General features: G+C 61.6%; 58 protein-coding genes and 6 pseudogenes (1 of these 64 cut by a window edge). 38 read left to right on the top strand and 26 right to left on the bottom strand.

What is annotated here, in order from left to right:
* A protein-coding gene (gene traI / locus ACSFA0_RS25760) for a TraI/MobA(P) family conjugative relaxase (protein WP_435453109.1) crosses the window boundary here: on the top strand, positions 1–2,153 show its 3' portion. The gene continues 31 nt to the left of window position 1, outside the view; the window shows 2,153 of its 2,184 coding nt (coding positions 32–2,184); its start codon lies off the left edge, out of view; it ends in the stop codon at positions 2,151–2,153.
* Between the two features lie 76 nt (positions 2,154–2,229).
* Here traI and ACSFA0_RS25755 read toward each other — a convergent pair whose 3' ends face one another.
* A complete protein-coding gene (locus tag ACSFA0_RS25755; protein ID WP_435453108.1) occupies positions 2,230–2,466 on the bottom strand; it encodes a helix-turn-helix domain-containing protein in 237 nt (78 codons plus the stop codon).
* Positions 2,467–2,650: 184 nt separating this feature from the next.
* Here ACSFA0_RS25755 and ACSFA0_RS25750 point away from each other — a divergent pair, with 184 nt between their 5' ends.
* Together ACSFA0_RS25750 and ACSFA0_RS25745 are read left to right on the top strand one after the other, a co-directional pair.
* Positions 2,651–3,142 (top strand): hypothetical protein, encoded by a 492-nt coding sequence (locus ACSFA0_RS25750; protein WP_435453107.1) that lies wholly within the window; start codon positions 2,651–2,653, stop codon positions 3,140–3,142.
* On the top strand, positions 3,142–3,390 hold the full coding sequence (locus ACSFA0_RS25745; RefSeq protein ID WP_435453106.1) for a hypothetical protein: 249 nt from the start codon (positions 3,142–3,144) through the stop codon (positions 3,388–3,390). The genes ACSFA0_RS25750 and ACSFA0_RS25745 overlap by 1 nt, the downstream gene beginning before the upstream one ends.
* Before the next feature lie 247 nt (positions 3,391–3,637).
* Here ACSFA0_RS25745 and ACSFA0_RS25740 read toward each other — a convergent pair whose 3' ends face one another.
* The 3 genes from ACSFA0_RS25740 to ACSFA0_RS25730 form a co-directional block, all read right to left on the bottom strand.
* A complete protein-coding gene (locus ACSFA0_RS25740) occupies positions 3,638–4,285 on the bottom strand; it encodes a tyrosine-type recombinase/integrase (protein ID WP_435453105.1) in 648 nt (215 codons plus the stop codon).
* 18 nt (positions 4,286–4,303) lie between these two features.
* Positions 4,304–4,696, bottom strand: coding sequence for a hypothetical protein (locus ACSFA0_RS25735; protein WP_435453104.1), 393 nt, complete (start codon positions 4,694–4,696; stop codon positions 4,304–4,306).
* Between the two features lie 201 nt (positions 4,697–4,897).
* Positions 4,898–5,227 carry a hypothetical protein gene (locus ACSFA0_RS25730; protein ID WP_435453103.1) on the bottom strand — a complete coding sequence of 110 codons (330 nt, stop codon included), beginning with the start codon at positions 5,225–5,227 and terminating at the stop codon, positions 4,898–4,900.
* 423 nt (positions 5,228–5,650) lie between these two features.
* On the opposite strand from ACSFA0_RS25730, the gene ACSFA0_RS25725 reads away from it, so the two are divergent.
* Together ACSFA0_RS25725 and ACSFA0_RS25720 are read left to right on the top strand one after the other, a co-directional pair.
* Entirely contained in the window at positions 5,651–5,989 is a 339-nt protein-coding gene (locus tag ACSFA0_RS25725; RefSeq protein WP_435453102.1) for a DUF3761 domain-containing protein, read from the top strand.
* A gap of 15 nt (positions 5,990–6,004) precedes the next feature.
* The gene (locus ACSFA0_RS25720; protein ID WP_435453101.1) at positions 6,005–6,985 is read left to right on the top strand and encodes a patatin-like phospholipase family protein; all 981 of its coding nucleotides are present in this window, start codon (positions 6,005–6,007) and stop codon (positions 6,983–6,985) included.
* 114 nt (positions 6,986–7,099) lie between these two features.
* On the opposite strand, the gene ACSFA0_RS25715 is transcribed toward ACSFA0_RS25720, so the two are convergent.
* Positions 7,100–9,079, bottom strand: a complete 1,980-nt coding sequence (locus tag ACSFA0_RS25715) for a PAS domain-containing hybrid sensor histidine kinase/response regulator (protein WP_435453100.1) — start codon at positions 9,077–9,079, stop codon at positions 7,100–7,102.
* Positions 9,080–10,162: 1,083 nt separating this feature from the next.
* On the opposite strand from ACSFA0_RS25715, the gene ACSFA0_RS25710 reads away from it, so the two are divergent.
* From ACSFA0_RS25710 to ACSFA0_RS25690, 5 genes are all read left to right on the top strand, one after another.
* Positions 10,163–10,900 (top strand): histidine phosphatase family protein, encoded by a 738-nt coding sequence (locus ACSFA0_RS25710; protein WP_435453099.1) that lies wholly within the window; start codon positions 10,163–10,165, stop codon positions 10,898–10,900.
* 1 nt (position 10,901) lies between these two features.
* On the top strand, positions 10,902–11,816 hold the full coding sequence (locus ACSFA0_RS25705) for an NAD(P)H-hydrate dehydratase (RefSeq protein ID WP_435453098.1): 915 nt from the start codon (positions 10,902–10,904) through the stop codon (positions 11,814–11,816).
* 107 nt (positions 11,817–11,923) lie between these two features.
* Complete coding sequence (locus ACSFA0_RS25700; RefSeq protein WP_435453097.1) at positions 11,924–12,412, top strand: hemerythrin domain-containing protein; 489 nt, start codon at positions 11,924–11,926, stop codon at positions 12,410–12,412.
* 43 nt (positions 12,413–12,455) lie between these two features.
* Positions 12,456–12,737, top strand: a complete 282-nt coding sequence (locus ACSFA0_RS25695; protein ID WP_435453096.1) for a hypothetical protein — start codon at positions 12,456–12,458, stop codon at positions 12,735–12,737.
* A 206-nt stretch (positions 12,738–12,943) separates the two neighbouring features.
* Positions 12,944–13,465, top strand: coding sequence for a cysteine hydrolase family protein (locus tag ACSFA0_RS25690; RefSeq protein WP_435453095.1), 522 nt, complete (start codon positions 12,944–12,946; stop codon positions 13,463–13,465).
* Between the two features lie 453 nt (positions 13,466–13,918).
* Here the strand turns inward: ACSFA0_RS25690 and ACSFA0_RS25685 are convergent, their stop codons facing one another.
* The gene (locus ACSFA0_RS25685; RefSeq protein ID WP_435453094.1) at positions 13,919–14,287 is read right to left on the bottom strand and encodes a hypothetical protein; all 369 of its coding nucleotides are present in this window, start codon (positions 14,285–14,287) and stop codon (positions 13,919–13,921) included.
* A 106-nt stretch (positions 14,288–14,393) separates the two neighbouring features.
* Positions 14,394–14,951 carry an OBAP family protein gene (locus ACSFA0_RS25680; protein WP_435453093.1) on the bottom strand — a complete coding sequence of 186 codons (558 nt, stop codon included), beginning with the start codon at positions 14,949–14,951 and terminating at the stop codon, positions 14,394–14,396.
* Positions 14,952–15,113: 162 nt separating this feature from the next.
* Between ACSFA0_RS25680 and ACSFA0_RS25675 the strand changes: the two are divergent.
* A pseudogene (locus tag ACSFA0_RS25675) lies at positions 15,114–15,309 on the top strand (efflux RND transporter permease subunit); the annotation flags it as partial.
* A gap of 188 nt (positions 15,310–15,497) precedes the next feature.
* Positions 15,498–15,728: a hypothetical protein gene (locus ACSFA0_RS25670; RefSeq protein WP_435453092.1), complete on the top strand. Its 231-nt coding sequence runs from the start codon at positions 15,498–15,500 to the stop codon at positions 15,726–15,728.
* A gap of 771 nt (positions 15,729–16,499) precedes the next feature.
* On the opposite strand, the gene ACSFA0_RS25665 is transcribed toward ACSFA0_RS25670, so the two are convergent.
* Positions 16,500–16,679, bottom strand: coding sequence for a DUF3606 domain-containing protein (locus ACSFA0_RS25665; RefSeq protein ID WP_435453091.1), 180 nt, complete (start codon positions 16,677–16,679; stop codon positions 16,500–16,502).
* Positions 16,680–16,847: 168 nt separating this feature from the next.
* Here ACSFA0_RS25665 and ACSFA0_RS26610 point away from each other — a divergent pair, with 168 nt between their 5' ends.
* From ACSFA0_RS26610 to ACSFA0_RS25640, 6 genes and pseudogenes are all read left to right on the top strand, one after another.
* A complete protein-coding gene (locus ACSFA0_RS26610) occupies positions 16,848–17,426 on the top strand; it encodes a DNA polymerase ligase N-terminal domain-containing protein (RefSeq protein WP_475539789.1) in 579 nt (192 codons plus the stop codon).
* A gap of 113 nt (positions 17,427–17,539) precedes the next feature.
* Positions 17,540–19,441 carry a DNA ligase D gene (ligD, locus tag ACSFA0_RS25660; RefSeq protein ID WP_475539788.1) on the top strand — a complete coding sequence of 634 codons (1,902 nt, stop codon included), beginning with the start codon at positions 17,540–17,542 and terminating at the stop codon, positions 19,439–19,441.
* Positions 19,442–19,445: 4 nt separating this feature from the next.
* Positions 19,446–19,736 carry a YciI family protein gene (locus tag ACSFA0_RS25655; RefSeq protein WP_435453090.1) on the top strand — a complete coding sequence of 97 codons (291 nt, stop codon included), beginning with the start codon at positions 19,446–19,448 and terminating at the stop codon, positions 19,734–19,736.
* Positions 19,737–19,948: 212 nt separating this feature from the next.
* A complete protein-coding gene (locus ACSFA0_RS25650; protein WP_435453089.1) occupies positions 19,949–21,997 on the top strand; it encodes a hybrid sensor histidine kinase/response regulator in 2,049 nt (682 codons plus the stop codon).
* A 105-nt stretch (positions 21,998–22,102) separates the two neighbouring features.
* Positions 22,103–22,321 (top strand): annotated as a pseudogene (locus tag ACSFA0_RS25645) (GreA/GreB family elongation factor); the annotation flags it as partial.
* A gap of 1,180 nt (positions 22,322–23,501) precedes the next feature.
* The gene (locus ACSFA0_RS25640) at positions 23,502–24,116 is read left to right on the top strand and encodes a trimeric intracellular cation channel family protein (RefSeq protein ID WP_435453088.1); all 615 of its coding nucleotides are present in this window, start codon (positions 23,502–23,504) and stop codon (positions 24,114–24,116) included.
* 149 nt (positions 24,117–24,265) lie between these two features.
* Here the strand turns inward: ACSFA0_RS25640 and copM are convergent, their stop codons facing one another.
* Both copM and ACSFA0_RS25630 read right to left on the bottom strand, forming a co-directional pair.
* Positions 24,266–25,750, bottom strand: a complete 1,485-nt coding sequence (copM, locus tag ACSFA0_RS25635; RefSeq protein WP_435453087.1) for a CopM family metallochaperone — start codon at positions 25,748–25,750, stop codon at positions 24,266–24,268.
* Positions 25,747–26,100 (bottom strand): cupin domain-containing protein, encoded by a 354-nt coding sequence (locus ACSFA0_RS25630; RefSeq protein WP_435453086.1) that lies wholly within the window; start codon positions 26,098–26,100, stop codon positions 25,747–25,749. The genes copM and ACSFA0_RS25630 overlap by 4 nt, the downstream gene beginning before the upstream one ends.
* Before the next feature lie 88 nt (positions 26,101–26,188).
* On the opposite strand from ACSFA0_RS25630, the gene ACSFA0_RS25625 reads away from it, so the two are divergent.
* Genes ACSFA0_RS25625 through ACSFA0_RS25610 form a run of 4 tightly spaced genes read left to right on the top strand, consistent with a single transcriptional unit; the run spans position 26,189 to position 28,796 of the window.
* Positions 26,189–26,635 carry a group III truncated hemoglobin gene (locus ACSFA0_RS25625; RefSeq protein ID WP_435453085.1) on the top strand — a complete coding sequence of 149 codons (447 nt, stop codon included), beginning with the start codon at positions 26,189–26,191 and terminating at the stop codon, positions 26,633–26,635.
* The gene (locus tag ACSFA0_RS25620) at positions 26,632–27,876 is read left to right on the top strand and encodes an NnrS family protein (RefSeq protein ID WP_435453084.1); all 1,245 of its coding nucleotides are present in this window, start codon (positions 26,632–26,634) and stop codon (positions 27,874–27,876) included. Before ACSFA0_RS25625 ends, ACSFA0_RS25620 begins: the two co-directional genes overlap by 4 nt.
* Before the next feature lie 13 nt (positions 27,877–27,889).
* Positions 27,890–28,345, top strand: a complete 456-nt coding sequence (locus tag ACSFA0_RS25615) for an RrF2 family transcriptional regulator (RefSeq protein WP_435453083.1) — start codon at positions 27,890–27,892, stop codon at positions 28,343–28,345.
* A 10-nt stretch (positions 28,346–28,355) separates the two neighbouring features.
* Positions 28,356–28,796: a CopD family copper resistance protein gene (locus ACSFA0_RS25610; RefSeq protein ID WP_435453082.1), complete on the top strand. Its 441-nt coding sequence runs from the start codon at positions 28,356–28,358 to the stop codon at positions 28,794–28,796.
* Positions 28,797–28,897: 101 nt separating this feature from the next.
* Here ACSFA0_RS25610 and ACSFA0_RS25605 read toward each other — a convergent pair whose 3' ends face one another.
* The gene (locus tag ACSFA0_RS25605; protein ID WP_435453081.1) at positions 28,898–29,266 is read right to left on the bottom strand and encodes a hypothetical protein; all 369 of its coding nucleotides are present in this window, start codon (positions 29,264–29,266) and stop codon (positions 28,898–28,900) included.
* Positions 29,267–30,006: 740 nt separating this feature from the next.
* On the opposite strand from ACSFA0_RS25605, the gene ACSFA0_RS25600 reads away from it, so the two are divergent.
* On the top strand, positions 30,007–30,513 hold the full coding sequence (locus ACSFA0_RS25600) for a thermonuclease family protein (RefSeq protein ID WP_435453080.1): 507 nt from the start codon (positions 30,007–30,009) through the stop codon (positions 30,511–30,513).
* A 171-nt stretch (positions 30,514–30,684) separates the two neighbouring features.
* On the opposite strand, the gene ACSFA0_RS25595 is transcribed toward ACSFA0_RS25600, so the two are convergent.
* The 4 genes from ACSFA0_RS25595 to ACSFA0_RS25580 all read right to left on the bottom strand — a co-directional run bounded on the left by ACSFA0_RS25595 (position 30,685) and on the right by ACSFA0_RS25580 (position 33,633).
* Complete coding sequence (locus ACSFA0_RS25595; protein ID WP_435453079.1) at positions 30,685–31,113, bottom strand: hypothetical protein; 429 nt, start codon at positions 31,111–31,113, stop codon at positions 30,685–30,687.
* A 28-nt stretch (positions 31,114–31,141) separates the two neighbouring features.
* Positions 31,142–31,663, bottom strand: coding sequence for a JAB domain-containing protein (locus ACSFA0_RS25590; RefSeq protein WP_435453078.1), 522 nt, complete (start codon positions 31,661–31,663; stop codon positions 31,142–31,144).
* Positions 31,664–32,755: 1,092 nt separating this feature from the next.
* Complete coding sequence (locus tag ACSFA0_RS25585; protein WP_435453077.1) at positions 32,756–32,983, bottom strand: hypothetical protein; 228 nt, start codon at positions 32,981–32,983, stop codon at positions 32,756–32,758.
* Between the two features lie 131 nt (positions 32,984–33,114).
* Complete coding sequence (locus ACSFA0_RS25580) at positions 33,115–33,633, bottom strand: hypothetical protein (RefSeq protein ID WP_435453076.1); 519 nt, start codon at positions 33,631–33,633, stop codon at positions 33,115–33,117.
* A 183-nt stretch (positions 33,634–33,816) separates the two neighbouring features.
* Here ACSFA0_RS25580 and ACSFA0_RS25575 point away from each other — a divergent pair, with 183 nt between their 5' ends.
* Entirely contained in the window at positions 33,817–34,524 is a 708-nt protein-coding gene (locus ACSFA0_RS25575) for a hypothetical protein (protein WP_435453075.1), read from the top strand.
* A 214-nt stretch (positions 34,525–34,738) separates the two neighbouring features.
* Here ACSFA0_RS25575 and ACSFA0_RS25570 read toward each other — a convergent pair whose 3' ends face one another.
* A complete protein-coding gene (locus ACSFA0_RS25570) occupies positions 34,739–35,050 on the bottom strand; it encodes a hypothetical protein (protein WP_435453139.1) in 312 nt (103 codons plus the stop codon).
* A gap of 599 nt (positions 35,051–35,649) precedes the next feature.
* Here ACSFA0_RS25570 and ACSFA0_RS25565 point away from each other — a divergent pair.
* Positions 35,650–36,144, top strand: a complete 495-nt coding sequence (locus tag ACSFA0_RS25565) for a GAF domain-containing protein (protein WP_435453074.1) — start codon at positions 35,650–35,652, stop codon at positions 36,142–36,144.
* Positions 36,145–36,707: 563 nt separating this feature from the next.
* On the opposite strand, the gene ACSFA0_RS25560 is transcribed toward ACSFA0_RS25565, so the two are convergent.
* The 3 genes from ACSFA0_RS25560 to ACSFA0_RS25550 form a co-directional block, all read right to left on the bottom strand.
* The gene (locus tag ACSFA0_RS25560) at positions 36,708–36,950 is read right to left on the bottom strand and encodes a hypothetical protein (protein WP_435453073.1); all 243 of its coding nucleotides are present in this window, start codon (positions 36,948–36,950) and stop codon (positions 36,708–36,710) included.
* Between the two features lie 3 nt (positions 36,951–36,953).
* Complete coding sequence (locus ACSFA0_RS25555) at positions 36,954–37,574, bottom strand: glycosyltransferase family 2 protein (protein WP_435453072.1); 621 nt, start codon at positions 37,572–37,574, stop codon at positions 36,954–36,956.
* Positions 37,575–38,083: 509 nt separating this feature from the next.
* On the bottom strand, positions 38,084–38,218 hold the full coding sequence (locus ACSFA0_RS25550) for a hypothetical protein (protein WP_435453071.1): 135 nt from the start codon (positions 38,216–38,218) through the stop codon (positions 38,084–38,086).
* Positions 38,219–38,363: 145 nt separating this feature from the next.
* Here ACSFA0_RS25550 and ACSFA0_RS25545 point away from each other — a divergent pair.
* A pseudogene (locus ACSFA0_RS25545) lies at positions 38,364–38,726 on the top strand (hypothetical protein); the annotation flags it as partial.
* Between the two features lie 43 nt (positions 38,727–38,769).
* Here ACSFA0_RS25545 and ACSFA0_RS25540 read toward each other — a convergent pair.
* Positions 38,770–39,270 carry a hypothetical protein gene (locus ACSFA0_RS25540; protein WP_435453138.1) on the bottom strand — a complete coding sequence of 167 codons (501 nt, stop codon included), beginning with the start codon at positions 39,268–39,270 and terminating at the stop codon, positions 38,770–38,772.
* 41 nt (positions 39,271–39,311) lie between these two features.
* Here ACSFA0_RS25540 and ACSFA0_RS25535 point away from each other — a divergent pair, with 41 nt between their 5' ends.
* The 3 genes from ACSFA0_RS25535 to ACSFA0_RS25525 all read left to right on the top strand — a co-directional run bounded on the left by ACSFA0_RS25535 (position 39,312) and on the right by ACSFA0_RS25525 (position 41,137).
* A complete protein-coding gene (locus ACSFA0_RS25535) occupies positions 39,312–40,208 on the top strand; it encodes a glycosyltransferase family 8 protein (protein ID WP_435453070.1) in 897 nt (298 codons plus the stop codon).
* A 148-nt stretch (positions 40,209–40,356) separates the two neighbouring features.
* Entirely contained in the window at positions 40,357–40,512 is a 156-nt protein-coding gene (locus ACSFA0_RS25530) for a hypothetical protein (RefSeq protein ID WP_435453069.1), read from the top strand.
* A 439-nt stretch (positions 40,513–40,951) separates the two neighbouring features.
* The gene (locus ACSFA0_RS25525) at positions 40,952–41,137 is read left to right on the top strand and encodes a hypothetical protein (RefSeq protein WP_435453068.1); all 186 of its coding nucleotides are present in this window, start codon (positions 40,952–40,954) and stop codon (positions 41,135–41,137) included.
* 599 nt (positions 41,138–41,736) lie between these two features.
* On the opposite strand, the gene ACSFA0_RS25520 is transcribed toward ACSFA0_RS25525, so the two are convergent.
* Positions 41,737–41,919 (bottom strand): hypothetical protein, encoded by a 183-nt coding sequence (locus tag ACSFA0_RS25520; RefSeq protein WP_435453067.1) that lies wholly within the window; start codon positions 41,917–41,919, stop codon positions 41,737–41,739.
* Between the two features lie 554 nt (positions 41,920–42,473).
* Between ACSFA0_RS25520 and ACSFA0_RS25515 the strand changes: the two genes are divergently transcribed.
* Both ACSFA0_RS25515 and ACSFA0_RS25510 read left to right on the top strand, forming a co-directional pair.
* Positions 42,474–43,559: an acyltransferase family protein gene (locus ACSFA0_RS25515; RefSeq protein ID WP_435453066.1), complete on the top strand. Its 1,086-nt coding sequence runs from the start codon at positions 42,474–42,476 to the stop codon at positions 43,557–43,559.
* Positions 43,560–43,564: 5 nt separating this feature from the next.
* On the top strand, positions 43,565–43,930 hold the full coding sequence (locus ACSFA0_RS25510) for a hypothetical protein (protein WP_435453065.1): 366 nt from the start codon (positions 43,565–43,567) through the stop codon (positions 43,928–43,930).
* A gap of 58 nt (positions 43,931–43,988) precedes the next feature.
* Here the strand turns inward: ACSFA0_RS25510 and ACSFA0_RS25505 are convergent, their stop codons facing one another.
* Both ACSFA0_RS25505 and ACSFA0_RS25500 read right to left on the bottom strand, forming a co-directional pair.
* Positions 43,989–44,627: a HutD/Ves family protein gene (locus ACSFA0_RS25505; RefSeq protein WP_435453064.1), complete on the bottom strand. Its 639-nt coding sequence runs from the start codon at positions 44,625–44,627 to the stop codon at positions 43,989–43,991.
* Between the two features lie 202 nt (positions 44,628–44,829).
* Positions 44,830–45,177, bottom strand: coding sequence for a sugar transferase (locus tag ACSFA0_RS25500; protein WP_435453063.1), 348 nt, complete (start codon positions 45,175–45,177; stop codon positions 44,830–44,832).
* 522 nt (positions 45,178–45,699) lie between these two features.
* Between ACSFA0_RS25500 and ACSFA0_RS25495 the strand changes: the two genes are divergently transcribed.
* Both ACSFA0_RS25495 and ACSFA0_RS26605 read left to right on the top strand, forming a co-directional pair.
* The gene (locus ACSFA0_RS25495; RefSeq protein WP_435453062.1) at positions 45,700–45,876 is read left to right on the top strand and encodes a universal stress protein; all 177 of its coding nucleotides are present in this window, start codon (positions 45,700–45,702) and stop codon (positions 45,874–45,876) included.
* A gap of 67 nt (positions 45,877–45,943) precedes the next feature.
* Positions 45,944–46,183, top strand: coding sequence for a heavy metal-binding domain-containing protein (locus ACSFA0_RS26605; RefSeq protein WP_475539787.1), 240 nt, complete (start codon positions 45,944–45,946; stop codon positions 46,181–46,183).
* A 746-nt stretch (positions 46,184–46,929) separates the two neighbouring features.
* Here the strand turns inward: ACSFA0_RS26605 and ACSFA0_RS25490 are convergent.
* Positions 46,930–47,061 (bottom strand): annotated as a pseudogene (locus ACSFA0_RS25490) (IS481 family transposase); the annotation flags it as partial.
* 348 nt (positions 47,062–47,409) lie between these two features.
* On the opposite strand from ACSFA0_RS25490, the gene ACSFA0_RS25485 reads away from it, so the two are divergent.
* The 4 genes from ACSFA0_RS25485 (at position 47,410) to ACSFA0_RS25470 (ending at position 51,627) form a co-directional block, all read left to right on the top strand.
* Entirely contained in the window at positions 47,410–48,207 is a 798-nt protein-coding gene (locus ACSFA0_RS25485; RefSeq protein ID WP_435453061.1) for a hypothetical protein, read from the top strand.
* Between the two features lie 120 nt (positions 48,208–48,327).
* The gene (locus tag ACSFA0_RS25480) at positions 48,328–49,383 is read left to right on the top strand and encodes an acyltransferase family protein (protein WP_435453060.1); all 1,056 of its coding nucleotides are present in this window, start codon (positions 48,328–48,330) and stop codon (positions 49,381–49,383) included.
* A 1,142-nt stretch (positions 49,384–50,525) separates the two neighbouring features.
* Positions 50,526–50,879 carry a hypothetical protein gene (locus tag ACSFA0_RS25475; RefSeq protein WP_435453059.1) on the top strand — a complete coding sequence of 118 codons (354 nt, stop codon included), beginning with the start codon at positions 50,526–50,528 and terminating at the stop codon, positions 50,877–50,879.
* A gap of 331 nt (positions 50,880–51,210) precedes the next feature.
* Positions 51,211–51,627: a hypothetical protein gene (locus tag ACSFA0_RS25470; protein WP_435453058.1), complete on the top strand. Its 417-nt coding sequence runs from the start codon at positions 51,211–51,213 to the stop codon at positions 51,625–51,627.
* Between the two features lie 407 nt (positions 51,628–52,034).
* Here ACSFA0_RS25470 and ACSFA0_RS25465 read toward each other — a convergent pair.
* Positions 52,035–52,243, bottom strand: a pseudogene (locus tag ACSFA0_RS25465) (DUF4287 domain-containing protein).
* A gap of 190 nt (positions 52,244–52,433) precedes the next feature.
* Positions 52,434–52,790, bottom strand: coding sequence for a hypothetical protein (locus ACSFA0_RS25460; RefSeq protein WP_435453057.1), 357 nt, complete (start codon positions 52,788–52,790; stop codon positions 52,434–52,436).
* A 333-nt stretch (positions 52,791–53,123) separates the two neighbouring features.
* Between ACSFA0_RS25460 and ACSFA0_RS25455 the strand changes: the two are divergent.
* Positions 53,124–53,724: pseudogene (locus tag ACSFA0_RS25455) on the top strand (tyrosine-type recombinase/integrase).
* Positions 53,725–54,016: the final 292 nt, after the last annotated feature.

Raw genomic sequence — 54,016 nt, 5'->3', positions numbered from 1 at the left:
CGCAGAAGAGCAGTTTCGGTGGGCTCGCTCGCTATATCACTGACACGCAAGGCAAAACTCAACGCGTGGGTGAGGTCCAGTATTCGAACTTGTTAAACTCAGACTTGACCTGGGCGTTGCATGAGGTCGAGAACACGCAGGCACGCAACGTTCGGGCCAAGGGGGACAAGACCTATCATCTACTGATCTCCTTTGCGCCTGGAGAGGTGCCCAGAGCGGAAATCATGCGCGACATCGAATTGCAGCTTTGCAGCAGTTTGGGATATTCAGACCATCAGCGTATCAGCGCGGTGCACCGGGACACCGACTGCCTCCATATCCATGTCGCGATCAGCAAAATTCATCCAACGCGCCATACGATGCATGAGCCGTACTACGACATGCCAGCGCTTGGCAAAGTCGCTGAGGAGCTAGAGCGCAAATACGGGCTGCAACAGCTTGACCACTCGCGCCGGCGTCTTGGCTCAGAGGGCCGGGCCAGCGACATGGAGCGGCACTCCGGCATTCAAAGTTTGAAAGGCTGGATCCAGAGCGAATGCCTGGATCAATTCTGTGCAGCGGCCACGTGGGAACAACTTCATTCTGCTATGCATGAGTACGGACTCGAGCTTGTTTTGCGCGGCAACGGGCTTGCTATGCGTGACGGCACCGGACGGGCGGTCAAGGCGTCGACAGTGGCGCGCGAATTGTCAAAGCCTCAGCTTGAAGCGCGACTTGGCACATTCACGCCGGCGCTTATAACTAGTGGGGCTGCGTCTCGCCGTAGGTACGAGCCACGGCCCAAAGCCACGACGGTCGACACGTCGGCCTTATTCGAAGCGTACAAAGCCGAGCAAAGCCTCATTGCGGCTACAAGGGCGAGCGTTTTGCTGGATCTACGGTCAAGCTTTGCCCAACAGGTTGAGGCCGCGAAGACCACTGGGCGCTTCCAACGGGCGGCAATCAAACTCCTGGGCGACTCGGCTGGCAACAAGCGTCTGCTATACGCGATGGCCAGCAAGTCGTTGAAGGATGCCATCGAGAAAGCTAGGCGAGAGCGGGTGTTTGCCAGGGAACAACTCACCGAGAAGCACGCGCGCAAGGCGTGGGCTGATTGGCTTCGTCACCGAGCCGGGGAGGGCGACGCTGCTGCACTTGCTGCGTTGCGCGCCCGCTCTGCACCCAATACCGTACCGGTCAACGCGCTTGTGGCAGTCGGCGACCTTAGCGGTTTTCATGAGGACGCCGTGCGTGACAGCGTCACCAAGACGGGAACCGTGATTTTTCGAGCGGCGGGTGGTTCAGCGATCCGGGACAACGGCCAGCGGATTGAGGTAGCTTCCGATGCGACCAGTGCCGCAGTGGTTCAAGCACTGCGCATGGCTTCGTCTCGCAGTGGCGGCCGCATTCGCTTGACTGGCGCCGACGCTTTTCAGGAAAAGGCGGTACGCGCGGCGGCGGCCGCAGGCCTCGCCGTTACCTTCGCCAACGCCACCCTCGAAGGCAGACGTATCGCTTATGTGGACTTCCTACAGAAGCGCAAGCAGGGCAGTGCTGTCCACCCCACAGACTTGGCCGTAACGCGGCCCACCAACCAACCGACCACTTCTTCATCCCTTGAAGTCGACGGCCGGGGTGCAAAGTCGACTGGACAAACGAAGCGAGCGAAACCGGGCATCCGGCCCGTGGGCTCTCGGCCACCCTCGCCGACGCCGCATCAACTGCGCTACTTGTCGGACGTTCAAGTCTTGCGCCTTTCCGATGAGCCGATTGAGCGTCAGATTTCGTCTCAGGCAAGAAGCGAAACAACCACTCAGACAGCGACCCGAGCCCCTGAGTCTTTAAAGGCCCTAGAACCCTCTGCGACGCCGAAGACTCTTAATCGTGCCGTTGCCGCGTTCTTGGCAGAGTGCGAAGCGTCGCGCGTGGAAGGCGTGGCCATGCCTGCTTATACGGAGTACACGGGTGCGGCGGCGGAAGGAAAGTATTCAGGCACGCGAACGAGCGGTGGCAATCGATTTGTTCTTGTGGAGCTTGACGGGACCATTGCGGTGACGCAAATTGATGAGCGTACCGCTTTGCAGTTGCGGCGCTTGAAGCACGGCAGCCTAGTTGAAATCACCACCAAGACAGTCACACCTGTTCAAGCCCAACGCCGCGGCCGTCGTCGGTAACTGCCTTGAGGATCATCCCCCGCAGCTTCAAGGTCGATGCTGGATGTCACCAAACCTTTCCCTAGGGCCCGAAGCGTTATGTATTTTGAAGTTCTGCCGCGAAATCGGCAAGGCTTGTGCCCAATGCGTTCAGCCAGATCTTTAGCTCAATCACGTCTAGCCGCCTTACACCGGTCTCGCACTTACTTACCTCCGACTGCGACCAGTGAAGTCGCGACGCGAGTTCTGCCTGGCTGACCTTGGCTAAGGTGCGTTTTTCCCGCAGCAACTTGAGCAACTGCTTGTACTCGCGGGTGTAGAGAGTCTTCTGCATGGGCGTGGCCCATGAGCTTCCATGCGATCCTGGAATATGCGAAAATCGCATTCAAACGCTGCTCGAGCCGGTGGCATAGCCACGAACTGCTCTTGCTGATGATGATGCCGGCCGGCGGCACTGCTGCGATTCAAATGCTGAAACGTCGACCTGACCTGTCGGCCACTAGTGAAACTGAGGTGCCATGGACGAGTTTGAAGAGTTCAAGCCGCTGCGCGCGGATCGCAGCATGGGTCCGGTTGTTTTCTCCGCAACCAATGCCCAATTTCTGTCCACCGTTCCAAGCGGGGGCAATCCCTGGAAGCTGTGGAGTGCAGACGTCCACGCAGAGCGGACAGGTGGCGGCACCAAGGTATTTAGGGACATCCTCTTTGCCGAGGACGAACTCAACGTCAGCATCTACGGTATCGAATTTGAGGATGGCTATCCTCGCGAGCTTCGGGCTGACTGGGCAAGCAGGCAGAGGGCGTTTATCGAGTTCCTTCGTAACGAACGCGCCAACGACACGAGGAAATTCGGTCCGCTGCGAACGGTCTTCTCAGGTTACCAATACTCCGTCGAGTACAAGGCTACGGCTGCCTTTGGAGCCTTGCTTGGTTCCGAGCGGCGAATAGGCGTCGGATATCTCGACGACGATGGGCAATACGTGCTGCTCGCGATCGAAGGTGACGACTGATGAATGGACGTGCCGAACCAAGCGGGGGCGAGCGCCTACGAGACATCGATACCAAGTCAACTCAGAAGATGATCGACGAGACAAAGGCCATTCAGGCCGAAACGGCCTTGATGATGGCCAAATTTACCCATCGGCTTGCAGAGCAGCACCTGAGGGGCTCGCTGGTTGATCGGCCTTGGTTTCCCTGGGTAGCGCTGCTCGGTGCGATGGCTATCGGTGCGGGCGTCGTGGCACTTCTGGCGCGATAGCGATGAAAGTTCGGGCAGGCGGTTGGTTAGCCGTGCAGCTTCAAACCGCCCTTATCGCCGCTTGCCTGAATGAGCTGACATCGTTCTTCCAAACTCTTCGCCCTCGCGACACAGCGTCCTTGCCCGCTCCATGACCCTGGCGTCCGCAGGACTCAATCGGTCTCTTGCGGAATCGTCGCGAGCGGACGGCGCGTACGGGAACGTAGGCGCACGGAAAGGGGGGCGTGCGTCTCAGGGCGCCCTTGCGTCACACCATTACCACAGGCCCGTTCACGACGCGCGCATAGCGCTCCATCACCACTGCTTCAACGCCCATCCAGCGCGCGACCCGCTCAGGCGCCGTGCCGCGTCGCAGCTGCCGCAGGGCAAAGGTGTGTCGCAACCGGAAGGCGCCCCCTTCATGACTGTCCAGTCCGGCTTCGACCAGCAGCTGTCGGGTGGCCGCATAGTGGGACTGCTTGCTCCACGGCTTGCCGCTGCGCGTGGACGGAAGAAGCATCGGTCCCGGGACTTGCAGTTCGCTGCGAACGGTGAGCCAGTGCTGGAGCAGCTCCCCTGCCCATGGGGCGATCCGCGTCTCGCGGGCCGCGGAGTCGCCGTTGGCAGGTATCGAAATTTTCCAGGGCCGGTCGTGCACCTGGCCGCCGCGAGCGATCACCGAATGCACGGTAAGCGTGCGGACATCCGCCGGCGTCAGTCCGCCACCCAGGTGCAGCGCTACTGCCACCCTGTTGCGCAGTTCCTGCCAAGTGAACGCGGTGTGGGCGTCGCGCCGTCCGCCGCGCAGGCCGGGTCTGGGGCGGGCATTGGACAGGAACGCGATCAGGTGCTTCGCCTCGCCGACGCTCAGGAACTCGGGCAGGGGGTCGGCGTTGGCGGCCTCGGCGTAGCGCACCTGGGGGTTGTGCGCGAGTCAGTCCGACGCCGCGGTATTGGGTTTCCGGCCGCTTTGCGCCGCGTCATGGCGCAGCACCCGGTCAACCAGTCGAACCACGCGCAGCGCATGCCGAGGGGTTAGGGATCGGTCACCGGTCTTCATGCCCGAGCGTGCAGCCTGGAAGGCGTCCAAATCCTGGGCATCGAGCGATTCCAGCGTGACGGCAGGGGACTGACCCAGGCACCAGCCCATGAATCCTCGCCACATTTCCGTGTAGACCTCGATGGAGGCCGGCTGGCGCAGGGTGTCCGTTGCGCGCTGTTCGGCCATCCAGCTCTCGAAAGCCTGGAGTAGGCTGCGTTCGGCCGGATCAGCCTCAAAGAGGGGAAGCGAAGTCAAATGCATCAAATATACTAACGGCGCGCCCATCAGGTTTCCGGGTAACTGGTGTTAAATTCTGAGTTTCGTCTATGTATTCAGACGTATTTGCCGTTAGTACATTACGCAGATTCGTCGCATCCGTCGCCAAGCTAGCAGGGGGGGTGGCCTCGATTGTTGCCTGGCAGTTGTTGCCTCACGCAAGCAGCAGGATATGAAGAGGTATTGACTAGGCCGCGTCGGTGGCTGAACTCAGTTGTGCGAACCTAGCTGCCTGTCGGGGGCCAATGCTCGTCTCTTATCACCTCCCGCCGCTTTGCTGGAAGCGTTTGGATAAGTTGGCTCGACCAACTCGACCGCTGCAGCGAGGACCGCGATCGTTTCCAAGGGTCCACAACCGGGTTGCTTGCAGACTTCAACAGCGACCTGTAGCACGTCCTTCTTCTCGCGCGCTGCGGTCTCGCTCAAGATCGCGCCGAACTCGTGCATCCGCTCCAGGTAGTCCACGCCGAGCAGTTCCTTCGCGGTTTCACGCATCAAGTACAGCCGAGAGGCGAGTTTGATCTTCGATTCAGAGTCCATCGTTTCCATTCTCTACGGTCGTCACGGAGAGTGTTCGATTGCGTCGACGCGCGGAGGAGGGCGAGCGTCTTTCCTCTAAGCGCCTGACGAATCCCCGAGATGCAAAACAAGCGAATGGTAGTGATTCTGCCGGAGAGCTGTACGAGCCTGGCTCGACGCTCGTCCCGCCGAGTCGGTCGACTTCATCCGCCAGTACCCTGCTGACCGCCTGCTGGCGACTCCTAAATCCGTTCTGCCGCAGCGGAAGCGCGCGGACGTACTGCCTGCACAGGGAAGCCTGCTGTGAGCGGCGCGTGCCGTCGCGTCTCCACATCAATGATGGCGCTGCGGTGCGCCGTCGTGTCCGACCCAAAGGCTGATGCGTCGCCTACAAGTGGCGCATGTTGAAGTTGCAAACTCTGATTTCATTTTTCATGAGCAGCAATGAAACGGTCTCTTTCCCTCGTCGTGTGCGCTGCCGCGGTCTGCAGCATGTCGGCGTTCGCCCAGACCGCTGCCAAAGCACCGGCTGGCAGCACCGCCGAATGCAAGGATGGGAGCTACTCGAATGCGTCCAAACGAACGGAGGCGTGCAAGACCCATCGCGGCGTGAAAACGTGGCTTGGCCCGGCCGCTGCCGCAGTTCAGACGCAGTCGCCCGCGGTGAGCGCGACCCAGGTGGCGCCGACAACGGCGGAGCCATCGCGCACCCCAGCCAGCCCGGAGAATCCGCGGGGAAGTGCCTCGCCGGCACCGCGTGCGCTGCCCGATGCCACGAAGTAGTCTCAGGATTCAAGGATGCCCAAGTTGAACCTGGCCTTGCAAGGTGGCGGCGCCCACGGCGCATTTACGTGGGGAGCCCTCGATCGCCTTTTGGAAGAGCCCGACATCGAGATCGGGCGGATCAGCGGCACCAGCGCAGGCGCGCTCAATGGGGCGGCACTGGCTTCAGGGTGGGCTACGGGTGGCCGGGAGGGCGCCAGACGGCAACTCGCTGCGCTCTGGCATCGGGTAGCGACGGCCGGCATCCCATTCACCTGGCTCCTGTTGCCACTGCGCAAGCCGAGCCTCGGCATCTGGGACGATGGCGCGCCTCTCGTATCTCCCTATGTGGCGAATCCTCTGGGCATGGCGCCACTGCGCTTGATCCTCGGGAGCCTCGTCGACGAGGGTGCCCTGAAAAGCACCGCGGCGCCCGAACTGTTCGTGAATGCCGTGAATGTGCACACGGGCGAGAACAAGGTGTTCGGACCCGGAGAGGTCACGATCGATGCGCTTCTGGCCTCGGCTTGCGCGCCGCTGGTGTTCCAGGCGGTTTCAATCGAAGGGGCGTCCTACTGGGACGGAAGCTATGGCGCCAACCCCACGCTGCGGCCGCTGTTCAAGGAGCAGCGCGAGGTCGATCTGATGTTGATCGAACTGGTCCCGCTCGTCCGGCCAGAGATACCCATGACAGCCAAAAACATTCTCAATCGAATCAATGAGGTGGTTTCCATCAACGCGTTGAAGTCGGAGTTACGGGAGGTGCAGGATCGGAATGCCCAAGGTCACCAAGTTATCCGCATGCACGTCGTGAGCCTGTCGACGGCGGGCTCCGAGAGCGAGATCGAACCTTCGATCAAACGCAGCGTGGGTCTCGAATTGTTCGAAAGCCTGCGAGCGACCGGGTGGGCCGCATGCGACCAATGGCTGAACGCCCATCGTGACCACCTCGGCGTGAAGAGCACAGCCGATGTCGATGCGCTGTATCTGGGGCGGACGTCGGCGCCTCCCGCATAGTCCCCGCATGGGCAGGTCCCTGCAATCGCATTGCGCATTACCGGGTAGATCCGCTTCTTGGCGGACTGCGCTGCCAAGCGATGAGGGAACGTCTCGGCGGCGAGGCCCCCCGCTTCAAAGCGTCTTGAGCAGCGCCACCAGCTCGCTCGCATCGACGGGTTTGACGAAGCGGTGGCTGAACACGGCGGATTCGGCCATCTGCCCGTCGCTTTCTTTGCCGTAGCCTGTGATCGCCACGAACACGGCGCTCGACGTCTCAGGCTGTTCCCGGATGCGCCGTGCCAGCTCGGCACCGTCCATTTCGGGCAGGCCGATGTCGAGCAGGCAGACGTCGGGCCGTTCGGCGCGAGCGCGCTCCAGCGCCTGCACGGCGCTGTATTCGATCGCAACGCGGTACCCCAGCTCTTCCAGATAGGAGCCGAGCATCTGAGCCGCATCGATGTTGTCGTCCACCAGCAGCAGGCGCAACGCTCGGGCGCCGTCGCCACGGCGCTCGTCGGTCGGCTCGACCACATCCGCACGCGTCGGCGTGGCGTCGCTCGCCTCGGGCCGGGCGAGCGAGCTGCCGACTCCGGCCGCCAACGGGAGGCAGACGGTGAACGTGGTGCCCTGATCAGGTCCAGGGCTCTCGCAGTCGACGTGCCCACCGTGAAGCTCTGCCAGGCTTTTCACCAACGCCAGCCCAAGTCCGAGGCCACCGGTGGCACGGTCGGGCGTGCGCTTGGCCTGCACGAAAAGTTCGAATACTTGTTCGACAAGCTCGGCCGGCATTCCGACCCCGTTGTCAGCCACGCGGACCACGATCTGCTGGGCCTGAACGTCGGTCGTGAGCGTGATGCGCCCCCCCTCGGGGGTGAACTTGGCCGCGTTGTGCAGCAGGTTGGAGACCATCTGAACCAACCGTTTCTCGTCGCCGTCGACGATCGCGACATCTGGCGACAGGTCCAGCGCGAGCCTGTGGCGACGCGCGCGAATCATGGGGTTGATCTGTTCGATGGCGTCGTTGAGCACATGCCCGAAGTCGACCCGGCCGCGCTCCAGCCTCACGAGGCCCCGCGTAACGCGCGAGACGTCGAGCAGATCGTTGATCAAGCTCGTCATGTGGTCGACCTGGCGCGCAATCACCTCGCTCGTCTTCTTGACCCGCGCCTCGTCGTGCCGTCCCATTCGCAGCAACTCGGCGCCGGCGCGGATCGGCGCCAAGGGATTGCGCAACTCGTGCGCCAGCATGGCGAGGAATTCGTCCTTGCGTGCGTCCTCCTGCTTGAGTTTTTCGATGGCGGCACGCAACTGCTCTCCGGTGGTCTTCAGTTCATCGATGTCCACGATCACGCCGCTCAGGACGTGCTGAGCCCGCTGGCTTTCGAGGTGCCAGTCCGCATGCACGTGGAACCAGCGGCGCTCGCCATCCTTGTGGCACATGCGGATGTCCGCTGCGAAGGGGGTTCGCGGTGCCTCGCGCAGTGCGCGTTCGAAGCGTTCGACAAAGTTGGCGTGGTCTTCCGGGGCGACGAAGCTTATCCAGCTGTCGAAGCTCATCGTCTCGTCGACCTCGGGATGGCCGAGCAGATGCAGAAAGTTCGCGCAGACCCGCATGCGGTCCTCGCGCGGATGCCAATGCCACATGCCGGCGTTCGCCGCTTTCAGGACGCGTCGCGTTTCCTCGCGCTCGGCCACACAGCGCTCAAGCATCTTGTGTTCCGTCAAGTCGACCGTGATCTTCGAGTAGCCGATGAGCTTGCGCTCGCGGTCGATCAGCGCAGTGAGCGCGATCCGGGCCCAGAAAACGCTGCCATCCTTCCTCTTGCGCCAGGTCTCCTCGCGATAGAAGCCGTCCTCTCTCGCCTTGCGGATGTTGTGCTCGGGCCAGCGCCGGGCCTTCTCGTCGTCCGTGTAAAGAAGTCGAAGGTGCTGCCCGATGGCCTCTTCGGCCGTGTAGCCCTTCATGTCTTCCGCGCCCCGGTTCCATGACGTGATGACGCCCTCCGGGTCCATGAAGAAAACCGCGACATCCCGGACCTCTTCTGTCATCAGCCGATGCATTTCGGCAAGCTGTTTCTCGGAAAGCGAGGTTGCAAGGTAGGGCTCGGGCATGGATGGACTCCTTCGATTTCTGGGGATCGCGGTCTGTCCGACAGCGACAGCACGGTGAAGGTTGGGCCGGCCGGACACGGTCGATGCAGTCCTCATCCGTTTACTACTGAAGGCGCCGAACCTACAAGGCGTCGGTCCTCTTCCAGCGGCGACGGTCGCCCAACAATGGTCATCGGCGCCGTGAGCCCTCGCTAAGGTGTCGATAGGCGGCCTGCTGGAACGCGTCGAAGTCTGGCACGCGCCACGTCACCGCATGGGTCATGCCCAAGCGCTCGAGCCAATGGTGCCAGCACCGGAATTGCGCGTGAGAAGGCGAGACGCGAGCGCGTCGGTACTTCATGCGTGCGAGGCATCGAGCGGTGAGTTGCCTCGACTCACCAGAACGCACAGCGCCAGGATCGCAGTGCGACCGATGCTAAGTTCGCAAGGTTCAGCACGCGTTCGCGCTGTCGAGCCATCGACACGCGAAGCGGACGCCCTCGTCGAGATGCTCTGCATCCACGCTGCACATGCGTTCGGTGGGCAGATGCAGCAGCGAAAATGCCGTGCGCCAGCAGAAGTGATCGACCTTGTCTTCTTGCCGAAGATCGATGACTGCATCGATGCAGTGCGTGGAGGCGAGCAGGGCAGCGCGCCGCGTCGGGAAGCGGCCGCCGGCAGACAGCTGATCGTTGATCCGGACAGGTCATCCGGCTCACGGGATCTCGTTCACGACTTGCCTTTGCGCCGCTCCCTTCCGACGACCCCTGCAGCGCAGGCCGGACATCGAGAGGGCGCGCGATGCTCGACTGGACGCCGCAGATACAACGGGAACAGGGGGTCCAGCGCACCTTCGCCTACTTCGACGCGCTGCTCTCCGGCGCCACGTCACACGGGCTGCATGTCCGCGGCTCGCGGGCGCTGTCTCGGGGCACCGCTGCCTTGTCGAGCGAAACAGGTCCGTCGCAAGGCAGATGAAGCAAGCGCAGGTCGATAACCCAGGCGGCGTGCACCCAGTGCGCGATGGGGCATCCGCCTACGAGCGATGCGAAGGCGCATTTCTACCATTCGGGGATGTCTAACTCATGGCCCCAAAGACTCTGGTTGATCCGCCACGGCCAAAGTGCAGGAAACGTCGCCCGCGATGCCGCGGAGGCGGGCGGCTTGGCCGTCATCGACCTTTCTTGGCGAGATATCGACGTTCCGCTCTCGGAACTCGGCGTGGAGCAATCCAGGGCGGTAGGCGACTGGTTCGCCACGCTTCGTGCGGAGGAATGTCCGGAAGTCATCCTGTGTTCGCCCTACCTGCGAGCGCAGGAAACGGCGCGGTTGATCACCGAGGCGGCTGGATTGCAGCACCCCCAGGTACGCCTGCGGATCGACGAGCGCTTGCGCGAAAAGGAGTTCGGCATCCTGGATCGGCTGACACGGTTCGGGATCCAGCAAAAGCACCCGGAGCTCGACCAGCAGCGACTTCACGTGGGCAAGTTCTACTTTCGTCCGCCCGGCGGCGAGAGCTGGTGCGACGTCATCCTGCGCCTTCGCAGTCTGCTGGAGATGATGACGCGCGAGTATGCAGATCGTCGTGTGCTGGTCGTCGCGCATCAGGTGATCGTCAACTGCATGCGCTACCTGCTGGAGCACATGGACGAGCGCGAGATTCTGGAAGTCGACAAGCAAGGGGACGTTCCCAACTGTGGGGTCACCTCGTACCGTGCCGCACCGCACGAGGACGAAGACCAGGTCTTGCAGCTCGACCTGATCAACTTCATCGCGCCGCTGCGCGAGGCGGCCACACCTGTCACCACCGCGCCGGACAGGCCCGGCGCACCGAAGCCGTGAGATGAAGGGCGCTGCTCCTGCGCGTCCGCGCGCGCTCACCGCCTCGGCGCTTGCGCGGTGGCCCTTGCCCGCAGCGGGTGCTGACGCCGACAAGGAGGCACGAGGCCACGTGCTGGTGGTCGCGGGCAGCGACGAGATGCCGGGCGCGGCGCTGCTGGCCGCTGTGGCAGCCCTGCGCGCCGGTGCCGGAAAGCTCACCATCGCGGCACCGGAGCGTGTGGCGCAAGGCCTGGCCCTGGCGATTCCCGAGGCCCGCGTTGTGGGCCTGGAGGCGTCCAAGTCGGGTGGCCTGCTGCCCGGTGGGGCCGAGTCGCTCGAAGCCATGGCCTCGAGGATCTGCGCCGTCGTTTTCGGCCCCGGGATGACGGACGAGGCGCGGAGCATCCGATTTATGGAAGGTGTGCTGCCTCTCTTCAAGCACAGCGTGACAGTGCTCGACGCGCTCGCTATGTCCGCCGTGCAGGCGGGCCCGGTCGATCAGCCGGTGGTCATGACACCGCATGCGGGCGAAATGGCGCACCTGACCGGGCTGTCGAAGGATGAGATCTCCGCCGACCCGCTGCGCATCGCACGGGAAGCAGCATCACGCTGGAACGTCTGCGTTGCGCTCAAGGGGTCCGTCACTTACCTCGCACAGCCGGACGGCACCGCGTGGCGCTTCGATGGCGGCACACCGGGCCTGGCGACCTCCGGCTCGGGCGACACGCTGGCGGGACTGATCGGCGGCCTCGCTGCACGCGGCGCAACGCCGATGCAAGCCACGGCCTGGGGCGTGCTGCTGCATGCGCGCGCGGGACACGTGCTGAGAAAGCGGTGTGGCGAGGTGGGCTACCTGGCCCGGGAACTGTCCGCCGAGGTCCCGGCGCTGATGCAAGGGCTTCGGCCAAAGGCGGCGCCGACCCGGCGCGCGCGATGACGGTTTCCACGTCGCTGCTTCTGCAAGCGAAGTGGAGTAATTCCTACGTTGCATCTGCACCGCGCGGTGGATCTTCCTTATCCCACGAATTCAAATGGAGCTTCTAAATGGCAACTTCCCGCACGCCCGCCGACGCTTGCAGCCTGCTCGACGCAGACCACCGCAACGTCAAAAAAATGTTCAAGGAATTCGAGCCGCTGGCGGAATCGAAGGCCAAGTCCGCCCCCATGAAGCGGCGCGAGCTGGCGGATCAGATCTGTATGGAACTGACGGTCCACGCGCAGATCGAGGAAGAGATTTTCTACCCGGCACTGCGTAACGCCATTAAGGAAGCCGACCTCCTGGACGAGGCGGAAGTCGAGCACGCAAGTGCCAAGGACCTCATCGCACAGATCAAGGACGGCGATGAGAATGACGCCAAGTGGTGCGCGAAGGTCATCGTCCTGGGCGAGTACATCGACCATCACGTGAAGGAGGAGCGCAACGAGATCTTCGTCAAGGCGCGCGCCGCGCGAAAGCTCGACCTGGTCGCGATGCGCGATGCCCTCCAGGCGCGCAAGGAAGAACTGATGGCGGAGATGACCGCCGCTGCGTGACCACACGGGCGTACGCAGGCACACAGCTTGCCCCGGATTCAGTATGCAATTCGGGTCGCTCTATGACCACGCGGTGCGGCTCTCGCCGCGCGCAGCGCACATCGCCGCGGGGCTCCTGGCGCGGGATCCGTCGATCCCGGCACCCCTGCGGCGCTCGCTCAGCATGGCCCTGGGGTCAGCCACCGACCTGCAGGAAATGTCGCTGAGCTGGGGCGCCGGAGACCGCGATGCGAGGGCCGCGTGGCAGTTCGTGCAGGCGTGCCAGGCCGTCTGCGCCGTCAAGCCGGATCCTCGCGCCGGCGCGTCATCGTCCCCTCTGCACTGACGGTGACCACGGATGACAGGCGGGGCGCAGGCATTGCAAAAGAAGACTTTGCCGCAAGCATCGCAAGTGCGTGGTCTGGGCCGCGCGTTCCTGGCGTGTACAACGTGCCCGTCCGGGCGCGAACGTGAACTGATCCCATGTCCCAAGACGCCGCCCCCGATCCACCGGCCCGCAACGTCGACCTCGACGACCTCGAGAAGACTGCGTTGCTGATCGTCGACATGATCAGCTGCTGGGACTTTGTCGATGCGCTGGCTCTCCAACCTTTTGCGTGCCAGATTGCCCCGCGGATCGCAGCGCTCAGGCGGCGCTGCGCGTCCGCGGGCGTTCCCACGGTCTACTGCAACGACAACCGCGGACGCTGGCGATCGGACCGCCGCGCACTGGTCGACAGCGCCATGGAGTCCGGTGGTGCTGGCGCCGAGATCACGCGTTTGCTCCTGCCGACCGACGACGATTACTTCGTTCTCAAACCCATGCAGTCGGCCTTCTACGCGACACCGCTCGAGCTGCTGCTCAAGCACCTGGGCAAGCGGCAGATCATCCTGGCGGGCGTGTCGAGCGACCAATGCATCATGGCGACGGCCACCGACGCAAAAATGCGCGAGATGGAAGTGCTGGTGCCCGCCGACGGCGTCGCCACCCAGTCGGCAGCGCGCAACAGGGCGGCTTTGCTGCAATTCAGGCGCACCCACGGGATCGCCACGCCGCGCGTCGACGACTTCTGAACGACCAGCCGCGCGCTGGCGTCCGGCGCTTTCAACGCTGGCGCCGTCCGCGCCGTTCAGGCACCGGGGGCGAGGATCGAATGCACCGTCCTTCTCGGTGACGACGATTCTTTCGAAGCGCTCTTCGGTGCACCGGCGCGCCACGAGGGCGCAAATGGCGTCCCCGTGCTTCGCGATGAGCGACAGCTCACTGGCCACCGAACCGGTCCGATCGAGGAGCGCGTTGAGGGCCGCACGCGTCACATGGACGAACACGCGCCAGCCATAGCCTGGGCGGACGCTGAATTCGAACCCATCGCCTCATAGACATCGGGATATCGAACAGGGGGTTCCATGTGGCGAGTCTCGGGATGACCTAGGCCACGTGCAACGGGCGTGCCGGGGCATCGACCGTTCACCACCTCTCGGGGCAGAGCTGCGCACCGCGCGATCGTCAGCGCGCCGGACTTGCAGCTACTTCGAAGGCGGCATCGGGCGCGGTGCCGCGGAGCCCCTGTCCGAGCGTGCCGCGTCGCCGCCGGGTGCGCTGCCCGATTGCTTGCGCGGCAACCCGCCTTCCGTGCCACTGCCCGGCGACGCTCCGCTCTGCAGACGTGCCCGCGTCTGCGCCTCGGTGCCCACCAGCTTTCCGTCATTGGAGCCATTGCTGGCCCGCTGTGCCCTGGAATCGCGCGTCGCGTTGGGCTTTGGCGCGGAGGCTTCGGGGACGGGAAGCGTGCCCTTCGGGTTGCCTGTCGGCTGTGCGTGTGTTAATGCCACGACGCCGAACGATGCGGCCAGCGCCAAGGTCCAGCGCAGCGGGTGAAATGGATGTCGTCTCATGTGTTTCCTACTTGAGTGAAAGAGGCACGGCGGTCGCCGCGCGCACGGGAACGAATATGTGGGTGGCGTCAGGGCAGGCACCGTCGCGTGCGCAGTCGGGGCGCCTTCAACGCTGACCCGGCACCGCTGGCGGCGAGTGGTGCTCGGCACCCGTCGGGTCTGCGATCTGCACCGTGCGGCCCTGCTGCCAGCTGTCCGCCCCCTCGACGACGGCGGGAGCAGCGATCGACGCGCGGTCCTGCCTTTTCTGCGCGCTGTCCACGCCGAATCGACGGTCGCGTTCAGCCACCATCGCGGGATCGACCTGACCGTCTGCGGTGAAGCCCATCATCAGCTGTGGAACGCCCAGCGGCAGCACCTTCTCGCGGTCCGTATGCCAGGTGTGCCAGGTCTTCCCATAGGTTCCGACGAGCTTCTCCATCAGCGCATGCTCCGCCGCCTGCGGAATGCCGGGCGCGATGAGCTGGCCCGACTTCACCTCGTGCACATGGCTGTGCCACAAGGCCTTTTCCTCGGGCGGCAGCGACTTGAAGAGCCGTTCGCTGACGATGTACTCCACGCCCATGAGCTTGGCGTTCTTCTTGTTGCCGTCGTAGATGACGCACTGGATCGCCTCCTCGTCGAGGATCGCGCAGTAGTGGTGAGCCTCCATCTGCTCCTTCATGTGCCCACTGTAGAAGTGGAAGCCGTCCAGGTAGGCATTGATCGCTTCGATGGGGGGCCTGTCCTGCAACATAGCCGCACCCTTTTCCAGTGTCTGGGTGATCGCGGACTTCGCCTGGCCCGGGGCTTCGACTTTCGATCCAGTGTTGCTGCCTCCGCAGGCGCTGAGCAGCTCTACGCCATCTCGATCCTCTTCGTGTTCCTCTGCCTGGCCGCGCTTTACGAGAGCTGGTCGGTGCCCTTCTCCGTCATCCTGGTGGTGCCGCTGGGCGTGGTGGGGGCGCTGCTCTTCACCTCGACGCGTGGGTTGAGCAACGACGTGTACTTCCAGGTCGGCCTGTTGACCACCGTGGGGCAGCGGCGTGCCGTGGCTGTTGATGTGGTCGGCCCCCTGACTTGGTTCGAGAGGGGGTCGAGATGCAGGGTCGTCGATTGCGCGATCTGGCCGCCGAGAGCGGTCCGATCGCGCCGCCGGAATGAGCTGCCGTGGCATTGGCCGCCGGGCATGTCGTTTGCCCGTCTTCGATCACCATAAGCCGGAGGCGCTATGCCAGAAAAATACCTTGACACGCTGGTTCGCAGGAACATGCCGTCTTTCGTGACCGAGCGAGGCGAACTGCGGGTGCTGCGCCGGCTGCACGGCGCTGGCTACGTGGACGCGCGCTTCTATCCGGAAAACCGCACGACCGACCAGTTCGCCGAACTCAAAGGCGTGACGCCGCTCGGGCGGCGGGTTCTGGGCATGGTGAGGCGCTCGCGCGCGCCGAGTGGAGGTTGACATGGCGCCCGCGTTGTTCCAGCGAGTGGCGAAGTTGGGCCGCCCTGGACCCGGTTGATGCATCACTTTGGAGATCCCCCATGAGCGACGAACGAACCCGAACCCGGTATGTCCCGCCGACCCCGGCCGACCCGACGCAGAACCTCCAAGAGCTGAAGGAGACCAAGGAGCGTGCGCTGAAGTCGCCGGAATTCAGAGAGGCACTTCGGGAGGACGACGCGCGCGAGTCCGGCGGTGAAGAAGACCGACCCCCTGACCTCGCAGGAGCGCGAGGCCTCTTATGCGCAGCGGGAAGAGGGGTACACCGACGGCGAGTCATGAGGGCCCCCCGCGAGTGAATGCAGGCGGTTCTCGGCGAGCAGCCCGTCCTTCGGTCCAAAGGCATTTGGGAAGTTACGACTGGGTTCTGGCGACGGATGCGGTCGCGCTGGGGTAACTGGCAGACGCTCCCGGCGACGGCGCTGTCGTGACAATTGCCGCGTCGGCTCATGCCAGCGATCAAATTGTGGGCGTGCCGGCAAATGAGCCTGAAGTTGTCGAAGGTGCCTGTGACCAATGCCTCTGTCCAGACGGCCTGTCTTTGAACCGGAGGTTTATGGCGGCCGCGCTAAGGTCGATAGCCGCATGCGTCACGACGAGCGCATCGCGACTGTGTGGTCTAAACCCGACGCGCGTTTGTCTGTGCTGCGGCGGCCAATGCACCCGAGCGGTCGACTGACCTAAGCAGCCATCTACGTGCCTGAGGTCAGCGCGTCCGTACCGTCGGAACAGTCACCTTGCCGCGAAGTGCCTTTCGACCGCGGCCACGGTAGGGCCGACAGCTTTTACGGCTTCTTGCAGCTCCTCGGGCGTGACGCCGAACTTCTTGGACCAATCGCGCAGTTCGTAGTCCTCGTGCACGTTGATCCGTGTGCGGTCTTGCCCGCCTGATAGGGTCTTGTCGTCTGCCATACGGTTCTCCTTAGGTGCGGGCCGCCTGGATGGGGTCCGTGCGCCATACTGTGCCGCGCACCTGCTACTGCAAGCAGGCGAGGAGATACTTACAGTGGAGGGGCAATCCGACAGCGCGGTTGGCTGTCCGCTGTCCAGTTGAAGCGAAGCTCCGATTAGCCTGTTGACATGGCTGCAGCATCTTCGATTACGACGGACCCTCTTGAGCGGTACTGGTCCAAGCGCGATTTTGCGGTCACGTCGGAACCTCGCGGCGAGCGCGGCTCGGGCACGTCAGCCCTATCGTTTGTCATCCAGAAACACGCCGCCTCGCGGCTGCACTACGACTTCAGGCTCGAGCTCGACGGAGTGCTGGTTTCCTGGGCAGTCCCGAAAGGGCCCAGTTTCGACCCGGCCGATAAGCGCATGGCTATCCACGTGGAAGACCACCCGCTCTCATACGGGTCGTTCGAAGGGACCATTCCTCCGAAACAGTACGGCGCCGGCACCGTGATCGTCTGGGATAACGGTACCTGGGAGCCAGTGGGCGATCCTCACGAAGGGCTCGCCAAGGGCAAGTTGGTTTTCCGGATGCATGGGCAGAAGCTGTCTGGTCTCTGGGAGCTGGTCAAGATCGCCAAGGGTGGTGAGATGCAGGAGCCGTGGATTCTTTTCAAGAAGCGAGACGAGTTCGCACGCCCCAAGGCGGAATACGACGTCGTCACAGCGCTGCCCGATAGCGTCATCGCTAAGCCGCTAAGCCGCTAAGGCCAGCGTCTCCTGGAGTGAAGGAGCGCACGGTGTCTGCGAACCTTAAGGCACCTGCAAAGATGCCGCCAGCGCCGGCCGCCAGGCCAGGGCACCCGGGCGTGCCAGGTGCCGTGAAAGCTCCCCTTCCCGTCACCTTGGGTCCGCAACTCGCCACGCTGGCCACCGGGGTGCCATCCGCCGGGACATGGCTTTACGAAATCAAGTTTGATGGCTACCGCGTCATGACGCGGATCGACAAAGGCAAGGCCCAGGTCATCACCCGCGGAGGGCACGACTGGTCCGACAGGATGCCGCAGCTCGTGAAGGAGCTGGAGCAACTGGGGTTGAAGTCCGCCTGGCTCGACGGCGAAATCGTCGTACTCGACGACAACGGCTTGCCGAGCTTCAACGCGCTGCAGAAAGGCTTCGACCGCGGGCGTGGCAGCGCGGACATCGTGTTGTTCCTCTTCGATGTGCCCTACTTCGAAGGTTACGACCTCAGGGATGTGGAGCTCGCGTCACGGCGCCATTTGCTCAAAGCGCTGCTGGACGAGCGCGCGACAGAGCATGTTCGGTTCAGCGCTGATTTCGAGGCCGACCCCGCATCAATCCTGCAGTCGGCATGCAGCATGAACCTGGAAGGCGTCATCGCCAAGCGGGCGGACTCGCCCTACTCATCGCGCCGCACGGAAGCCTGGCTCAAGCTCAAGTGCAAGCAGCGGCAGGAATTCGTGGTCTGCGGCTACACCGACCGGACTGACGGGTCGCCGCAGGTAGGCAGCCTGCTGCTTGGCGTACACGCCTCCGATGGCCAACTCGTTTCGGTCGGCAGCGTCGGAACGGGATGGGACGCACAGGAAGCGACCGACCTGAAAGGCCGACTTGCCAAGCTCGAGGTCGCTGAGCCCCCGTTCTCCGCCGGCGCTGCGAAGCCTGGCCGCTGGTCGAAACGCAAGACAGGAAGCGAACGCTGGGTGGCCCCAAAACTCGTGGCGGAGGTCACATTTGCGGAGTGGACCCCAGACGGCCAAATCCGGCACGCTTCCTACCTCTCGCTGCGCACTGACAAGCCTGCGTCAGCCATAACCCGCGAAGCGGTCAAGGTCGTCGCACAGACGGCTAGGGCAGCCGGGCGCAAATCAGCGGGAACCGTCAAGGTCAGCAACGCAGACCGAGTGATCGATGCCAGCACCGGTCTGACGAAGCTCGATTTGGTGCGCTACTACGAGTCGGTGGCCGACTGGATACTGCCGCACCTCAAAGGACGGCCTTGCTCGCTCGTCCGTGGCCCAACCGGCGTCAAAGGCGAGTTGTTCTTCCAGAAGCATGACGACAAGCTGAGCATGCCGGGGGTCAGGGAACTGGATGAGAAGCTGTGGCCTGGCCACAGCGCCTTGCTGGAAGTGGGCACCTCGAAGGGGTTGGCGAGCGCGGCGCAGATGAACGTTATCGAGTTCCATACCTGGAACTCCCTCGCTCGCAACATCGACAAGCCAGATCGCATGATCTTCGACCTCGATCCGGGCGAGGGAACTACCTGGGAACACATCCAAGAAGCGGCCGTACTCGTGCGGACCCTGCTCAAAGAACTCGGTCTTGCCTCGTGGCTGAAGACTTCTGGGGGCAAGGGACTCCACGTCGTCGTTCCGCTCGCGCCACAGTTCGACTACGGCACGGTCAAGGCGTTCTCCCAGGCCATCGTGCAGCATCTGGCCAAGACAATTCCGTCGCGATTTGTAGCCAAGAGCGGGCCGTCGAACCGCATCGGGAAACTGTTCGTCGACTACCTACGAAACGGGCATGGCGCGACCACGGCTGCGGCGTTTTCTGCGCGTGCCCGGCCTGGCATGGGTGTGTCGATCCCCGTTGACTGGGAGCAGCTTCCGAAGCTGCGCAGCGGAGCCCAATGGACTATCGCGACCGCCCGTGAGCATCTGTCGTTTCTGACCGCCGACCCTTGGGCAGACTACTGGACGTCGAGGCAGCGGCTGGCTGGCGCGATGAAGACTCTGAGCTTCAAGCCCGTACGGTGATCCGATGTTTATCGTCACCCTTACCTACCTGCGGCCCCTTGCAGAACTCGATGCGCTGATGCCGCAGCATGTCGCCTGGCTGAAGGAACACTACGATGCTGGCCTCTTCATCGCCTCAGGGCGCCAGAAGCCAAGAAAAGGCGGGGTGATCCTCACACGCACGGTGAGCCGTGCTCGCCTGCAGGCGATCCTGGCGAAAGACCCGTTCGTGAAGAGCGGTTGCGCGACTGCAGAAGTTGTTGAATTCACGCCAAGCATGACGGCGCCGGGTGCCGAGGCATTGCGAGAAATTTGAGGAGTGCAACGCGAGGCGGCCAGGCGCGATGATTGTCCGGCGCGCTCCGCTACTGGGGCCGGTCCCAGAGGCAGGCTACTTTGGTTCGCCCGGAGCATGAGAGGCGACCGCTTCTCCCTTCAGGCCATGCTAACGTTAAAGGTACCAACGCCTTACCCCACTTCGCATCAAAACATATGAGTCCAGCTAAGCCTAGCAGTGCGGCGGCCCCAATGTCCTTGCAGGAACGGGAAGAGCAGTTGCGCTTAGCCATCGAAGCTGCCGAGGTCGGCTTGTGGGACGTTGATGTTGCAACCAACACGCTGTACTGGCCGGCGAGAGTCAAGGCGATGTTTGGCATCTCCCCGGAAGCTGAAGCGACATTGGACGATTTCGTAGCATGTCTGCACCCAGCCGACGCAACGGCAGTTCTGCAAGCATTCGCGGCGGCCCAAGACCCGACTCAGCGCACTGTCTACGACGTCGAATACCGCACCGTCGGCAAGGAGGACGGGCTCATACGCTGGGTGGCAGCCAAGGGCCGCGGAATCTTCGACGGTGACGGCCATTGCATCCGCGCTATCGGCACTGCGATTGACATCACCGTCCGCAAGCGCGCCGAAGCGCTGCAAAGCGACACCCAGGAGCGCCTAGAGGTGCTGAACCGCATCGAGCGTGCGACGCACCCGCTTGTGGACGCCCTCGACGTGATGCAGGTGACGGCACAGCTGCTTGGCGAACATCTTGGCGCTACGCGCTGTGCCTATGCGGATGTTGAGCCCGACAACGACCGGTTCAACATCCGCAGCGACTGGGCTCAGCCAGGCGTCCCCTCAAGTGCCGGTGTGTATTCCCTCGACCTGTTCGGCTCCCGAGCGACAGCGAACCTACGCAACGGCCGTCACCTAGTGGTACACGACGTGGACCGAGAACTCGGCGACGACAACGGGGGGCGCATGTTCAACGCTATCGGCATTAAGGCCATCGTGTGCGCCGGCTTGATAAAGGGTGGACGCTTGGTGGCGATGATGGCAGTCCACCAGTCCGTCCCCAGGCAATGGTCCGAGGAAGACCTCCGGATGATTACCGAAGTGGTGGATCGTTGTTGGGCTCACATCGAACGCGTGCGCGACGCAGCCATGCTGCGCGATCAAGACCGCCGCAAGGATGAGTTCCTTGTGACGCTGGCGCACGAGTTACGCAATCCCATCGCGCCGATGCTGTACGCCATCGCCCTAATGAGAAGAGATCAGGACCCGTCGCGGTTGGCACGCCGAGTGGACGTCATCGAGCGGCAGGCGGCTCACATGGTTCGCCTGGTGGATGACCTGCTCGATGTTTCCCGCATCAACCGCGGCCTCGTGGAACTCAAGCGCGAAGTGGTAGACATCGCGCCGCTGCTGGTCCAGGCCGTGGAAGCAGCGACGCCAGCATTGGACAGCGGCCGCCATCATTTCGGCTTGGAACTGCCAGGTACGCCCGCGCCCGTGAACGCCGATCCTGCCCGAGTAATTCAAGTCGTGACGAATCTGCTAAATAACGCGGCCAAGTACACGCCCGACGGAGGAGAGATTCAGCTGTCGTCCTGGGTTGAAGGTGAGACGGTGGTTGTCGAGTTGGAGGACAGCGGCTTGGGCATCCCGAGGGAAGATCAAGTCCGGCTATTCGATCTGTTTACGCAGCTTCCACACACCGGGAACAAAGCACACGGCGGACTCGGGATCGGTCTGTCACTCGTCAAGAGCCTGGTCGAAATGCACGGCGGCAGGGTGAGCGTACGCAGCGGGGGCCTGAACCAAGGAAGCACCTTTCGCGTCGAACTGCCCACGGCCGTGTCCGCCGCCCATCCCACGAATGAAACGCGCGCAGCTGCGGCGGGAAATCACGGTCGGGTGCTTATTGTCGAGGACAACCTGGACGGCCTACGCACACTAGTGGAGTTGATCGAATCCAACGGGCACGCTGTCCTCGGGTTCCCCGACGGGCCGGCAGCGCTCCGTGCTGCGGCAGAGTGGCAGCCCGACCTCGCATTGCTCGACTTGGGCTTACCCACGATGGACGGTTACGAAGTCGCGACGCGACTTCGCAGTGATGCGGGCCTGAATGACATCCGCATCGTTGCATTAACTGGATGGGGAAGCGAACAGGACAGGGCAAGAACTACCGCCGCAGGCTTCAGCGCCCACCTGACAAAACCGATCATGCCGGCCAAGCTTCTACAGGTTATCGATGATCTGTTGGAGGGTCCAGGTTCTGGCCCGACCAGTACAACCATGCAATAGCCTGTTGAGTCCGATCCGGGTAGATTTTGATTCCGCTGAAACGAGCGCCACCTGTAATGCAATGCAATGCACCGACGTTAGTTTCTCGGCACGCCTGAAGCGCTCGCGATCACCCTGGTATCGCCGTCCAAGGCTGACATCGCGCTAGGCCGCGTTTCCATCTTCAGCGCTTCGGGGCTGGCACTAATCGGCCACGCCATAGGTACCGTGGCGCAGGTGCCGCTTCCAAGCGGGCAGACCATTGACGCACGGTTGGTGGCAATTCGGCCTTGTGCTGACCTCGTGTCGTGCACCTTCGTGATGGGAGACTTGAATGCTGCTTGACGAACAACGTACTAGCTACCCCCTGCGGCAGCCGCTGTTTCCGGGCGCGCCGGGTTTGCCGATATTCGAAAGACCCGGTGTCGTGGACTGGATGTCTCGACCAGATCGGTATCTGTCGTATGCGAGGGCAGAGGCGGATCTACGCAACGGAAGAGCGCGCTCTGCACGAAGCTCAGCAAGTCATTAGGGATGCGCACGGTACCGAGGTGGTCTTCCGGCAACCGGAAATTCACAGCTACCTAGACACCGAGCGGGACTCATGGGTCGAACCAGTGATTTTTGTGCGCATCAAGTGCCCCCATGCTGACGCACGCAACATCCTGAAAGAACTTAGTCGCCGAGAAGTCAAGATCTTCGACACCGATATGCAGCGATATGACTTGGTGATTCGCGCAGAAGGACGATTGACGCGACTCCTGGGGCTAACTTTAACCGTCGCTTCTGTCGCGCAAGGTCATGCTCGGTCTGGACATGGCTGGACAGCTACCAGCAACTACCAACTCCGGGGCAGACAGGAGCACGCCGACGGCCCGACTCCCAGCGCAACGAGACAGGCCCTTGACTCACCATGTCCTCTACTTCCTCGAAGTGAAAGCATGAGCGTTGCGGTGCCGTTTCCTTACTTTCGCTTCGCCTTTCACGGGCCCGCAGAGCTTCGACCCGATGTGGACCCTTCTTCCGGAGAGCGCGGTGAAGCGCTGGAGGCTCACTACGAACGCATCAACGCGCCTGGCGACCGGTTGCACGGCTTGCCGGCCATGCCCCTACGTCTTCACGACCCACAGTTGAGGGACCGTGTCAGGGAAGCCGACGGTGAGTTGTACGCCTATCTCGAGTGTGTGCGGCAAAGTGCGCCAATGCCGGAGCGATGCAATGCATCCGAGCTCGTGGAGCCTTGACCATGACCAACCTCAAGCCGATCGCCACTGGCCGGAAGTGCCCGCACTGCGAAAGCTTCCTGAAGGTGTACAAGGGACCAAACTCCATCACTTCTGATCCTCAGCGGTGACGAATGCGAAGCGCACAGCGATCGTCGCCAAGCATGAGTCACTACTTGGCGCATGCACTTCCGCATCTTGAAAGGCTTCGCTCGGTCAAATGAAACACACTCTTGTTGATATGGTGTTGATTTTATGTTGATGAACTATTCTGTGTGGCACGGTTATTCGAGGGAACCGGCATGTTGACCTACATCTATTTCATCGCCATCACGGCGGAAGCCATGTCTGGGGCACTAGCTGCTGGACGCCGAAGCATGGATGTTTTTGGAGTGGCAGTTATCGCTTTCGTCACCGCACTCGGAGGGGGCACGGTGCGTGACCTCATCCTGGGCAACTTCCCCATTGGCTGGACTCAGCACCCCGAATACGTGGGCGTAGTGATTTCCGCCGGGCTGCTGACAACATTGATCGCACCCTACATGCACAAGCTGAAGCGTCTTTTTCTGGCGCTCGATGCCATGGGACTGGTCGCCTTTTCGCTAATAGGCTGTGACATTGCGCTTCGCCTCAACTACGCACTGCCTGTGGTCATCATGGCCGGGATGATCACCGGTATCTGTGGGGGAGTGCTACGTGATGTGCTGTGCAACCAAATGCCGGTTGTTTTCCAGCGCGAGCTCTATGCGAGCGTCTCGCTTGTAGTGTGCTGCCTTTTCCTCGCCCTGCGCGCGCTCGACGTCGATCACGCGACGAACATCAAGCTTAGCTTTGCACTCGGGCTCACGCTGCGCATGCTGGCCATTTGGCGCAGTTGGAAGCTGCCGACTTTCTCTTACCAGCAGCGCTGGGAATAGCCGCTTCTCTACTGTTGCGCTCTGCTGAAGCACGCTTGCGTATCTGTGGCAGCCGTCACGCAAGTTCAAGCACGCGCTTTGAACGAGACCACCCCGCGGCGCATCATATAGGTCGGAAAGCGAGGTTGCGGGGAAGAGCTGTGCCCGTGTCATTTTGGTTCCGGGATGCCCTTTGCGGCCAGCCAAGCCTTCATTTCCTCGATCTCATGGCGTTGCGCAACGATGATTTCTTGCGCCAGCTTGCGGTTCACGGGGTCCGTTCCATATTGCAGCTGAATCTGCGCCATGTCGATCGCACCCTGGTGATGCGGGATCATGCCGAGCACGAACGCCACATCCGGATCGGGATGCTGAACTCCCTCCTGCATCGGGCCATGCATTTTTGCCATGCTGGCTTCATAGGCGTCGCGTGCTGAACCGGATACGCCTGCAGGCGGCGCGGCATGCCCGACGGCGTGAGCGCCTGCCGGGCTGGGTGGTGCGGACGCCTTCCCGACGGCCTGCGGTCCATGCGGGTGTTCGGTGCTGTATGTGTGGGTCGCTATCTCCGCGGTGGATGTGTTTGCTTCACCGTTCGGCCCGTACAACGCGAGATGCAGACCCCAGTACCCGCTTGCAAAGACCACCAATGCCGCGCTGAGCATCGCCGGAATGGTCCAGACTGAGCGCCGGATGGCGAATCGCATCTGAGGCGTCGGGTCTGCGGCAATGGCCACGATGATCGCCATGATGAGGGCATGACCCACCATGTCGATACGCCCGAACGGATATACAGCAGCATTGAAGATAACGAACAGCGTGATCGCCGACAGGCGCCTGACCAGCGCCGTCCAGAGCAGGCCGAAGCCCATCGTGAACTCGGCGACCCCGGCCATCGGGATGAACACGTCCCGCGGCATGCCGAATGTGAGGAAAGGCTTCTCTTCGACGAGCGGGTAGAACCAGTCCGGGTAGGCGAATTTCTCCAGGCTGGACCACATCAGGGCGATGGCCACGCCCCAGCGCAGAACCTCGAAGCGGTACTTGCGCCACTCTGGCTTGCTTGACGATTCGAGCACCAAGTAGCCTGCAACCGACACGCCGAGTGCCAGGTAGTCCAGTAGGTGGAACAGGTCATATTCGGTGAGTGCCAGCACCCACAGAAGGATGATGCCGGCTGCGGCCAGCGGCATCGTCCGGCGCGAAAAGACAAAGGCCGCGATCAGCAGCTGCATCCATGACACCCACTCGTTCGGCGTCTTGAGGTCGGGCGTCAGGTAGACGCCCCCGACCGCGAAGATCGCGACGAAGAAGGCTGCGATCACCACCCGCAGAAAGTCGTCAAGTCGCAGCCACAGGGGGTTCATCACCTTGTCCATGCCGGCCAGGATGCTTTGTCCGGTGGGCATCTTCTCGATGGCCCGGGTGGCGAGGAAGAACATCAAGACCAGTGCAATGCCGATCCAGAACCACTGGTTGGTGAGCGTTGCGCTCAACGATTGCGGCGGCGCGCCCACGATGTAAGGCGCAAACCATTTCACATGCGCGTGGGCAGTCAAGGCCACTCCGGCGCCGGCCAAGGCTGCAATGCGTAGAAGCGTCCGACGCTGACTGACCAAGGCGCCGTCAAGCGCACCGCTTGGGTTTTTCTTCATATCGACTTTCCTTCTGAAACGATTTCAGGTTGCAGCACTGTCACCAGTAGCACGGTGTCCCGATGCGCCTGCACGCGGTGAGGCTCTGCGGCGGGCAGCATGACCAAGCTGCCTTGAACCAATCGACACGTCCGCGACGGCGTCGCAACGTCTACCTCACCCGAGAGGCATTGAACTGTGATCTCGCCAGGCACGTGGTGCTCGGGAAGTGCTTGCCCTGCTGCGAGTAACACTCGCATGAGTTGAAGATGCGGCGTCTTGAGCAGGCTGCTGCTAACCGCTGTGCCAATCGCCTCGTTGGTGGCGTGCAGATCGATGACCTCGAGAGGCTCGGCATGTTTGAGGGCCATGGCGCTTTGCGTGTGAAGTCGGAAAGGTACGGTCGATGAGAATCCCACCGCTTGAGGCGATCATAAGATACATTCCCCATATACCTTTATGAATACCCCACCCCTCCGAACAACTAAGGACGCAGAGCTCGAGCGCAACCTGTGCACCGAATCCGAAGTGGCTACCCTCGTACACACGTTCTATGCGCGGGTTCGTGAGGACGAGGTGCTGGCCCCGATCTTCAATGCACACATCAGTGACTGGGACCGCCACTTGACCAAGCTGGTAGATTTTTGGTCGGCCATTCTTCGGCGCACTGGCCGATTTTCGGGCGCGCCGTTGCCCAAGCATGCCGTGTTGCCCGGCCTTTCAGCAGCGCTGTTCCAGCGCTGGCTGCGGTTGTTCCGAGAAAATGCCTTCGCGCAGCCCAACCAGGCGATGGCAGAGAAGGCCTGTGCTATGGCCGAGCGCATTGCACAAAGCCTGTGGATGGGCTACCAGATCAGCCGTGACCCCGACGCCCTGCCTGCGGCGCTTACCAACCGAGTGGCATGACGGAGCTTTTGCGGTTCAAGGAGCCGGAGAGGGCGAGGCCGCTCCCGGAATGGGCGGCTTTCTTGGAATTGGGATTTCGGCCGCTGTACCTGGCCGGCTGCGTTTGGGCCGCCGTATCGGTGGCGCTGTGGGTGTTCGCGCCCTGGCTGCTGCGCGGGAAACTGGCCGGTGTGATCTGGCATGCGCATGAAATGCTCTGGGGCTTTATCGCCACCGTCGCGGCGGGCTTCCTGCTAACGGCAGCCAGCACCTGGACGGGCACCAATCCGTTGAAGGGCAGGGCGCTGGGCGCCTTATGCCTGCTGTGGATTCTGGCGCGAGTGGGTTACCTCCTGCCAGGAGGCACCGCTTTCGCACTGGCGGTTGCCTGCGAGGTATTGTTCTTCGCCGGGTCGGCCCTGGCCCTGGCGCGCGCGATCTACGGTTCGCGCAATAAACGCAACTACGGCGTGCCACTGCTGATATTCGCGTTGGGCGGGGCTGATGCTTTGTTCCTGCTCGCGGCGTGGCAGGGTGACTATGAGTGGCTCATGCAGTACTTCAACACCGGTCTGCTCTGCATGGCGGTGACCGCGCTCCTGGTGGCACGCCGCGTCATACCGTTTTTCGCAATGCGCGCGGTGCCGGGTTTAATCATTCCGATGCACACGGGTAGCGGCCATTGGCAACTCGCGGCGGGCGGCCTTGCCATTGGCTGCGGATTGATGAATTGGGCAGAGGTCTCGGCCGTGTTCCTGAGCGTGGCTGGCGTGATTGCACTTGTGCAAGTCCTGGCTTGGAAGCCGGCAGCGGTGCGGCGCTTGCCGTTGCTGTGGATCCTGTATGTCGGGTACGCCGCGATAGGGGTGGGGCTGCTGGTGGCAGCTGGGCACGCTGCAGGTGAGGTGGTGCGAGCCGCTTGGCCGGCACATGTGATCGGCGTGGCCGGATTCTCCGTGCTGATCGTCGGCATGGTGACACGCACAGCGCTGGGGCATCTGGGGCGGCCGCTGCGCCCGGACAGTCTCATCGTGTCTTGTTATGGGCTGGTGATCGCGGCTGCGGCGTTGCGCCTGCTGGCGCTGCTGCCGACCGACCTAGCGTTGGGAGCACTGCACGCTTCAGCCGGCGCCTGGGTGTTGGCCTTCGTGCTGTACCTCTGGCGGTTTTTCCCCTTGCTGATTCGCCCACGCATCGACGCGCCGGTCAGTCCGGTTCTCAAGCCGCAACTGAATGCGGCGCGGCGGCGCACGCCGAAATGACGGGAGCCTCCTCATGCGTTTGACGCTGATGACCGACTACGCACTGCGACTGCTGATGTATGTGGCGCAGCAGCCCGAGCGCCTCTGCACCATCTCGGAGGTGGCACATGCCTACGAAATCTCGGAAGCCCACCTTATGAAGGTGACGCACCTGCTCGGCCTGCAGGGCTGGATCGAGACTGTTCGAGGCAAAGGAGGCGGTATGCGCCTCGCACATGCTCCGCGCGACATCAACCTGGGCGCTGTGGTGCGCGGCATCGAGCCGGACTTCGCCTTGGTTGAGTGTTTTGCGACGGGCAGCCGTTGCGTCCTCACGGGACGGTGTCACTTGGCCAACGTACTCGGCGATGCACTTCAGGCCTTCACGACCCACCTGGACGGATTCTCGCTGGCAGACTTGTTGCCCGGCACTGACCTGCCACTGAAAGCGGGCCAGCGCATGACGCTAGAGCGCAGGCGGGCGGCATGAGGATTTGCCCTTGAGCTACGGTCTCCTGTTGACACTGCACCTGCTGGGTGCCATAGCCTTCGTGGGCACGGTGTTCTTCGAGGTGGTGATGCTTGAAGGCGTGCGAAAGCACCTGCCGCAAGCGACTGTGCATGCCGTGGAGCGTGCGATCGGCAACCGGGCCACTGCCGTGATGCCTTGGGTGCTGTTGCTGCTTTATGTGGCAGGTGCCGGTCTGGCCTGGCAGCACCGCGCGGCGCTGGCACAGCCGCTGGCCAGCAGCTTCGGGCTGATCTTGATGCTCAAGATCGCACTGGCGTTCAGCGTGTTCGGGCACTTCATTACTGCCATGTTCTGGCGACGGCGTGGTGTGCTGGGTGGGCGTCGCTCGCGTCGATTGCACCTGAGCGTGTTCTGCCACGTGTTGGCCATTGTGCTGCTGGCAAAGGCCATGTTCTACGTGCAGTGGTGAAGCATGGCACTGGTTTCTATCCACTGATCACCACCTCGAACGCCGGACTCGCGGTTGGATCTGCGCGACTGACGTTCAAGCTTGACGGGAACTTGTACTTGTCAGTCTTCCTTTTTGCGTAGCGGCGTATCCGACCTAGCTTCTTCTGCTTCTCGCGCTGCAGAATCGAGGGAGGTCCCGGCCGCCGCTCCACCTAGAGCTCCCGCGACGCTGCCAGCAAGTCCGCCCACAAAAATGCCGACCGGGCCGACGGCCACCGCTCCGACGGCAGCTCCTGCGGCAGCACCTGCCATGACTCCCCCGCCCATAAAGGCCGACTTGCTTTCGCGTTCTGCCTCTTCGGGAGAAAGTGCTTGCTGGGCGGCAGGCGACGGATCCTGCGAAGGGATGCCGTGACCCGGTTTTGCCTGTTCCTCAAGATCGAGGTCGACTGAGCTTGAGCTTGCTGGCTTGTTAGGGTCGGCGGTCATCGGTGTTCCTTGGTTCGTTTTGGGTCGGCTGCTACACGCAGCCAACTCACTTTGTACACCGCTGGTTTACGTTGGGCTCTCGATGGTCGACGCCATCTGTGCGTTGTTTGACTTTGATCAGTTGCAGTGTATGACCGGAGTCGTGAACCCCAAGAAAACGGCGTAAATGCACAAGCGAACTGCTCTCCGCAGTACCGTGCAGTTGGCGCTCGGACAGACTGGCATGTATGTAAAGGGCCGTTGGTGTGCGTCGCCTCGGGCATGCGGCGCGTCGGCGGCCATGCCTTTGCGAGCACATTTACCGGAACGTTTCGGGATCGCCGTCTACACGTTCGATCACATTCTCAGGCTCGTCTTCGGTCTTTCTTTTATCTCGCCTCACTCGATCGGGTCGCGCCAGCGTGGTCAACCTCAATCGAAGCCGGTCCCAAGCGTTATGAACCCCCCCTTGCAGGCGAAGCCGGCCCCCGGCAGCAGGGGCGCAATTCACCGGAATAGAGCGAAAGACGAGGGAAATGGCTGTATTCGGGACAGCGGGCCGATGGCAGACGGAACCGGCGCACGGCGAGCGCCACCTCGCGCCGCAGGACGCTACAAATCAGGGCTGTTGGATGTCTGGGGTCGGCTGCCCGATTTCTCAGGGAGGCGACGGCTCAGCCGCGCGGCGGGACGCGATGCGCCCGCCGACTTCAGCTGCGCAAGACGATGTGCTACCGTCCGCGCCCTTCAGGGAGTGATGGATGAAGCAATGCAAGCTCGCGGTGCGCCTGGCAGCGCTCATGCGCGCCGCGATCGGCGCGGCGCTCACGGTGTCAGCGATAGCTGCTCATGCCGACTTCACGGGCAAGGTGATCCGCATCCTCGACGGCGACACGCTCGAAGTCCTAGTCGACCCTAAGCCCGTGCGGGTGCGCCTGGCGCAGATTGATGCGCCTGAGAAAACGCAGCCATTCGGGACCAAGTCCCGACAGGAGCTCGCCGACCTCACGTTCGGCCGTGAAGTGGTTGTCCGTGAGCAAGGAGAGGACCGCTACGGGCGGCACTTGGGCACTGTCCTGGCCAGCGGTCAGGACGTCAACAGAGCAATGGTTGCCGCCGGCATGGCATGGGCCTACCGGCAGTACCTCAAGGACACGTCCCTGTTGACAACCGAGGCCGCTGCACCCAGCAGCGGACGAGGTTTATGGGCAGATCCAGCGCCTGAAGCGCCGTGGGCTGGGCGGGCTCGCCGGCGGGCCGAGCGTTAATGAAAGTCAGGTTCCGATGTCAAGCGAAATCGCTTCATCCGAAGTGATAACTAACCTTGCGGCAGAGCGTGGGACTTGTCCCACATTGCGGTGGATAACTATGTGGAAATCGCGGCTGTGAAACCGCCAAGTTGTTGATCCGCATGGCCTGCCGACGCACTGCCTAGCGAATCAGCAATCTTCTATGCCGACGCCACGGCATAGCACTTCGGGACGCGCGATGAGCGCGTCCGCCGAAAAAATAGCTCCTCGTTCGTTTAAGCAGCGGCGTTTGTGAAAAGGCCACGCGCGCCGACTTGCCACCCTCCCCGTGGTTTTCTCCGCCGCATGAGCATCGCATTTATGGCCGCGCGCGTTCGTGCATCGCGCGTCGCAGCGGACCTCGTCGCGCCTGGTTGCGTCCAGCACGCCCCACGACATGAAGCGGCCGCATCCACAAACGGCATCGCCCGTGCGCTTGCCATCACCACCGAACGCCTGGCCCGGGAGAATCCGCGCGCCATCGTTGGCGATGCGATACGGCGCGCTTCTGCGTCCGTGCGGATAGACCACGCGCCGGCCGGTCTTGCACGTCGTGCAGTTGTAGATAACGGCGGTCATGCCTCTGCCGGCCAGCGCGGCGCTGCCATCAGAACGACCGCGCGCAGTGCTTCGTCTGGATCGTATTCCCGGCAACGATCATGTGATCGAGCACACGCACATCGACCATGGAGAGTGCGGTCTTGAGCGTCTGCGTCAGCATCTCATCGGCTCGCGATGGAGTCGCTTGGCCCGAAGGGTGGTTGTGAACAAGGATCAGCGCTGCAGCGTTGCGCGCCAGCGATTCCTTGATGACCTCGCGGGGATAAACAGACGTCTGTGACACCGTGCCGCGGAGCAGCTTCACGTATTCAATGAGTCGATGCTGCGAGTCCAGCATCAGCACGGAGAAGACCTTGTGTTCCAGAGTGCTCAGCTTGGCCTTGAGGAAGTCCTGAACGAGCTTTGGCGAGTCGAAGACGATTTCGCCGCGCAGCTGGTTGCCGAGGAGATCCTGTGCAGCCTGGAGCACCTCAGATGCGGCGGCTGGTCGGTACTGTCCGGTTGCGTCACGCGCCATGAGGACAGAGGTATCAACTGCGGTTTCGAACGAGAGGGAAAACTGCGACATGGTCGGCTCCTGGAATCGGGCGGGATTGCCCGGTACCGGCACCTGCACGGCGCAGCGCAGCTGTCAGGGCTCGTCGACGGCCGCAGGACGCAAGAGCGCGCCTTGGCGCGCTCGCAGGCCTTGACCGCGAGAACGACGTGCTACGTTGAAGGGAAACAGCAAGCCACCCATGCCTTTGTCTTGCTTGCGCGCTTTGAGGGAATCGTCCGCTGGGGATGTAGAAGGACTGCAGGAACACGCGAGCTTCACGAACAGGCATAGCCTGGACTGCAAGCCATGGCACCTGGATTCATGGATTGTCGTGAAAGTGAAGCTCACCATCACCGACCATCTGCGGCCCTTGACCGCGATCTACTCGGCGGCGGCCTGGACACCGGCACAGGCCGTTGTCAGAGGGGGAAATGTCGCAAAAGCTTTCGATTTTACGGCGGCGGCCGATGCTGCTTGCCGGCTAAGGTTGCGACCTCAGCGAATTCGGCAGGCATCAAACGTTCATGGTTCAAGATGGAACTTGATGACACGCTGTTGTTCTGGATGAACACACCACATGCGGGTGCGTTCTTTCCTTTATGCTGATTCGAGATTCCTTTTCCTTACCTCCCTACAGGGAGTCAGGGAGCTGAATGAGAAAAGCCCGCTGGATCTGTTGACGCAGATCCAAACGGGCTGTCCTCTGGTCGGTGAATACGGGTCGAACCGCACTTTGCAACCACGTGTCTAGCAACACTGCTTAGGACTCTACAGGTCCGGCAGTAGGTGGCGCAAGGAGAACATCCCGTCAACCCTTCGTCTGAAGGAGGCTTGGCCATGTGTCACGACCCCAAGGATGTGCATGTGCGTGCGTACAGCCGTACCCGGTTTGGAAAGACCGAGTTCGTTGTCGAGCATATGCGCTCCCACCCTTGCTTCTGATCCAGTCGGCATGAACCGCGCTACCAGGGGGCACTGACCCTTCAACCTGTACGACGGCTTACGCGCTGAAGAGCGCTGCAGGTTTCGTGTTTTCACGCTACTCCGGTCGTTGCACGCCGGCAACGGCTGGAGCTTTCTGTCGACCTAAGAGCCGATGCAGTGGCATCGGCTCTTCTTTTTTCAGCCGACGACCGTCGTCGAGCTGAGAAAAGCCCCTGCGGCCATGAGCGCGAGCGGCAACGCCGGCGCCACCCAGCGCACGATGCGCGACGAGCGTGTGTCGGTCCAGAAGGCCGCGCGCCAGGTCAGAAAGCTCCCTGAGAAGAACAGCATGAGCAAGACGCCATCGGGCAGGAGCGCGGCCAGCGCGGGGAACACGGCCTGCACGCCCCTCACCACTGGAGCCACGAATGCGGTTGTGATCGCAGGGGCGCACTAGCGGTTACGCTGGAAGAAGCCGGCTGGCTCGAAGTCCTCGGGGTAGTACTGGCTGTGCATCGGTGCATTCTCCTTGGTGTCGGTGTTGAGGGGCGACGCGCTCATGCCGCAACCCGGACTTTTGCCGCACGGCGATCGAGCGCGTTGTCTGGGCCGCGCATCGCATCGGCGATCGCGATGAATCGGCGCTTGTCGGAGCGCCGGACTTTGAAGTTTTCGTCGACCACGTCTTTGACGCGCGCCCATTGGTTCCAGGCGAAGCTGCGGCCAAGGCCTACCGTCGTGTTGCTGCTGGGCAAGCTCTCGCCGTTGCGCACGAGGTCTTCCCATGACGTGCCGAAGTCGACCTCATCGAAGCGACTATGCCGGCCGGTGAGCGCGTTGCGCTCCAGGACGAGCGCGTCGTCCATCAGCTCGGGTTGATGGGCAGCGAGCCAGAACAACTCCCAGTGCTTCGATGCAGGGCAGAAGAAGCACGCCGACTTGATCGGCACCAGGTCGGCGCCCAGCGCCTGGGTGATCGCGTCGATGCAATCGCCGCGCGCCCATCCGATGATCTGCAGCGGATAGGCGAAATCGAAGTCGCCGTCTTGCTTCTTGAGGCTGCTGGAGCGCTTCACGTCGGCCTTGCCGCAGTCGTAGGCACGCTGACTGTCAGTCTGGTAGGTTCCGAGTCCTCGACGTCGTTGTCCGTGTTCGAGAAGATCGTCACCATGGCGCCGCCGCTGTCGCCACGCGTAGTCGAAATCTTTATCAACGATCAGCTCTATTGGTCAACTCGGTACTGAGCCAGCGAGGCCGACATGAATCTGAGCACACTGGAATTGTGTCTGCTAGCCGGCTGCGCTGGCGTAGCCTTTGGTGTGGCTGCTTCGTCGCTCATCGAGCGGTTCCTGCGCCGGGGACAAAAGAAGGGCGACGGCGGCGAAGTCGCGCGACGCATGGTTCCTGCCCTGGAGGCTTTCATCGAGGAGTGCGCGGTGGTTGCGATCAACGTGCGGAAAAGCTCGCGCATCGCGCTGCCGAGAATTGCGATGCCACAGCTTGACCTGGCCGAGCACGATGTCAGCCGGAGGCTGTCGTCAGAACTGCTCGGCGCGGTGCTAGAACTGGCGTTCAAGGTGCAGGCGTCTGCGGATGCGCTCGCGTCAAATTTCAATGCCTCCAACTTGCCAGCAAGAGGAACGCCAGCGTTTGTCGACTTCTTCGACATGCGCCGATCGCAGTACAGCGTCCTGGGGCTTGAGGCGCATGAGCTGCTCGGGCGGATCGGCACCCATTACGGTCACGTGCCTTCGTTGACTGCAGCCGAAGCAATGAGAAGTGCGCTGGATGAAATTCACGGCCGCCGTGCGGCCGAGCATCGAAAGTCGGAGGGCATGCGGATCGTCATGAAGCTGATGCTGCCTGACGATCCTGATCTCTGGGAGCCGCCACGGCCTGACGCGACGCTCCAATGGATCGAGAAGCATCTGCCGCATAGAACACTTTCGGCCGCCGTGACGGCCTAAATAGGCTTGAAGGCTCAATCCCTTTGGACCCAAGAAGCAGCAATGCTGAACTAGTATCGATTCGACTCGTTGGACGAGATGGAGCTTGTGGATCTGGATAAGTTCTTCGCGGACATTTGGTATCCAGGCGCTGATGACTTCACGGTCGCGCCGCGGGCCAAAAGAAAAGGCCCGCCACCTTTCAGTGGCGGGCCTATGGAGATGCAAGGGCTGCTTAGCGGCCGTCTCGGTCCGAGTCACCCGGGATGGCACGCTCCACTGCGTTGCCGGCACGCTCCCATGCATCGCGAGTGGCGTGCTTGGCGTGTTCCCATTCCAGCTTCGACTTGCCGCGGGTCGTACCCCAGTCGCGGCTCAGTTCAGGCTCGACGTCGTCGAAGGAGCGATTTGGGTTGCGCGAGTAGGCGTCTACCCCATGGCGATAAGCCGGACCGTAGTCGTCGTAGGTTGAGCCAGGCGTGATGTACGGGCGGCTGGAGTAGTTTTCCTTCCAGTAGGTGTCTTCAGCGACTGGATCGGTCTTCATGCTCCGTCCTGCCACCGCTCCCGCCACAGCACCCACGGCAGCCCCGACGAGGGCGCCGACCGGACCGGTCATTCCTCCGACTGCGGCACCTGCAGCGGCTCCACCGGCAACGCCCCCGACTGCACCGCCCACGACGGCACCCGTTCCAGTAGCTGCGGGCTTGTCATTGTTGTCTGCCATTTTGCGTTCCTTAGAAGTTGACGAGGCCTTTAGGTTGCTCATCCTTGGCGCCCCGCGAGTGCTCAAACTTGCCCTGAAGACGCGAGCCGTGACCTCCCAGCGGCGCAATCCAATACCTACGTCCGCCGCCACTGGGATGCATCGAAACACTCTTTCTGGTGAGCGGTAGCTCGCCCACTTGTGTGCCCCAGGACGCTGGCTTAAACCGCCGATCGCAGCGCGATCCAGCGCGCCCTGAGGCTGCGCAGAGGGCTTCGGCTTGGAGTTGATGTCAAAGTGCATCAGTCCTTTGAGCAATCGCAGGCTGGATGGCATCGGGGAAATTCCTATGCCATCAAAGGCTTGAAGGCGCAAATCGAACGTAAGAGGACTCCTACAATGCCCGGAAATGACGTTCGTCAAGCCGATGGAGCCCAACCATGGATTCGACCTACGACAAGATGACCGAAGCGCTTAAGCGCGACGACCTGGTAGGCGCGCTGAAGGTGCTAAACGATCGGGTACCGCATCGCTACAGCGCGGTGTATCGCATGGCACCAGACGACTACCTGGTCATCGTCGCGTTCGTGGATAAGCAGGGCAAGCCCTGTCCGTCCTTCCTGCTTTCAGTGCACCGGGACGTGAGCTTCTGCCAGTTCGCCATGAAGCACGAAGATGGTTTCCGGACGAGCAACTCCGCCGAGGACAAACGCCTCGACGGGCACCCATACCAAGGCCTGGTGAACTCGTACCACGCCGCGCCTTTCATGAGCGTCGACGGAAGGGTCAAGGGCACTATCTGTCATTTCGACAAGGGGGCGCTGCCGCTACCCGACGAAGATTTCGAGCTCCTGCGGCTTGCATCGCGCGTCTTCCCGATTCATCTCCGCCAAGCGCTGGAGACAGTAAGGGATCCGAAGCGGGACAACGCGTGAAGCAGAGTTGAAAAATTTGCTCTGTAGCGCGCGAGCAAGCCAAAATAGTCGCGCAGAGCACGCGTTACATAAGAGGACTAAACCCTGTATTGCCAGAATGAGGACGCGATAGGTAGTCCTCGATCCAAAGGCGTGCTTTAAGCGCCAGGCGACGGTGAGCATCTTGTTCAGATTCAGCACCGATGATTGACAAGCGGCAAATCTGCGCTCCGTCACGTTGCACATCGCCAAAGTAGTGCATGGCTTCCCCTACCCGTTCTGAGCCCAGTGTCATCGTCCAGTCTGCCGGAGCTAGCGGGCCTCCGGGGTTATTGATGGTAGGGTGCAGATTCATCGGAAGTCAGCTCGAGTAGATCAGCAATTCTCACCTTTCGAGCTGGCAACTGACCCCCGTGGCAGTTGCTTTTCCCAAGCGCTGGTGGAATCGAGCTTCTTTCTTGGCGCCTATGCCTATGAAGGTAGTCCCCGCTCCATTCCATTACGCTGATGTGTGAGGCTTTGATCGCGTCCTCTTTGAAGAATTTCGACCAAGCATTGAGGCTAATCGCGCCCGAACAGGTGTGCTACCTCTTAGAGGGTTGCTCCGTCATAAAAAGGCCGCGCACGTTCAACGCAGCTAATCCCACCTGCAGGGCGATCAACGCCCAAGCTTGTGTGTAGATGCCCCAGACGACCCAGAGCACATTGCTCAGCAAAAAAACCCAGAAACCCGTATTGCGGCGCCCCTTTGCATTAGAGCCTACGAGATAAGCGGCGGCCAGCGAGGCGGCGAAGGCGGGCCACTGAACAAGATCGAGCCAGTTCATGATTCAGGCGGCGGCGGAAGTAAGCCCCTGCAGGCGCTGAGCGACTGCCTGAATCAGCGCGTCGGCGAAGCCACCCGGCGCGCGCGCCACGCGGCGAGCACTCGTACACACACGAGGGCGGGCGCTCCAGCTGATTTTCGCTCCAATGCGCTCAAGGGAGGCGACCAGCTCTACGTCCTCACTGGAGGCGAAGGGTCGGAAGCCACCAGCGCGCCGATAGGCCTCGGCAGAGATGCCCAGATTGGCCCCGTGTATGTGGCGATGGTCGTCTGCGTCGCAGTAGGTCTCGGCGAAGTGGCGCGACAGGAGCTGGGCGTGCTCCTCGTGAGGCGACCAGTCGCTGACTTCGACGGTGCCGCAAACAGCATCCGCATCGAGCGCAAGCTGATCCGCCAGCCAGTCGGGCGACACCAGCGTGTCTGCGTCCGTGAAAGCAAGCCAGCGCGCCCCGCGCGCGAGCATCAACTCGGCACCCGCCGAACGAGCCACGCCTACGTTACGCGCCTGGACCGGAAGGCACAGCGCGCCGGCCCTGGTTGCAAGGCCGCGCACTCCGCGTATTTCGAGAAGGCGCAGGAGTTCAACCAAACGGTGCTCGACTTCTTGAGACGGCGCGCCGATCACTAGGTCTGCTGTGCAGCGGTTGCAGACACTGAAGCGCCCACCGTAGACCTCCGGATCCGGCCAGAACCGGACATTTGCCCATACCTCCTAGGTGCTTGATGCTCTCGTCTCACCACGGTCTATTCTTCGCGCCCTTGCCGGATTGGCGCTCGCGGCTTTGGTCCACTGGGCGGCACCGGGCGACATCGACACCGCTCAGACCGGGGCATGGTTGGTGGGCATCGGTTGGGTTGCTGGCCTTGCGTGGGGCCTCATAGGTCGCGGGCGCTCCAAGTAGCCTGCCGGACCTCGACACCCGTTACAGCCTCGGCATGCGGCCGAATGCGGCCAGAACCAGCCAGGACCAGACCTTCAGAACGTACCTCCCGCTAGCGACATAAGACCTTTGCGTTAGCTGCCATCGGCGGATACCAGCGGTTCATCTCGCCGTATAAGGGCCCCGGGTGGCATATCAAGTGCAAACAGGAGGCGCTTCCTGTTCTCGGTTCGCAAAGCGGGCGATTGGTCGCTCAGGGCGAGCTAGCCATAAACGCCACAAAGGCGACCGCCGCCGCTGTGATCACCAGCGCCAGGTTATCCGCCACGTTCATGCCCTCAAAACTCCGCAAGGTTCTAAGAGCTGATTGCTTGAATTTGTAAGCCATGCCGAAGCGTAGGTCTAAAGTGCTCATCGGAGGGCAGAGCCCAACGCTGTACCCTTAGATCAATCCTCGGAAGCGTGAAAAAGTTGGCGGGCCGGCGCCCTTTCGTGCCTCCGCGCGTCGCACGCAGAAGACGTTCGCCGTACGCATGTCCTGCGCCATGGCATGCGTACAGCGCGTGGCGGATGGGCGTCGCGAGCCGGTCCGCCACCGGCAGAATCGCCTTGATGTGCAGAAATTACCAAGCAGCGAAACGCCGAGTGTTCTACGAGAAGCGCTCCGGGATCAAACTGCCGCCCGGGTGGTGGCCGCCGCGCGGTGGCGGTGGACTCCGAATCAATCCCACACACAGTTCGCGCCGATTCTGCGCCGGCCGCCTGAGCGCGAATCTGGCGACGAGGCTGGGCCAGACGTAAAGGTTATAAAGGCGAGGTTCGGTCTGCTGCCTGGCTTCGCGAAGGAGGTGAAGTACGGTTCCCGCACGTACAACGCCCGTTTTGAGATGGTCGCCACGCTCGCCAGCTTCAAATGGACATCGGGAAAGGCCAGGCACTTCATCGTGCCTTGCGGGGCGATCTGCGAGCCCGACTGGCGCACCGGCACATCCCCACCAGGTTCACTGCGGCTGACGGCAGCACCTTGGGCGGGGCCGGCCTCTGCCAACCGTGAAAGTCGCCCGGATAGGTCAACACCTTCACGATGCTGACGCCGACGATCACGACCTGATAAAGCACATGCACTGGCCCGACCCGACGCGCCCGCCCGAGACGCAGGACAAGGCGCATGGTGGTGATCATGCCCGAGGGGTTGTACGAGGCCTGGCTCGATGCGCCCGCGTCGGAGTCAAAGGACTTCATGCGGCAGTACCCTGCTGCCATGATGCTGGTCACCCCGGAGCCGCCGCCGCCGAAGAAGGCGAGATGGGCAACCTGATGGGCCTCCGCACTGAACGAGTTTGAGGAAACCTTCAAGAAGAATGGACAGTGCCGCCACTGAGGCGTGCATATTTCTGTGAACTCTAGCAACAGTTCCCTCCTAAACGGCAGAGAAAGCATGAACAATCGCTAGCATCCTTACGACTTCAAGAATAAATTTCATGGACATCGTCTTCAATGTCAACCCGTTGGGTATGGAAGGCCTCGGCGTCACGCTGGTTTCGTTGGTCCGGCACTGCAGCAAGCCCGAGACTCTGCATCTCCACTTTTTATGCTCAGGGTTGACCGTACAGGACAAGGAACATGTCCATAGGCTGATGGCGGGTGAGAACTTTGGAGGTGAAATCAGTTTTCTTGACTTTGATGCGGAGAAGGAGTTTGGGGAGTTGCGGTCTCTGCATGGTGACCGCACGGTCTACGGCCGCCTGCTTATCCCCGAGCGCATACGCGCACACCGCGCGCTGTACCTCGATGCCGATCTTGCCGTCCGACTCGACGTGCTCGAGCTGGAGCAGGAAGTCATCTTCCGCGGTGAAACCATGGCAGCGGTGTTCGGTTGCACGATTGAATGGACGATCGACCAGCATTTCCTCATGGACCGCATCGGCCTGCCGGCAAACACGCCCTACTTCAATTCCGGCGTCGTGCTGTTCGACCTGGATGAATGCCGGCGGCGCGACGCTTCGCGGACATGGCGCAGTTTTGCGCGTGATCACCGTGACGATCTCATTTCGCACGACCAGACGGTTCTAAATGCCTACGTTAGTGGGACATTCGTGCACCTTCCCGTGCGTTACAACACCGAATGGCCAGCCTCACTGAAGCGACCGAAGGACATAGACAACGCCATCATTCATTTCTCGGGTTCGCCGAAGCCCTGGGACCTGACTGGACGCTGGCTTCACCGCGGCTATTCGCTTTGGGCTTCGTATCAGACGGCTTTCTGGCACGGGCACTATGGCCGGTTCAATAAGCCAAAGTGGGGACGGACATGGAAGATCAAGTATTCGATCGCTCGAGTCCTAAAGAGTCGGCTTCTTTCATTGGGCCGTGTATGAACTGGGGTCTTGCCTAGAGGGCCGGTTGCGGAGCCAACTTCGAGGTGATGAACCTCCGGCCGTCTAGCGCTGGCGATAAGCCCCCTCGAGGCTGCTGAACCACGCGCAGTTCGCAGCGCCCGCATCGTAGGCACGACCGCAGACGCTCGTGAGCCTGGCGCAGCGGGCCTGGGGTGCATTGCTGGCGCGCGGCTGCTGCCCGATCGGGCATCCGCTGCAGGTGGATCCACTGCACGCCGGCGCCGTGGTCCATCGCGCGGCGCACAAGACGGTGCTCAGCGTGCTGCGCAAGCGCGTCAGATGAAGTAGCGGCGGCCGGAGGCGCGCCGATCGGGGCCGGTGCCTCTTGGACCGCCGCGGTCAAGTCGCAGCGCCCTCGCGTCGTGCCAGTTCGCTGCGCACGATGAGCGCGCCGGCCTTCACGATTGCGCCGACCGACTGGTCGTGCTGCTGGGACCTGGGCGAGGTCGCGCAGCAGCGTGCTCGTGGCGTCGTCGACTGTCAGGGTGATGGAGGCCTGCCCGCGTTCGACAAGGCTGCGCCGGAAGTCGCGTGCCAAGTCCAGGCCGAAACTGCGATTCATGGATGTCCAAGTCGAGAAAACACCGCGCCGCCGCTTGGGGACGGTCAAAATGTAACCCCATTGTAGTAACCGAATATTACAGGCCCTTCAGTGACAAGTCACATAAGCGGTTCACGAAACAGTGGACACTTCTTGTATCGAAACTGCATAATGTTCATAAATGTCACAGGCGCAGCATCCGCCGCTGAGCGGCCCGGCAGTCCCCGAGGCCGGCTTCATCCTCCGCACCATCAAGGGCCTCAATGCCTGGCTGACCGCGCAGCTAGAAGCCTCCGACCCGGTGTGGAGCTCCGACCCCATAGTGTCCGAGTTTGACGCCCTGCCCAAAGAGACGACGAGGCGTTGACCTGCACGCCGAATTCGCCAGCCAGAGCGTGACTTAGTTCTGTAGCCCAAAGATGGCTTTCGTTAGCTCGTGTAACCAAAGGTAGGAAAGTGCGCCACCAGAGGTTGCTAAGGTTTGCATGGGCCGCTTTTTCACTTCGCTGCTCTTCGTGCTCGCTCACCCTGCGGATGCGGCGACGCTCTTTCTGCAATGCCTACAACGGGCCCACTTTCTGGGCGAGCGCCCATTGCGGTCAATACAACGCGCTGATCAAGCGCATGCAATCGGTCGCAGATGCGCCCTCCGAGCTGCAGGTGCAGCAAGCTCAAGGCGCGAGAAATCGGGCGACGACGGCGCCGCAGGCGGATTGTTTCGAGCGTGGTCAGTACTGCGCGCGCCCGATCAACGAGCGCCGATCAATCGAGGCGCGCTATTCAACTGGCAGTGGCAGCCGCCCGAGGTCATCAATCCTGACCAGCAACGCACGGTGGCCATCAACTCTGCCTTGCGTGCAAATCATTGCTCGATGCAATAAATACCGGCAGCGGGCATTGCCGAGGCAGCTCAAGGGGCAACAACGTTGGTGCCGCCAAGCGGGTCAAACCTGTAGTGGTAGAAGCTCACGTCGAGGGAATCGAAAGCAGGTAAGAGGGGCAAAACCTCGCCGAGCTGCCCACCAGCGCGACATTGACCAGATGCCCGTCGGGCGCGAGCCGGTACACCGCGGGCCTGCGCGGCGCGACACGCGCGTTCAGCACCTTCAGGGCCGCGGACAAGCCACCGCTCTTGAGCGCTCCGGTCATAAGGTCAGAGGTTGCATCCATGAAGATTTGGCCTCAAAGATCAGCACAGCGATGCTGTTCCCTTTTGCTGGTAGGTCGAAAACCATCCTCCCTTTAGACCTCGGCCTACGGCGCAAGAAGCAGGGAAATTGCATACTTGAGGGAAAGCAAGGTTGAGTTTGAAGCTTCAAGGTCACTTTCTTCGGCATCACCATCAGGCACACTTCACTTGAGAGATCACCCGTTAGCTACTTCAGCGTGCCGAATTGAGTTGTGCCGGAGTGCGGTCGAGACGGGTAATTTTGAATCCAAAGCCGTGCACTGACTGCCAGTCGGCGGTGCGCTTCCTGCTCTGACGCGACCCCCGCGATGGCCAAACGGCAGACTGGCACGCAGTCACGTTGAACGTCCGCAAAGAAGTAGCCCGACTCGCCTCGCTTTTCTGAGTCGATGGTCATCGTCCAATCGGCGGGTGCCAGCGGCGCCCGGGGTCGTTGGCTGTATGGGAAAAATTCATTTCGCTAGGCGGCTATCTTGTTCCCATGCATCGATCGTATAAATAACTAAAAGGACGCATGCAATCGACCGGCCGGATCTATTACTTGGACGCAGCACGAGCACTGCTGATGTTCCTCGGCATCCCGTACCACATCGCCCTCATCTACCAGCGCGGGAATTCATGGGCGTTCGCCACATCCCCTGAGACCAGTCTGGTCCTGGACTACCTCGCCCAGGCGAGCCACACTTTCCGAATGCCCGCGTTCTTCCTGCTGGCCGGCTACTTTGCCATGCTAATGCTCGAGCGCAAGGATTCGGCGTCCTGGCTCAGCGGGCGCTTCGTCAAGCTGGGTGTGCCGCTGGTGGCCGCCGCGCTGCTGCTCAACCCAATCTCTCTGCTGACCCAAGACGATGGCGTCGCGCTCGCCCGCACCCTGGGCCATCATTGGCTGGCTCACCTGTGGTTCCTGCCGACACTGCTGGTCATGTTCGCTGCCCTGGCCCTAATGAAGGCCACGCCGCTGCTGCGCTGGTTCGAGCGCCTCATCAACTGGGTGGTCTGGCATCCGGTGGCTGGCATCGCGGCGCTCCTGCTGCTGGCCGCTGGCATCGGCGGCACCGGCTCTCTGCTAAGCACGCGCATGCCCCACTTCTTCGTGCTGCACGCCACTCTGCCGCCAGCCATTGGATACATGCCGTTCGTGCTGCTCGGCGCGGCCATGCGGTTCAACCCGAAGGTGTTGAAGTTCATGAGCACCTGCTCCCTGCTCGGTCTTATCGCCGCGCTCGTACCTCTCGCGTTCGTGCTCCTCACGAGCTGGAGCGGGCCGCTGGTCAACATCACTCGCTTCTTGGCGCTGACGATAGTCGCGATCGGCCTGACGCGCGCGACGATCACGCTTTGCTGCCTCCTGCTGGATCGCCCGAGCCGCCGGGTGCGCAAGCTGGTGGACGCATCGTTCACGATGTATTTGGTCCACTTTCCGCTCTTCAACCTGTTCTTCATGTGGCTTGAGCCGGCGGGCCTGCAGGTGTGGCCCGAGTTCCTGGTTCTGGTTGCCGCTGTAACCGCCGCCTCCTATGCTGCGCACATCGTGATCGCGCGCAACGGCATCCTGACGTTCATGTTCAACGGCGCGCGCGCCAAGAAGATGGCGCATTAATCTTCTTGCACTACGTCGATTCACTGTTGTCGGTGTTCTTTTCCTGGACCGTCGGCGTTGGCCACGTCGCGATAACCGCTTCTCACCCATCCGATGTGCCGGTCGAGATCCTTCCGATGGAAGAGTTCACCTGTCTGGAGTCCAGCCGCTGGAACGGGACGGGGCGCCAGGCACGGCTTTCGCACATCGAGTCGTTCTGGGGGCTTGCCGACCCAGCGTTCTGCGACGTCCCCGGGGCTGAGAGCTTCCAGACCTTGCTGGATCGCGTCGACCGCACGCTGGCGCGCTTCGAGGCCTTGAGCTTGAGCACGCCGACTTGCTGGAAGAGTGCGATTGATGGGGCGCCACAGTTGATAAAAAGGAACGATTAGTGTAGGGCGATCACGAGGAGAAAGTGCTGCGCTGAGCTGACATGGCACGGCTTCAGACCTACTTCCCAGGCATTACTTGGCTCGGAATGATGGGCTTCAGCTCGGCCATCGAACCTTCGGGTGCAGACGCTTGGTCGGCCGGGTGCCATTGCACCATCACAAGGCGGGCGCCCCGGCTGGCGGGCTTGATCTTCCAACTATGCGGCTCTTCGGTCCACCAGACTCCCTCACCTCGCTTTAGCGTGCCCCCACCCACCCGAAAATGGCCATCTAAGGTCATCAGGAGGCCGTGGGCGCTTCGCTCAAGCGTTGCGGGATCCGATAACACGCGCAAGGTACCGCGCCCACCGGCGCGCCGCACCATCAGATTCAAATGGATGGAACGGCCACCCAGCATGCTGCAGGTCATGGCGGTGTCGCCGTCGAAACACAAAGGCATGTGTGGGGTGTCGAGCAGCTGGTCAAAGCCAGGGGCGCGCAGGCGCACGCCCTCACCGTCGAGCAACATGACCGTGTGGTCTGCGCCCGAGACGACCGGAAACGGCCCCTCGAGAGAGATCGTGGCGATGCCTACCTGCCAGTCGAAGCTGTCTAGACCTGCGCTTGGCGGAAAGCGGACGATCTCCTGGGAGGTAATACTGCCGCTTTTACAATGCGCAGCGGCCAGAGCAGAAAGCGAGAAACGTTGCGGGGCCATTAATTCGATTGATGAAGGGAGAGTCGAGATAGGGCGGCGCATGCCGCCCGCGGCTGTGCTCTGAGCGGCTCACGAGGAGCCCCCGCCGCTGAGCACATCCCATACTGTGCGCGCTAGGATTCTTTAGATCGATTCAGATCGACCGCTCCGAGGCATAACGGACATCGACTGCACTCGCTCTGCGTAGGACCGTTACGGCTGCTCACCTGCCACAAGCCGGTGATGCCCGTCCGCATCTGGCAGTGGTGCGGCCAGTGGAAGCCGTAGATTCTATGCTGACGCACCATGCAGGGTGTGGACCGACGAGGCTCATGTCGCGCTTGAGCATGTTAAAGAACTGCGGTAATTCGTCCAGACGCGACTTGCGGATGAACCGGCCTACCGGGGTGGTGCGTGGATCGTTGTCGAGCTCTGGAAGGTCTCCCACTGCTTGCGCGTCAAGCTCCAAGTGTCGCGCCAACACCCTGTCGACGCCGCGGACCATCGAGCGAAACTTGTAGAAGCGAAAACTTCGACCGTTTTGTCCAAGGCAGGGCTGCCAGTAGTGCACCGGACCGCCGGAGCCGAGTCACACGGCGACTGCCACCAGCAAACAACCGGAGCGAACAAATTGAAAAAAACAGGGCGCCAATGACGTCCATCCTGCGCTTCACCACGCGCAGGACCGAGGACAGGCAGTAGGGGGAGGAAGCCGCAACGGTGGCGAGCCGGGTGGGCATCTGTTTGGCAACGGGGTCGCGCGATACCTTGACGAAGATTGCCGGCTCAGGTTGCATAAGGGCTTTTGATCTGTGAATCTTTCACAGACTCCCATACTCGTCGCGACTTATCTGTAAGACAAAAGCCACCCCGACCGACCGCCCGGGGGCTCTCGCCACGCCATAGTTCTCGCGCGCGGCGACATCCTCGCCCCTGTCTTCCTGACATCGCACCGCAACAGACCGTCGCGGCGCCATCTCCCCAGTTTCGTTCTCAGACGACCGGTCGTTTCAGCGCTGTCTGTATTTCTCATGCTTCTGTCTTCCATAAGACTGGCTGTCCAACACTTGGGGATCTCCTCGCCGGCATCGTTGTGGTGCTCCGCGCGGCTCGATTTGCTGCGAACGCGATGGTGAGGAAAGGGCACCCGAAGGAGAGTGCTGCCCGACGTCATCGCGCAGACGATGCATCGCTGCTGGTGATGCGGGCCTACGGGCATTCGCGGATCCGGCAGCTTGTCGTCGGCAGCACGACGACGACGCTGCTGTAGGTGAGTGCAGTGCCGGTCCTAAGTTGCGTTAGGGCGCAATCCAAAGACCAATTCACCCGAGAGAAAGATGAAGCCCAGCAACAAACCGCGCCACCACGGTTTTGAGACGCGCAGTGCTACCCATGAGGAGGCTGAATACACCTGCCCCGTGCATATCGAGGTATGCCATTGGCGCCTTAGCAGTTGTCCGATTTGCGGGATGGCACTGGAGCCTGTGGAGACAAGCCCAGACAACTCCGAACTCTTTAGAAGGGTCAAGCGTTCGTGGGTGGGCCTGGCGCTTAAGCGCTGGTGGGGCTCTCGGTGAGCCGGTACAAAAAACACCACCCCGCTACGAACACCGCGTCGACCCTGGTGATCGGTGGCTAGGCGCGCGAGCGTGAGAGACTTCGATAGGATCGTCTGATCTAATTCGAGACCATGGACGGGACCATCGGCAGGATGGCAGCACCGTTCAAGAGTGGCGGCAGGGTGGCGGCCCTAACCGTGCGTAACCAGCACGTACCGCAGCGCTACAGCGCCGTCTACCGGCTTGCACCCGACGGGGCACCTGGTGAACATTGCTCTCGTGAACAAGCTGAACGAACCCTGCCCCGGTCATCTGGCTGGCGCCCCTACGAAGAAACCTTCTGCCAGTCCCGCACAAACAATTCAGCCGTAGACGAGCAGCTCCATGGAGGAATCCGTACCAAGGCGTCATCAACTCCTACCGTTCGGCCCCTGTCGTGAGCACAACTGGCCGGGTGTTGGGGACCATTTGCCACTTTGATCCAGCGGCGTTGTCCTTGCCAGATGAAGAGTTCGAACTTCTTCGGCTTGCCGCGCGTGCCTTCCCCGAATACCTGCAACGGTTCGGACGGTGGACCGGCGGAGCCTGCTTGGCTGACCGGTGCTAGTGCTGTCGAACGGCGGCTTACGGGAAACGTGAACCTCCGCTTGGGCCCTAAGCCGACCCTCAGATGGCCGCGATAGCGGAAGTTCATGAGTCGTCTGCGTGAATGCGCAAGTCGGCACCGGACACCGGGAAAGCCACGACGGCTAGCTACCGAGTCACTTCCTGGCTCTTGGCGAAGTGACGCAGTACGCTGTTGCGGCTCGCGCGGCATTTAGGCCTCACAGCGTCCTCTGCTTGACCATCTCGAGTCCGCTGGCAAAGGTGAGTCGGGCATGCTTATGGGTGTTCATCCGGTTGGCCTTCTGAGTGGATTGGGGGTTTGGAGACTTCCAGCCTTTCAAACCCAATCCAGATGAACCCCGGGTGCAAACTATTGGAGCTTCACAGCTAGCCAAGTGCCGGCGTCTGGCCGACGGCTGTTGACCTACGCAAGCAGGACCTTGCCTGTGCATATCGACACCCATCGCGGCCAGACGCTCGGAAAGCCTTGACGGGTTGCTCAGGCTCAGGGGCGTGTGGGTGTTTCTGAGGAGGGCGCCAAGTAATGCTTTTTTCATCAGAAAAGCGACTTATTACCTGCCTGCCCCCAAGTTCAACAGGTAACAATAAGTACTCAAAAACAACAACGAGGAATGAGTATGACGGTCTCCTGCCGATGGGGCATCACCTTCAAAGGACTGGTCGCTGCAGTGACTTTGCTGGTGCTAAGTGGCTGCAGCACGCTGGTCACCTACTCCGCCAAGCCGGCGATGACGGGTCAGTCTGTCCGCTACGCGCAAGGGGTAGCCACCGTGTCCGAGAAAGACGACCAACAAGAAGTGTTCATGTACGCCACCTTCAAGGCACAAGGCGTGACACAGCCGACGTTCACCATCGGCTTTGCGAACAACTCAAGCGAGCCCATCAACTTCACGACGGACAACGTGAAGGCTTTCTTCCGCGGGCAACCCGTTCCGATTTATACGTACACCGAGCGCATCGCAGAAATTCACTCCGAGCGGCAGGCCAAGCAGATTGCGATGGCCATCGTCGGAGGATTGGCAGCAGGCGCAGCGGCTTACAGCGCGTCCCGCCAAACGTATACGTCGAACTACTCAGGGTACGTGAGCGGCCGGCGCGGCATCACGACCTTTGGTGGTAGCAACAGGACAACGGTCTACGACCCAGCGTCCGGATTGCTCGCAGGCGCCGCGGTGGGTGGCGTCACGGCACTAGGCATCCAGCAAATTGCCTACGACGCGAAGAACCAGGAGCAGTACGCGAGCAATATTCTTCAGGCCAACACTGTCGAGCCGATGCAAATCGTGACCGGCGACCTTGTTCTCAAAACCTGCTGCGACCCGTATCCGAAGCCTGACGACCTGGTTCGCTTCGAGGTGACTGCGCGTGGCAAGACATCCGTATTCGAATTCCTGCGGGCTAAGGTCACGCAATAGGTCGCAACTCTCGGCGAATCCTAACCAATCTTCCTCCCTGCTGTGCACGGATTCGTGCAGCGCACCGGGACGTCATCCACTCCCGGTGAGCCCGCAAATTCATCAATCGCTATCCCAAGAATGAATATCCAAAAATGGAGTGCCCTCGCTGGCCTGAGGTTCATCCTCGCGTTCATCGTTGCCGTGAATCATCTGCCCGAGTTCGTACCAATCGGCACCTGGGAATTCGTCCCGAAGTTCGGGGCTTTCGAGGCGATACTGGGCTTCCTCCTCGTCAGCGGCTACTCCATCGGAGCTTCCTACTCGAAGGAGGCTGAGGGGTTTCTCTGGCGGCGGGCGCTCCGAATATATCCGGTCTATATTGCGGCAATTGCGCTGACCTGTGTCGTATTGGCGCTTGAGCATGGTACGTTCCCGTCGGCTTGGCTGGTCTTGGTCAATGTCCTCTTTCTGAACCAGATTCTGACCACCGAGTCCTTTGTGGGGCCGGCTTGGACCTTGGCTCTGGAGGTTTGGCTGTACTGCTTGACTCCATTCCTCTTCAAGCTTCGGGCTCCGACGCTGCGCGTGCTAATGACTGTGTCATTCGGAGCTTACCTGGCATACACCTGCGGCCGCACGCTTTTCCATTGGGATTACTTCGCCGGGGTGGGCTACGGCCTTAACCTCTTGTTACTGTCCTTCATCTGGTTGGCGGGCCTTCGGCTCGCGCGAGAGCCGGAGAATTCTCTTTCCATCCTGAAAGAAGTCGGTTGGATGTTCACGCTGCACATCCTGCTTGCTACTGCTATTCAGTTCGCATCTAGCTGGAAGCGCGGCATGGTTGACGAATTTCTTCAAAGCGGAGTCGACAGCTATGCCTTTCAGGCCTTCACATTAGTCGTCGTACTATGGGTATTCAAACGGGTTACGTCCGCGCCTGCATCGAGTGCGGGCAGCTCGACAACGCTGCGACTGCTTGGCGACATCTCCTATCCGATGTACGTGGCCCACATCCCAGTGTTCTTTCTCCTGAAGCGTGCTTCACTCGAATCTCCAACCCTCTACCTCGCAATAGTCCTTGTGGTCTCGTTCTTTTTGTATTGGGGATTGGACAAATACTCGCAGCAACGTCGACCTGCTGCCGCAGACGACGCACTTGGCGCGCTTCGACCAGTGGGACAGACAGAAGTATGAGAAGAGCGCACAGGCATCACACCAGCTGAGGTATGGCCGAGAAGACTGCGCCGTACTGGAGCCAGGACGGACGACCTGAGTTCCTTGAGTAGCGGCCTGCGCTTCCTCCTCTATCGCAGCGATGTATGGCCGGCGCCGTGACGGCCGGCTTGAGGTCAAAGAGGTTGACGGCCGAGCCCTCGTCGTACGAACGGCTCCGTCGCAAGATGAAATTTCGTCACGCTGCGGTTGCTTGCTTGTCACGCCGAAGAGGGAACTTGTGGGAAGGCAAGAAGTTAATCATCGGAACGAATGGGCGGTCGGTCGGTCGGCCACTGCCTTCCCGCCTTCCCGCCTTCCCGCCTTCCCGCCTGTCCGCTAAACCGTCTCATCTCGAGCCTGCCGCTCTATCCGCTCAGCGGACCGGGCTGGTTGTCCTGTGCGCCGCAAGCTTCGTGCGATACGTGGAACATCATCGACGGCATCCGCTGTAAGACTTAGAGATTCCGCCCCGCTGGGGAACGTGCGATTCTGACCGAATTCTGCCCGACAGGAGCAGTCCCGTCCGTGTCTCGGGGGCGTCGGCTGCAGCCAGCACGTTCACCCGATGAACGTTGCTGAGACGAGTTGCGAATCGGGGCAGGCCCATCGCACAAAGCGACCTTCTGGATAGACGTCCGCCTACAAAATCGCGAAAGCACATCACCTAGCGTGGGTTAATGCAACCTTCCATTCCTGCAACCTGCACCTCGTGCGGACGCCTGAATCGAGGTGATGCAATGTTCTGCAGCGGCTGCTTGAAGCGCCTGCCCTCGTTCGTTGCGACTGCCCCTTCCGCACTTGAGACCATGCGACGCAGAGAGTTGGATGCATCTAGGGGAGCCGCCAGTAATGCGGCTGTCAGGCCAACCTCTACCCCTGTCAGCTTTCCACTCTGGCTGCCCGCAGTACTGTTGGCGATGTGCGCTGCCTTCTTTGGCTGGGTGGCTTCGATGACCGCTGTGAGTCCGGCACGGCTGCTGGTCGCGTCGCCTTCCTCGCCTGAAAATATTCCGCCTACGGTGTCCACTTTGCCGTCGCTAGCGCCGTCGCCTCTGCAGGCTGTCGACTCGTTATCCGGGGCGTCCCGAATTCAAGACCGAGCAGAGGCCATCGATGTCCTCGTGCCTTCGGCCGACGAAAATGATGGCAACGCTAGGGTGAAAGAGGCCGACGCATTGGCTGTTGTGTGGGGGTTCTATCGCGCGCTGGCCTCGGGTGACGGAAGAGCCGCGGCGAGCGCCGTGGCGCCCGGCAGGCGCGACTTCCCTGCCTTTCGCGAAGAACGGATTTCTCGTTTTTACGGTTCACTACGCGAGCCGCTAACCGTGGAGTCGCTCCGGCCAATTGCGGCCAACCGGTTTGAGGCAAAGTACAGCTATCGAGCAACCCGCACGCCGTGCCGCGCGACGGCGATAGTGGAAACCGAGGTTGTCGGCGAGCGTACGTTCATTCGAAGAATTCACGCGACGTGCTGAGCTGGTTCCGAACCCACGGAAGTTCGGCGCAGCTGCCCGGTTGAAGCCCGCCTTGGAGCTTCAAGCGCATGCGTCCTCGCTCCAGGGCGCATTGGCAAGGCGAAAATGCACTGCTAGAACCCTCTGTGTAGCGCATCGCATGGACAGCGAACTTCAGCGAGACATGGCGTGGCAGCTGAATAGCACGCGTCAACGGGATGTTTGTTAGTCCCTGTACGGCTCCACCCGCACCAGAGAAGCTTGAGAAAACAAGTTCCTTGTAATCAGTTTTAAGGAAGCGCGCGGTTTGCGATTGCCTTAATCTCGTAAGTTATTCGCAAGGAGTGCCGCCATGTCAGCTTCTCAAAAGTGCTCCAGAGTCTTTCTTCGTTCGCTGGCAGGCTTGCGTTCAGCCGCCTTGTTTGCAACGACGCTGTCAGCAGGATTTGCCTGCGCACAGCCGAAAGACTTCCCTCCTGACGCCACACCGGTCACTGCCGAGTCGCTCAAAGGGCTTGCCGGCAAGAAGTTCGTTGGCAAGAAAGCGGACGGATATACGTGGACCATGGATTTTGGTGCTGACTATGCCTACCAGCTTTCTTATCAGGGCGGCATTCTTGATGGAAAGGTGCGCGTCGATGGAGACAAGCTGTGTCAGGACATGCGCAAGACGCTTGAAAACAGCTGCAATGATGTGCGTCTAAAAGATAACGTGCTCTACTACAAGCGAAATTCAAATGGCGAGGTGGTCACGCTTATCGCCCAGTGACCTGGGATGACGATTATGCGAACTGCGTGAGTGGCCGCTGGTGGTAACGCCGTTGGCGCCCTGGTTGGATGCTGAGCTACCGGGTACGGCGTAGTTCTGGTTCACGACAACGTGGTGAGCTCCTGGCAGCAAACCGATGTCTCCTGTCTGGCCTGTATCCAAGGTATTCAAGTAGGCGGCCATGACGCGGAGGAATCGCTGACGGCACGCTCGCCGTCTGAAAGAATGACGCGAGCTAAGAAAGGTCGGGGTAGCGGTCCATTGATGGTGTGAGCGACGCGAGGAAAGTTGGAACGTACGACTGGTTAGGAAGGCGCGGTGCTCGGACCGCGACGGCCGCTTTTGGCCGGCGGCGGCTGGTCGGGGCCGGCAACGCAACGGTCAGGTTTCATGGCGCGGTCGGCGCGCTACTTAGTTGCAAGGAACGCCGCCACCAAAGCGTTCGCATGCCCGTGTCCGACTTGGTGCTGGGCTTTCAGGCTGTTGACGAGTTCCATATGTTCAACGGACCCAGCTTCTCCAGAATATCCATCCAATGCTCAATTGACTCGCCGTAGGTCTTTTCGATGAACCGAAAGTATGAGGCGGCTCCATTTACCTTGTTGGTCTCGGGCATGGAGGGCTTCCTTTAGAGGGTGTGGGTGAGCTCGCGCGCCACGAGAGCTGGGCGTGGCCGCGTTTCGCTCGCCGCGAGCGACTTGGCACGAGACTGAACGTTCGGAGTTGGCCGATCCGAGCCGGGCGCGTCACCTCCGCGACCGGCCGCATGCTCACCACGCGACCGAGCCTCACTGCCTCCGGCAGCTCTAAGCTCGGAACCAAATCTTGAGCGTCACGTACGCCGCATAGCTCAGGCCAAGCACCAGCCAAGCAAGGAAGAACATGTTGGCCCAGTAATCACCAGCATCTGCTGCCAGGGTATAGACCTGCATCCGGCAAGCTTTGCCGACGCATGGCACCTCCCCCCGAACCAACGCGCGAAAAAACTCAAACAAGAGGTAGCAGGCCACGCAGGCAGTCACCAGCAATCCCACCGGCCCGACAAGTCCTTCGGTGCGTTCGCCGTTCTCATCCCAACGCTTCTTGCGAAGTAAGTTTTGCCCGCACTTGTACCAGGCAAATCCGAGTAAGAGCATCAACAAGTAGTAAATGGCGGAACGCATGTCGTCGAGTCGATGTGCTGTGAGGGGAAAGTGCGTCGCCGGAATGGTATCTGTGCGGGGAGCACGCATTGGCTGGCGGGACTCGGAACCCCGTATGTGCCGACCCGCCTTTCACAAGACGGTCCGCGTCGAGTTCGGCTCCTGGCCGGATTCTGCCGCAGGCATGGACGTCCGCTCCTGGCCGAAATGCAAAGCGGCTGGCCGCCAAGCGCGGACGTTCGCGTGAGGGGCGATTTCGGGCGCAAGCATAGCGTTGGACACCAACCCCCACGACGTGCATTCTTTCTAGTCCCTCGACTCGATGGGAGACCATCATGGGATCAGAAGCCAACGTTGCGTCGTGAACCGTGGAACAAGGGAAAGATCGTCGGTCAGAAGGCGCCCTTCAAACCCAAGGACATATGGGCGCTCCGAGTCCGCTTCCAAGTGGAAGATCGGATGCGCGAACTCGCACTGTTCAATCTGGGAATCGACAGCAAGCTTCGCGGCTGTGATCTTGTTTCACTCAAGGTGCGCGACGTCCGTCACGGCGACCAGGTCGCTTCGCGCGCTGTCGTGATGCACAAGACGCAGCGTCCGGTGCAGTTCGAGATCACGCACGGCACTCGTGAGGCCCTCCTGAAGTGGATCAAGCTTCCTGGGCTGAAATCCGAAGACTTCCTGTTTCCGAGTCGCATCCACAGCTCCCCACATTTCGGCACGCGCCAGTACGCGCGTATTCTTGAACACTGGGTAGTCGAGCTCGGTCTTGACCCGGCAGACTACGGCGCGCACTCCGTGTGACGGACGAAGGCGACGCTGATCTACCGAAGGACCAAAAAACTTGCGCGCGGTTCAGCTTCTGCTGGGCCATTCGAAGCTCGAATCGACCGTGCGCTACCTCGGCATCGAAGTGGATGATGCGTTGGAGATTTCAGAGCAAACCGAAATCTGACGCCGACTCCGCGCCACGAGCGCGACGCTCGCTCTGCACCGCTCCATTGCAGCATGTGGTGAGGTGCGGCGCTGGGCCCGCGCAACTTGGGGTGACCTCTCCGGTCGTCGTGCAGGTCCGCTTCACGTACCCAAGCGGCCATTCGATGCTCGGAAGTGAACGTCGGCAATCAGTCGATTGTGTTGAAAAACTCGCCTCGAATCTTGCCCGCATCGGCCATCGCGCAGGACTTGCATTCGATTTGACGAATCGAGCGCGCGCAGCGCGCCTTCCGGTTCGCCTCACGCGCTCT

The sequence above is a fragment of the Variovorax restrictus genome (assembly GCF_051216715.1).
Taxonomy (GTDB): Bacteria; Pseudomonadota; Gammaproteobacteria; order Burkholderiales; family Burkholderiaceae_C; genus Variovorax.
This window is presented reverse-complemented; position numbering and strand designations above follow the sequence as displayed.

Coding starts and splice junctions, on each gene's coding strand:
- ACSFA0_RS25755 (WP_435453108.1), bottom strand. CDS start 2,466: ATGCAGAAGACTCTCTACACCCGCGAGTACAAGCAGTTGCTCAAGTTG.
- ACSFA0_RS25750 (WP_435453107.1), top strand. CDS start 2,651: ATGGACGAGTTTGAAGAGTTCAAGCCGCTGCGCGCGGATCGCAGCATG.
- ACSFA0_RS25745 (WP_435453106.1), top strand. CDS start 3,142: ATGAATGGACGTGCCGAACCAAGCGGGGGCGAGCGCCTACGAGACATC.
- ACSFA0_RS25735 (WP_435453104.1), bottom strand. CDS start 4,696: ATGGGCGCGCCGTTAGTATATTTGATGCATTTGACTTCGCTTCCCCTC.
- ACSFA0_RS25730 (WP_435453103.1), bottom strand. CDS start 5,227: ATGGACTCTGAATCGAAGATCAAACTCGCCTCTCGGCTGTACTTGATG.
- ACSFA0_RS25725 (WP_435453102.1), top strand. CDS start 5,651: ATGAAACGGTCTCTTTCCCTCGTCGTGTGCGCTGCCGCGGTCTGCAGC.
- ACSFA0_RS25720 (WP_435453101.1), top strand. CDS start 6,005: ATGCCCAAGTTGAACCTGGCCTTGCAAGGTGGCGGCGCCCACGGCGCA.
- ACSFA0_RS25715 (WP_435453100.1), bottom strand. CDS start 9,079: ATGCCCGAGCCCTACCTTGCAACCTCGCTTTCCGAGAAACAGCTTGCC.
- ACSFA0_RS25705 (WP_435453098.1), top strand. CDS start 10,902: ATGAAGGGCGCTGCTCCTGCGCGTCCGCGCGCGCTCACCGCCTCGGCG.
- ACSFA0_RS25700 (WP_435453097.1), top strand. CDS start 11,924: ATGGCAACTTCCCGCACGCCCGCCGACGCTTGCAGCCTGCTCGACGCA.
- ACSFA0_RS25695 (WP_435453096.1), top strand. CDS start 12,456: ATGCAATTCGGGTCGCTCTATGACCACGCGGTGCGGCTCTCGCCGCGC.
- ACSFA0_RS25685 (WP_435453094.1), bottom strand. CDS start 14,287: ATGAGACGACATCCATTTCACCCGCTGCGCTGGACCTTGGCGCTGGCC.
- ACSFA0_RS25680 (WP_435453093.1), bottom strand. CDS start 14,951: ATGAAGGAGCAGATGGAGGCTCACCACTACTGCGCGATCCTCGACGAG.
- ACSFA0_RS25670 (WP_435453092.1), top strand. CDS start 15,498: ATGCCAGAAAAATACCTTGACACGCTGGTTCGCAGGAACATGCCGTCT.
- ACSFA0_RS25665 (WP_435453091.1), bottom strand. CDS start 16,679: ATGGCAGACGACAAGACCCTATCAGGCGGGCAAGACCGCACACGGATC.
- ACSFA0_RS26610 (WP_475539789.1), top strand. CDS start 16,848: ATGGCTGCAGCATCTTCGATTACGACGGACCCTCTTGAGCGGTACTGG.
- ACSFA0_RS25655 (WP_435453090.1), top strand. CDS start 19,446: ATGTTTATCGTCACCCTTACCTACCTGCGGCCCCTTGCAGAACTCGAT.
- ACSFA0_RS25650 (WP_435453089.1), top strand. CDS start 19,949: ATGTCCTTGCAGGAACGGGAAGAGCAGTTGCGCTTAGCCATCGAAGCT.
- ACSFA0_RS25640 (WP_435453088.1), top strand. CDS start 23,502: ATGTTGACCTACATCTATTTCATCGCCATCACGGCGGAAGCCATGTCT.
- copM (WP_435453087.1), bottom strand. CDS start 25,750: ATGAAGAAAAACCCAAGCGGTGCGCTTGACGGCGCCTTGGTCAGTCAG.
- ACSFA0_RS25630 (WP_435453086.1), bottom strand. CDS start 26,100: ATGGCCCTCAAACATGCCGAGCCTCTCGAGGTCATCGATCTGCACGCC.
- ACSFA0_RS25625 (WP_435453085.1), top strand. CDS start 26,189: ATGAATACCCCACCCCTCCGAACAACTAAGGACGCAGAGCTCGAGCGC.
- ACSFA0_RS25620 (WP_435453084.1), top strand. CDS start 26,632: ATGACGGAGCTTTTGCGGTTCAAGGAGCCGGAGAGGGCGAGGCCGCTC.
- ACSFA0_RS25615 (WP_435453083.1), top strand. CDS start 27,890: ATGCGTTTGACGCTGATGACCGACTACGCACTGCGACTGCTGATGTAT.
- ACSFA0_RS25605 (WP_435453081.1), bottom strand. CDS start 29,266: ATGACCGCCGACCCTAACAAGCCAGCAAGCTCAAGCTCAGTCGACCTC.
- ACSFA0_RS25600 (WP_435453080.1), top strand. CDS start 30,007: ATGAAGCAATGCAAGCTCGCGGTGCGCCTGGCAGCGCTCATGCGCGCC.
- ACSFA0_RS25595 (WP_435453079.1), bottom strand. CDS start 31,113: ATGACCGCCGTTATCTACAACTGCACGACGTGCAAGACCGGCCGGCGC.
- ACSFA0_RS25590 (WP_435453078.1), bottom strand. CDS start 31,663: ATGTCGCAGTTTTCCCTCTCGTTCGAAACCGCAGTTGATACCTCTGTC.
- ACSFA0_RS25575 (WP_435453075.1), top strand. CDS start 33,817: ATGAATCTGAGCACACTGGAATTGTGTCTGCTAGCCGGCTGCGCTGGC.
- ACSFA0_RS25570 (WP_435453139.1), bottom strand. CDS start 35,050: ATGAAGACCGATCCAGTCGCTGAAGACACCTACTGGAAGGAAAACTAC.
- ACSFA0_RS25565 (WP_435453074.1), top strand. CDS start 35,650: ATGGATTCGACCTACGACAAGATGACCGAAGCGCTTAAGCGCGACGAC.
- ACSFA0_RS25560 (WP_435453073.1), bottom strand. CDS start 36,950: ATGAACTGGCTCGATCTTGTTCAGTGGCCCGCCTTCGCCGCCTCGCTG.
- ACSFA0_RS25550 (WP_435453071.1), bottom strand. CDS start 38,218: ATGGCTTACAAATTCAAGCAATCAGCTCTTAGAACCTTGCGGAGTTTT.
- ACSFA0_RS25540 (WP_435453138.1), bottom strand. CDS start 39,270: ATGCTTTCTCTGCCGTTTAGGAGGGAACTGTTGCTAGAGTTCACAGAA.
- ACSFA0_RS25535 (WP_435453070.1), top strand. CDS start 39,312: ATGGACATCGTCTTCAATGTCAACCCGTTGGGTATGGAAGGCCTCGGC.
- ACSFA0_RS25525 (WP_435453068.1), top strand. CDS start 40,952: ATGTCACAGGCGCAGCATCCGCCGCTGAGCGGCCCGGCAGTCCCCGAG.
- ACSFA0_RS25520 (WP_435453067.1), bottom strand. CDS start 41,919: ATGACCGGAGCGCTCAAGAGCGGTGGCTTGTCCGCGGCCCTGAAGGTG.
- ACSFA0_RS25515 (WP_435453066.1), top strand. CDS start 42,474: ATGCAATCGACCGGCCGGATCTATTACTTGGACGCAGCACGAGCACTG.
- ACSFA0_RS25505 (WP_435453064.1), bottom strand. CDS start 44,627: ATGGCCCCGCAACGTTTCTCGCTTTCTGCTCTGGCCGCTGCGCATTGT.
- ACSFA0_RS26605 (WP_475539787.1), top strand. CDS start 45,944: ATGAAGCCCAGCAACAAACCGCGCCACCACGGTTTTGAGACGCGCAGT.
- ACSFA0_RS25485 (WP_435453061.1), top strand. CDS start 47,410: ATGACGGTCTCCTGCCGATGGGGCATCACCTTCAAAGGACTGGTCGCT.
- ACSFA0_RS25480 (WP_435453060.1), top strand. CDS start 48,328: ATGAATATCCAAAAATGGAGTGCCCTCGCTGGCCTGAGGTTCATCCTC.
- ACSFA0_RS25470 (WP_435453058.1), top strand. CDS start 51,211: ATGTCAGCTTCTCAAAAGTGCTCCAGAGTCTTTCTTCGTTCGCTGGCA.
- ACSFA0_RS25460 (WP_435453057.1), bottom strand. CDS start 52,790: ATGCGTTCCGCCATTTACTACTTGTTGATGCTCTTACTCGGATTTGCC.